At 46.2% G+C, this 45,342-nt stretch carries 49 protein-coding genes; 26 read left to right on the top strand and 23 right to left on the bottom strand.

Translation table 11 applies throughout. The features are described from left to right. The first annotated feature begins 373 nt into the window (after positions 1-373). From FEF09_RS26030 to FEF09_RS26010, 5 genes are all read left to right on the top strand, one after another. Complete coding sequence (locus FEF09_RS26030) at positions 374-577, top strand: efflux RND transporter permease subunit (protein ID WP_146307821.1); 204 nt, start codon at positions 374-376, stop codon at positions 575-577. A gap of 106 nt (positions 578-683) precedes the next feature. Next, the gene (locus tag FEF09_RS26025) at positions 684-833 is read left to right on the top strand and encodes an efflux RND transporter permease subunit (RefSeq protein WP_146307820.1); all 150 of its coding nucleotides are present in this window, start codon (positions 684-686) and stop codon (positions 831-833) included. A gap of 108 nt (positions 834-941) precedes the next feature. Beyond that, positions 942-1,889, top strand: a complete 948-nt coding sequence (locus FEF09_RS26020) for an efflux RND transporter permease subunit (RefSeq protein WP_186774536.1) — start codon at positions 942-944, stop codon at positions 1,887-1,889. Positions 1,890-1,948: 59 nt separating this feature from the next. Continuing rightward, a complete protein-coding gene (locus FEF09_RS26015; protein ID WP_186774535.1) occupies positions 1,949-2,272 on the top strand; it encodes a hypothetical protein in 324 nt (107 codons plus the stop codon). Beyond that, positions 2,155-3,375 (top strand): efflux transporter outer membrane subunit, encoded by a 1,221-nt coding sequence (locus tag FEF09_RS26010; protein ID WP_146307817.1) that lies wholly within the window; start codon positions 2,155-2,157, stop codon positions 3,373-3,375. Before FEF09_RS26015 ends, FEF09_RS26010 begins: the two co-directional genes overlap by 118 nt. A 75-nt stretch (positions 3,376-3,450) precedes the next feature. On the opposite strand, the gene FEF09_RS26005 is transcribed toward FEF09_RS26010, so the two are convergent. Next, positions 3,451-4,278 (bottom strand): hypothetical protein, encoded by an 828-nt coding sequence (locus FEF09_RS26005; protein ID WP_146307816.1) that lies wholly within the window; start codon positions 4,276-4,278, stop codon positions 3,451-3,453. 64 nt (positions 4,279-4,342) lie between these two features. Here FEF09_RS26005 and FEF09_RS26000 point away from each other — a divergent pair, with 64 nt between their 5' ends. The 3 genes from FEF09_RS26000 (at position 4,343) to fusA (ending at position 9,240) form a co-directional block, all read left to right on the top strand. Further along, the gene (locus FEF09_RS26000) at positions 4,343-5,497 is read left to right on the top strand and encodes an alginate lyase family protein (protein WP_146307815.1); all 1,155 of its coding nucleotides are present in this window, start codon (positions 4,343-4,345) and stop codon (positions 5,495-5,497) included. Positions 5,498-5,784: 287 nt separating this feature from the next. After that, the gene (locus FEF09_RS25995; protein ID WP_146307814.1) at positions 5,785-6,648 is read left to right on the top strand and encodes an SDR family oxidoreductase; all 864 of its coding nucleotides are present in this window, start codon (positions 5,785-5,787) and stop codon (positions 6,646-6,648) included. A 513-nt stretch (positions 6,649-7,161) separates the two neighbouring features. Beyond that, complete coding sequence (gene fusA / locus FEF09_RS25990; protein WP_146307813.1) at positions 7,162-9,240, top strand: elongation factor G; 2,079 nt, start codon at positions 7,162-7,164, stop codon at positions 9,238-9,240. 58 nt (positions 9,241-9,298) lie between these two features. On the opposite strand, the gene FEF09_RS25985 is transcribed toward fusA, so the two are convergent. The 3 genes from FEF09_RS25985 to FEF09_RS25975 are packed head-to-tail and all read right to left on the bottom strand — an operon-like array spanning position 9,299 to position 13,086. Next, entirely contained in the window at positions 9,299-10,282 is a 984-nt protein-coding gene (locus FEF09_RS25985) for a Hint domain-containing protein (RefSeq protein ID WP_146307812.1), read from the bottom strand. A 12-nt stretch (positions 10,283-10,294) separates the two neighbouring features. Then, complete coding sequence (locus tag FEF09_RS25980; RefSeq protein ID WP_146307811.1) at positions 10,295-11,467, bottom strand: pyridoxal phosphate-dependent aminotransferase; 1,173 nt, start codon at positions 11,465-11,467, stop codon at positions 10,295-10,297. Positions 11,468-11,502: 35 nt separating this feature from the next. After that, positions 11,503-13,086 (bottom strand): flavin monoamine oxidase family protein, encoded by a 1,584-nt coding sequence (locus tag FEF09_RS25975; protein ID WP_186774534.1) that lies wholly within the window; start codon positions 13,084-13,086, stop codon positions 11,503-11,505. 122 nt (positions 13,087-13,208) lie between these two features. Between FEF09_RS25975 and FEF09_RS25970 the strand changes: the two genes are divergently transcribed. Further along, positions 13,209-14,207, top strand: a complete 999-nt coding sequence (locus tag FEF09_RS25970) for a tetratricopeptide repeat protein (RefSeq protein ID WP_146307810.1) — start codon at positions 13,209-13,211, stop codon at positions 14,205-14,207. 87 nt (positions 14,208-14,294) lie between these two features. Here the strand turns inward: FEF09_RS25970 and FEF09_RS25965 are convergent, their stop codons facing one another. Next, positions 14,295-16,553 (bottom strand): InlB B-repeat-containing protein, encoded by a 2,259-nt coding sequence (locus FEF09_RS25965; protein WP_146307809.1) that lies wholly within the window; start codon positions 16,551-16,553, stop codon positions 14,295-14,297. Between the two features lie 128 nt (positions 16,554-16,681). On the opposite strand from FEF09_RS25965, the gene FEF09_RS25960 reads away from it, so the two are divergent. Both FEF09_RS25960 and FEF09_RS25955 read left to right on the top strand, forming a co-directional pair. Continuing rightward, positions 16,682-17,272 carry a hypothetical protein gene (locus FEF09_RS25960; protein WP_146307808.1) on the top strand — a complete coding sequence of 197 codons (591 nt, stop codon included), beginning with the start codon at positions 16,682-16,684 and terminating at the stop codon, positions 17,270-17,272. Positions 17,273-17,400: 128 nt separating this feature from the next. Further along, positions 17,401-18,054, top strand: coding sequence for a hypothetical protein (locus FEF09_RS25955; RefSeq protein ID WP_146307807.1), 654 nt, complete (start codon positions 17,401-17,403; stop codon positions 18,052-18,054). Here FEF09_RS25955 and FEF09_RS25950 read toward each other — a convergent pair. The 5 genes from FEF09_RS25950 to FEF09_RS25930 are packed head-to-tail and all read right to left on the bottom strand — an operon-like array spanning position 18,051 to position 21,493. Continuing rightward, positions 18,051-18,782 carry a metallophosphoesterase family protein gene (locus tag FEF09_RS25950; protein ID WP_146307806.1) on the bottom strand — a complete coding sequence of 244 codons (732 nt, stop codon included), beginning with the start codon at positions 18,780-18,782 and terminating at the stop codon, positions 18,051-18,053. The two genes, FEF09_RS25955 and FEF09_RS25950, sit on opposite strands and share 4 nt — an antisense overlap. Beyond that, entirely contained in the window at positions 18,783-19,712 is a 930-nt protein-coding gene (locus tag FEF09_RS25945; RefSeq protein ID WP_146307805.1) for an ADP-ribosylglycohydrolase family protein, read from the bottom strand. Positions 19,713-19,717: 5 nt separating this feature from the next. Then, the gene (locus tag FEF09_RS25940) at positions 19,718-20,260 is read right to left on the bottom strand and encodes an RNA 2'-phosphotransferase (protein WP_146307804.1); all 543 of its coding nucleotides are present in this window, start codon (positions 20,258-20,260) and stop codon (positions 19,718-19,720) included. Between the two features lies 1 nt (position 20,261). Continuing rightward, on the bottom strand, positions 20,262-20,810 hold the full coding sequence (locus tag FEF09_RS25935) for an NADAR family protein (protein WP_146307803.1): 549 nt from the start codon (positions 20,808-20,810) through the stop codon (positions 20,262-20,264). Positions 20,811-20,815: 5 nt separating this feature from the next. Continuing rightward, positions 20,816-21,493: an NUDIX hydrolase gene (locus tag FEF09_RS25930; protein WP_146307802.1), complete on the bottom strand. Its 678-nt coding sequence runs from the start codon at positions 21,491-21,493 to the stop codon at positions 20,816-20,818. A gap of 192 nt (positions 21,494-21,685) precedes the next feature. Between FEF09_RS25930 and FEF09_RS25925 the strand changes: the two genes are divergently transcribed. From FEF09_RS25925 to FEF09_RS25900, 6 genes are all read left to right on the top strand, one after another. After that, a complete protein-coding gene (locus FEF09_RS25925; RefSeq protein ID WP_146307801.1) occupies positions 21,686-21,952 on the top strand; it encodes a hypothetical protein in 267 nt (88 codons plus the stop codon). A 50-nt stretch (positions 21,953-22,002) separates the two neighbouring features. Further along, a complete protein-coding gene (locus FEF09_RS25920) occupies positions 22,003-22,266 on the top strand; it encodes a DUF6520 family protein (protein WP_143087760.1) in 264 nt (87 codons plus the stop codon). A gap of 180 nt (positions 22,267-22,446) precedes the next feature. Then, positions 22,447-23,280 carry a hypothetical protein gene (locus tag FEF09_RS25915; RefSeq protein ID WP_146307800.1) on the top strand — a complete coding sequence of 278 codons (834 nt, stop codon included), beginning with the start codon at positions 22,447-22,449 and terminating at the stop codon, positions 23,278-23,280. 162 nt (positions 23,281-23,442) lie between these two features. Next, positions 23,443-23,931, top strand: a complete 489-nt coding sequence (locus FEF09_RS25910; RefSeq protein ID WP_146307799.1) for a hypothetical protein — start codon at positions 23,443-23,445, stop codon at positions 23,929-23,931. Positions 23,932-23,942: 11 nt separating this feature from the next. Continuing rightward, positions 23,943-24,902, top strand: a complete 960-nt coding sequence (locus FEF09_RS25905; RefSeq protein WP_146307798.1) for an HTTM domain-containing protein — start codon at positions 23,943-23,945, stop codon at positions 24,900-24,902. A gap of 27 nt (positions 24,903-24,929) precedes the next feature. Beyond that, a complete protein-coding gene (locus tag FEF09_RS25900; RefSeq protein WP_146307797.1) occupies positions 24,930-25,295 on the top strand; it encodes a hypothetical protein in 366 nt (121 codons plus the stop codon). Here the strand turns inward: FEF09_RS25900 and FEF09_RS25895 are convergent. Then, entirely contained in the window at positions 25,292-25,960 is a 669-nt protein-coding gene (locus FEF09_RS25895; protein ID WP_146307796.1) for a DUF1345 domain-containing protein, read from the bottom strand. The genes FEF09_RS25900 and FEF09_RS25895 overlap by 4 nt on opposite strands. A 90-nt stretch (positions 25,961-26,050) precedes the next feature. Between FEF09_RS25895 and FEF09_RS25890 the strand changes: the two genes are divergently transcribed. Further along, a complete protein-coding gene (locus FEF09_RS25890) occupies positions 26,051-27,295 on the top strand; it encodes a DEAD/DEAH box helicase (protein WP_146307795.1) in 1,245 nt (414 codons plus the stop codon). A gap of 20 nt (positions 27,296-27,315) precedes the next feature. On the opposite strand, the gene FEF09_RS25885 is transcribed toward FEF09_RS25890, so the two are convergent. The 7 genes from FEF09_RS25885 to FEF09_RS25855 all read right to left on the bottom strand — a co-directional run bounded on the left by FEF09_RS25885 (position 27,316) and on the right by FEF09_RS25855 (position 35,327). Continuing rightward, positions 27,316-28,512, bottom strand: coding sequence for a hypothetical protein (locus tag FEF09_RS25885; RefSeq protein ID WP_146307794.1), 1,197 nt, complete (start codon positions 28,510-28,512; stop codon positions 27,316-27,318). A gap of 303 nt (positions 28,513-28,815) precedes the next feature. After that, positions 28,816-30,465: an NAD(P)/FAD-dependent oxidoreductase gene (locus FEF09_RS25880; protein WP_146307793.1), complete on the bottom strand. Its 1,650-nt coding sequence runs from the start codon at positions 30,463-30,465 to the stop codon at positions 28,816-28,818. A gap of 180 nt (positions 30,466-30,645) precedes the next feature. Beyond that, positions 30,646-31,647, bottom strand: a complete 1,002-nt coding sequence (locus tag FEF09_RS25875; RefSeq protein WP_146307792.1) for an AraC family transcriptional regulator — start codon at positions 31,645-31,647, stop codon at positions 30,646-30,648. A 209-nt stretch (positions 31,648-31,856) separates the two neighbouring features. Further along, a complete protein-coding gene (locus FEF09_RS25870) occupies positions 31,857-32,396 on the bottom strand; it encodes a hypothetical protein (RefSeq protein ID WP_146307791.1) in 540 nt (179 codons plus the stop codon). Positions 32,397-32,566: 170 nt separating this feature from the next. Beyond that, positions 32,567-33,556, bottom strand: a complete 990-nt coding sequence (locus FEF09_RS25865; RefSeq protein WP_146307790.1) for a helix-turn-helix transcriptional regulator — start codon at positions 33,554-33,556, stop codon at positions 32,567-32,569. Positions 33,557-33,568: 12 nt separating this feature from the next. Continuing rightward, the gene (locus FEF09_RS25860) at positions 33,569-34,711 is read right to left on the bottom strand and encodes a FecR family protein (RefSeq protein ID WP_146307789.1); all 1,143 of its coding nucleotides are present in this window, start codon (positions 34,709-34,711) and stop codon (positions 33,569-33,571) included. Then, positions 34,686-35,327 carry an RNA polymerase sigma factor gene (locus FEF09_RS25855; RefSeq protein WP_146307788.1) on the bottom strand — a complete coding sequence of 214 codons (642 nt, stop codon included), beginning with the start codon at positions 35,325-35,327 and terminating at the stop codon, positions 34,686-34,688. The genes FEF09_RS25860 and FEF09_RS25855 overlap by 26 nt, the downstream gene beginning before the upstream one ends. A 152-nt stretch (positions 35,328-35,479) precedes the next feature. Between FEF09_RS25855 and FEF09_RS25850 the strand changes: the two genes are divergently transcribed. From FEF09_RS25850 to FEF09_RS25825, 6 genes are all read left to right on the top strand, one after another. After that, entirely contained in the window at positions 35,480-37,300 is a 1,821-nt protein-coding gene (locus FEF09_RS25850; protein WP_186774533.1) for a TonB-dependent receptor plug domain-containing protein, read from the top strand. A gap of 278 nt (positions 37,301-37,578) precedes the next feature. Beyond that, positions 37,579-38,067 (top strand): TonB-dependent receptor, encoded by a 489-nt coding sequence (locus FEF09_RS35015; RefSeq protein WP_146307786.1) that lies wholly within the window; start codon positions 37,579-37,581, stop codon positions 38,065-38,067. 143 nt (positions 38,068-38,210) lie between these two features. Continuing rightward, the gene (locus tag FEF09_RS25840; protein WP_146307785.1) at positions 38,211-38,513 is read left to right on the top strand and encodes a hypothetical protein; all 303 of its coding nucleotides are present in this window, start codon (positions 38,211-38,213) and stop codon (positions 38,511-38,513) included. Positions 38,514-38,611: 98 nt separating this feature from the next. Continuing rightward, positions 38,612-39,526 carry a RagB/SusD family nutrient uptake outer membrane protein gene (locus FEF09_RS25835; RefSeq protein WP_146307784.1) on the top strand — a complete coding sequence of 305 codons (915 nt, stop codon included), beginning with the start codon at positions 38,612-38,614 and terminating at the stop codon, positions 39,524-39,526. Further along, positions 39,520-39,879 carry a RagB/SusD family nutrient uptake outer membrane protein gene (locus tag FEF09_RS25830; protein WP_146307783.1) on the top strand — a complete coding sequence of 120 codons (360 nt, stop codon included), beginning with the start codon at positions 39,520-39,522 and terminating at the stop codon, positions 39,877-39,879. Before FEF09_RS25835 ends, FEF09_RS25830 begins: the two co-directional genes overlap by 7 nt. Before the next feature lie 80 nt (positions 39,880-39,959). Further along, positions 39,960-40,307: a hypothetical protein gene (locus FEF09_RS25825; RefSeq protein WP_146307782.1), complete on the top strand. Its 348-nt coding sequence runs from the start codon at positions 39,960-39,962 to the stop codon at positions 40,305-40,307. On the opposite strand, the gene FEF09_RS25820 is transcribed toward FEF09_RS25825, so the two are convergent. From FEF09_RS25820 to FEF09_RS25810, 4 genes are read right to left on the bottom strand one after another with little or no spacing between them, the layout of a single operon-like run. Further along, entirely contained in the window at positions 40,301-40,645 is a 345-nt protein-coding gene (locus FEF09_RS25820; protein ID WP_186774532.1) for an alpha/beta hydrolase family protein, read from the bottom strand. The genes FEF09_RS25825 and FEF09_RS25820 overlap by 7 nt on opposite strands. 11 nt (positions 40,646-40,656) lie before the next feature. After that, positions 40,657-40,923 (bottom strand): alpha/beta hydrolase family protein, encoded by a 267-nt coding sequence (locus FEF09_RS31015; RefSeq protein ID WP_186774531.1) that lies wholly within the window; start codon positions 40,921-40,923, stop codon positions 40,657-40,659. Between the two features lie 29 nt (positions 40,924-40,952). After that, positions 40,953-42,227 carry a hypothetical protein gene (locus tag FEF09_RS31010; RefSeq protein WP_186774530.1) on the bottom strand — a complete coding sequence of 425 codons (1,275 nt, stop codon included), beginning with the start codon at positions 42,225-42,227 and terminating at the stop codon, positions 40,953-40,955. Continuing rightward, on the bottom strand, positions 42,188-42,544 hold the full coding sequence (locus FEF09_RS25810; protein WP_146307779.1) for a hypothetical protein: 357 nt from the start codon (positions 42,542-42,544) through the stop codon (positions 42,188-42,190). The genes FEF09_RS31010 and FEF09_RS25810 overlap by 40 nt, the downstream gene beginning before the upstream one ends. Before the next feature lie 541 nt (positions 42,545-43,085). Here FEF09_RS25810 and FEF09_RS25805 point away from each other — a divergent pair. Both FEF09_RS25805 and FEF09_RS31005 read left to right on the top strand, forming a co-directional pair. Further along, a complete protein-coding gene (locus FEF09_RS25805; RefSeq protein WP_146307778.1) occupies positions 43,086-43,337 on the top strand; it encodes a hypothetical protein in 252 nt (83 codons plus the stop codon). Positions 43,338-43,348: 11 nt separating this feature from the next. Continuing rightward, a complete protein-coding gene (locus FEF09_RS31005; protein ID WP_186774529.1) occupies positions 43,349-43,519 on the top strand; it encodes a hypothetical protein in 171 nt (56 codons plus the stop codon). Between the two features lie 1,589 nt (positions 43,520-45,108). Here the strand turns inward: FEF09_RS31005 and FEF09_RS31000 are convergent. Continuing rightward, on the bottom strand, positions 45,109-45,342 hold a 234-nt coding region (locus tag FEF09_RS31000), incomplete at its 5' end, for a hypothetical protein (protein WP_222597150.1).

Genomic DNA, 45,342 nt, shown 5'->3' with positions numbered 1-45,342 from the left:
GATCGTCGTCGTGGAGGCGGTCCACGCCAAAATGGAGCAAAGAAAATGGGGGCCAGATCAGCGACTTTATCAGCTATGCATGAGATTACACCAGCCATCATTTCTATACCCTCGTCATGGCAGCAGTATTCCTGCCGGTAGATTATGCAGGGATCAGCAGGTGTGTTCTATAAACAATTTGCCTTTACACTGCTATCGCCATCTTCATCTCAGCCATCAATGCGCTTACATTGAGTCCTGCACGGCGCATTATTTCTGAGAAATGTACACCATGACGGTGAGCCAATCGATAAAAGCAGCTTCAAAAACGCTTCTTTGCCGCTTTTAATGTAGGCTTTGAAAGTGTGACCAATCGTTACGTAAAAGGCCTGAAATGGCTCTTAAAACACAATGGATTGGTATATCAGGGCTGGTACTGGTTACTTTGGTTTCAGCCATGCTGGTACATAATACCCGTACAGGCTTCATCCCTTCTGAAGACCAGAACTTTGCAGCCGTATCGTTACACTGCTCCGGGATCTCTCAGGAACGTACCCAACAGGTAATGAAACAGATCAATGACCGCCTGATCCAATGAAAGTGGTCAAGAGTTTTACACAGATCAGCGGACTGAATATCTTCACCAACGCTACCAGTCCTTCTTCCGCAGTCGCCTTTATGGTTCCTAGAAAGACCGTGGAGAAATGAGTGACCTGAATGACATTATGAATGACATGCGAAAGCGTGTAGCAGATATCAAAGGCGCTAATATCATCATCTTCACCCTGCCAACCGTTCCCGGTTTTGGTAACGTAGACGGTCTTGATTCGCCTTACGGATCGTACAGGTGGTAAACTGGATCAGTTCAGTGCAGTATCCGGCAAATTCCTGGCAGCGTTGAATCAACGGAAAGAATAGCACTGGCTTATACTGCTTTCCGTGCCGATTATCCACAGCTGGAAATGGTAATAGATGAAGAGAAAGCAGCGCAGCTGCGGGTAGATGTGGATGTGGTGATCAGATCTATGCAGGCTTATTATGGTAGTCAGCAGGTATCCGATTTCAACCGCTTCGGAAAATATTACAGGGTCGTATTACAGGCTGAAAAGGGAGAACGTGCGAATCCTTCCTCACTGGATAATATCTCGGTGAAGAATGCCGCCGGACAAATGGTCCCTATCAGTTCACTGGTGAGTCTGAAACCAGTACTCGGACCAGAAACCGTGACCCGCTATAACCTCTACAATTCCATTCCGATGAATGCCAATCCGAAGCCCGGTTATAGTACAGGTGATGCCATCAGGGCAGTGGAAGAAGTGGCAGCACAGACTTTGCCTGCGGGTTACTCTTATGAGTTCTCCGGTGTGACAAGAGAAGAGATCATTTCGGTGGACAGTCACTGTTTATTTTCCTGCTTTCTCTGGTATTCGTCTACTTCTGTGTCTGCACAGTATAACAGTTACATCCTGCCATTGTCTGTGTTATTGTCTATCCCGACAGGTGTGATCGGCGTGTTCTCTGCGATCGGTATGGCGGGTATTGAGAATAACATTTATGTACAGGTGGCACTGATCATGCTGATCGGATTGCTCGCTAAAAATGCCATCCTGATCGTGGAGTTTGCCGTCCAACGCAGGCATGCCGGAGAGACCCTTGTAAATGCAGCTATTGAGGCAGCAAAAGCGAGGTTGCGTCCTATCATCATGACCTCTATCGCCTTCGTGGCAGGTATTCTGCCAATGATGCGGGCAACTGGTCCTTCTGCTGCAGGTAACCACTCTATCAGTGTGGGCGCTGCCGGAGGTATGATCACAGGGGTATTACTGGTGTGTTTATTATACCGGTACTGTTCGTACTGTTCCAGTATCTCCATGAAAAAGTATCTCCCAAACCGGCAGATGACGCGGTGACCTCCAGTCATCATGAAGAAGCGCTGGTGATTGATATTCAAAAACTAACAATTACGACAATGAAAACGCATTATATATTCAACGCAGGGCTGGTCTTATCGATCTCTCTTGCATCCGTGCTGAGTGCTTATGCACAGCCAAAGAATACCAGCGATCTGTCTGTTGTCCAGACAGGTACTTTCAGGAACGATATAGGTGGCAATGCTGAAAAAAGCATTGCCGCCCTTCCATGGCGGCAGTTTCTGGCCAATAAAGAACTGGAAGCATTAATAGACACTGCGCTGGCAAAAATAATGATCTCCTTATTACCATCAAGGATATTGAGATCGCGAATGAGCGGTTTAAAAAAGCAAAAAGCGGCTTATTACCTGAAGTGGGCCTGAGTATTGCCTCCAGCAACAGTATTCCGTCTGATAATAGTCTGAACGGCCTGACAGCCTCTCAGTTCCTCGGTACCAATAATCTGGACAATTATACCGCGGCTCTGTCAGTATCATGGGAAGCTGATATCTGGGGAAAAGTGAAAAATCAGAAACGGGAAGCGCTGGCGCAATATCTGCAGACGCAGGAAGCGCGTAAGGGTGTACAAACGATGCTGGTGGCAGGTATTGCAACAGGTTACTATAATCTGCTGATGTTGGATTTTCAGCTGGATATTGCCCGGAAAAACCTCGCATTGTATGATAGTACTTTGAATATCGTCCGCCTGCAGTATGCATCTGCCATGACATCTTCGCTGGCAGTCCAGCAAACAGAAGCACAGCAACTGGTAGCTGCGCAGCTGGTACCAAAACTGGAACAGGCGATCACTGAACAGGAAAATGCGCTGAGTGTACTTATCGGTATCGCACCGCAGGCTATTCCAAGAACAGGAAAGCTGGATCTGCTGCAAATGCCGGAACAGATAGGCGTGGGATTGCCTGCCGATATGCTGAGCCGCCGTCCGGATGTAAAAAGTGCAGAACTGGAACTGAATGCTGCCAGCGCAAGAATAGGACTGGCAAAAGCTTATATGTATCCTTCTCTGACGATATCTGCGCAGGGTGGGCTGAATTCTCTCAAAGCGAGTAACTGGTTCAATCTGCCATCCTCTTTATTTGGTGTGGTAGCCGGTGGAATCGCACAGCCATTATTACAGAAAAGAGCACTCCGTACGCAGTATAATGTAGCGAAGCTGCAAAGAGAACAGGCGGTGTACCAGTTCCGCGAGTCTGTACTGACCGCCTATCAGGAAGTAGCAGATGCTTTGGTGAGTGTAGATAAGCTGGGAAAACAACAGGTCATTGCACAGGCGCGTGTAGATAAGCTACAGGTAGCTACCAGCAACGCGGGCATGTTATTTAAAAATGGGATGGCCAATTACCTCGAAGTATTGACCGCACAGGGAAATGCACTGTCTGGAGAATTGGAACTGGCTGCCATCAGAAGAGCACAGCTGACAGCTGTTATAGACCTTTACCGGTCTTTGGGTGGTGGCTGGAATTAATGCTTCCTTATCCGGTGAAGAACAAGGGCTGACCCGTAAGTTTACTTACGCTGGTCGGCCCTTCACCTTTTAGTCTTACAGATAGATGGCTACTTTATACAGATACCATCCCTTACCAAGTTTTCTTAGCATCATCACTTTATCCGGTCGCAGTTCAGGCAGATATTTTTCGTCCGGTGTATAGAGATAGCCTACCTGATCGTAAAGAATATGGAAGTCGATACATTGTTCCGGAAGAAATCCTCCCGTACTGATATTACTGATCAGTAAAGGACGGTATACCGGTGTTTTTGTATTGACCAATGAGTTGTATTCATCATGCGGATGTTGGAGTGCCTGTCTGGCAGCTGTCAGCAGACTATCAAACGCAGGCCGGTATTTATTGAAATGTGCGATCAATGTGTCATCAGGCGCTAATTTCAACTGCAGGCTATTGACGATAAAGTCAAATTCCTCTTTAGTTTTATATTCCGGATCGGCGTACTGTTGCGCTTCCCGCAGGGTGCTATCCAGCGCAGCAGGTGATAAGGCCTGCATACTCCGTAGTTTCCTTACATGGAGCCTTGCCAGTGTGGGGGTGCCAATACCGGCTAATTTCCAGCTACCGCTGTCTTTGGTAAAAAAGAGGTATTTATCAGCGATAAGATTGCCTTGTCTGAGGTTGAGAGCTACTGTACTACTTTCATCGCGTTGTTGCAGGAGCAGAAAGGATCGCTGCATATCCGCAGGAAGATCCCGTCCGCTGGGACTACCCCTATAATCCCCGGTACTATGCTCACTGATGAATTTTGGGTCTGCATTCACCTGAAAGATTTTTTTTGCAACCATGACAGGTTGAAGGGTTGTTTGGGCACAGGCGCTCAACAATATTGCCAGCAGGATAACAGGAAGTTTGTTCATCATACGGGCAAGTTAGGGAAATATCAGCCGGGTTTTGTATTATGTGATCAGTTCACGTTAATAACCCATGAAAAACTTAATCTTATTACTGATGCTGTTGTGTTGCGGTGCATTTGTGCCTGCTCCACCCGATAAATCCATTACAGCAATCCTGCGTAAGCAGGTACTCACAGAGGCCGGCTGGGCTTTACAGCAGCTACCTGAGACGGTAACGGCACAGAGCTGTGCACGTAGCGCCGGTGGCCAGCATGATTTTTACTCCGAGGGCGATTACTGGTGGCCTGTTGCTGGTCAGCCGGATAGTCCGTATGTACAAAGGGATGGCATGACTAACCCCGATAACTTTATTGCACACCGGTTGGCTATGATCCGCTTCAGCCGTATTATCGGCGCACTGGCCTCGGCTTACCGTATTACAGGAGATCCGCGATACGTCGTGGCTGCGCAGGTGCATCTCAAAGCGTGGTTTACTGATACAGCTACGCTCATGCATCCCAACCTGTTATATGCACAGGCTATTAAAGGTCGTTTTACCGGCAGAGGCATCGGTATCATTGATACGATTCATCTGATGGAAGTAGCACAGGGCGTATTGGTGATGCAGGATGCGGCTGTTTTTGACAAGACTTTACTCGCAGGTATCAGGCGATGGTTCGGAGACTATCTGCAATGGCTGACAAGCCATCCTTATGGGAAGGATGAGATGAATGCAAAAAATAATCATGGCACCTGTTGGGTAATGCAGGTGGCCAGTTTTGCCCGGCTGACCGGAGATACTGCGTTGTTACAATTCTGCAGGAACAGATATAAGGAAGTTTTACTGCCTGCTCAGATGGCTGCGGATGGGAGCTTTCCGCTGGAACTGGCCAGAACAAAACCTTATGGATATTCCCTTTTTAACCTTGATGCGATGGTGATGATCTGTCAGATACTGTCTGACGCTGAGCATTCCTTGTGGACGTATCAGCTGCCCGATGGCAGGACTATCCGTAAGGGGATTGAGTTTCTGTACCCCTATGTGGCAGACAAGCGTAAATGGCCTGAAAAGCCCGATGTGATGTATTGGGAGGAATGGCCGGTCGCACATCCGTTTCTGGTATTTGGCGCTAATATCTGGCAGCAAAAAGCATGGCTGGATACATGGAAAAAGCTGGATCACCAGCCTTCCAATGCAGAAGTTATAAGAAACTTACCTGTGAGACATCCCCTGATATGGTTGTAGCTGATATATGTAGTCGCTTCAGTCAGACAGCGATGCTGAAAGCTGATTGAATGCGTCTTTTACTATAGTCAGACTATACTAATGCTACCTTAATGCTACGTTTCAAACGTAGCATTAAGGTAGCATTAGTATAGTCTGACTATAGTTATATAAGGAAATAAGCGGGGGAGGTTTCATTGACAAATATCAACGAAATTAACCAATATAAATCAATGGGCAAGGGCCGGACATGATGCAATTTTGTGTTGTAAACAAAACAAAAAATCAACAACAAAAATATTGTAATCATGAAAAAGATAATACTGATCACAGGCACCAGCACCGGTTTTGGTAAATTAATGACCCTTAGTCTGGCGAAAGCAGGACACACCGTTATCGCAGGGATGAGAGGCGTTAAAGACAGGAATGCTGCTGTGGCCAAAGAACTGAGTGAAGTACCTAATGTAGATGTAGTAGAACTGGACGTAACAGAAGATGCCTCTGTGCAGAACGCCATCAATACTGTACTGGCAAAATATGGTAAAATTGACGTGTTGGTGAATAACGCGGCAGTATCCGGTTTCGGATTACTGGAATCATGGTCCATCGATCAGATCAAAAAGATGGAAGAAGTGAACGTATATGGCGTAATACGTACTTATCAGGCTGTATTGCCATCCATGCGTAAAGAAAAGAATGGATTGATCATTAATCTTACCTCCGGTGCAAGTGGCTTCACATTGCCTTTTATGGTGCCTTATCTGATGGGTAAGTTTGCAGTAGAGACTATTACTGAAGGAGCACAGCATGAATTGAAACAGTACGGTATTGAAAACGTATCTATACAACCGGGTGTTTATCCGACAGAGATGAATAACGGTGGAAAGGCAGGTGTGCATGCAGATAAAGAAAATATCACTGCTGAATACGGAGAGCCGGCACAACAACTGTTTGGTGCGATTGGTACCGCTTTATTTGGTAAGATGGCTGAATTCAATATGGATCCGCAGGTAATTGCAGATGGTGTACTGGCACTGGTGAATATGGAGAAAGGTACCCGTCCGCTGCGTTATCCTTTGGATGCTATTGCACAGGGAACGGATAAAGAATTTGTGGAAGCAAGAGCCGCGATCAAAGAAAAATGGACAGCAAGTTATGGTCTTTCTCTTTAATAAAATTAATCGCATATCATTCAATTAGTTAGTGCTGATGTTGACCATGTGTTAAAGCAGCACCTTGCAGAGATTGATTTTTATATCGAAATTCTTCGTACATTTGTACACGATTTTTAAAAGCAATTAATCACAATGAATAACATTCTTACATATCAATCAGCGTTCAACGCAAGTGCTGCAATAAGAGCAGTAATTGCCAGCACCTGTATTGTCTTAATTAAGAACGGGGAGGCAGATCCTTGCCCGGATGTAAGAGGTTAATTATTGTGTCTGGATATTCTTCAGAGGCCTCTTCACCCGAAGAGGCCTTTTTATTTGTCTCCCCCATTCTCCCACTATTTACAGTTTACTGATAACATTATTTATAACAAGCAATATGAAAGCTATTATCAAAACATTGACAATTTTATTTAAACCGCAAGTCCGGTAACGTCAGTGCTTTGCATATTGCGAGAAGCCTTCCGTTACCAGAACGGAAGGCTTTTTTATTTGGCTTTTAAATCAACAACAATGAAACGATTGGATAACTTCAGAAATATAGGAATCATGGCGCATGTCGATGCAGGTAAAACAACTGTTACTGAACGCATGCTTTATTATACTGGTCTTACACACAAGCTGGGTAGCGTAGATGAAGGAAATACTGTGATGGACAGCGATCCGCAGGAAGAAAAGAGAGGTATCACCATCTCTTCTGCTGCGATCACTACTTACTGGCAATTGGATAATAATAAATATCAGGTGAATATTATTGATACACCGGGTCACGTTGACTTCACTGCTGAAGTAGAACGTTCCCTGCGTGTGCTGGACGGCGCTATTGCTGTCTTCTGTGCGAAATCAGGTGTGCAGCCGCAATCTGAAACTGTATGGCAACAGGCAAACCGTTATAATGTACCCCGTATTATTATGATCAACAAGATGGACAGACAAGGTGCTGACTTCCGTCGTGTAGTGAAAGAGATCCGTGATATGTTACATGCAAATGCGGTACCCGTACAAATACCAATTGGTGCTGAAGATGATTTCTCTGGTGTGATTGACCTGATCACTATGAAGGCGTACGTCTGGAATGGTGATGATGGGAAGTCCTATTCCATCACAGATATCCCTGCACATATGCAGGAGGAAGCGATGCAGGCACGTGTAGCGTTGCTGGAAGAACTGTCTTTATATGATGAGACGATCTTTGAAAGTTACACGAATGATCCGGCTACAGTAGCTGTAGCAGATATCTATCGTGCCTTACGTCAGACGACCCTGCAGATGCAGGTGATACCCGTACTGGCAGGTGCTGCTTATCGTAATAAGGGGGTACAACCCTTACTGGATGCGGTAGTGCGTTATCTGCCTGCTCCGGTAGATATGCCGCAGATACATGCGGTAGATGCCGACACAGCAGCAAGTAAAATGCTGACAGCTGCTGAAGAAAGTCCGTTTGCTGCGCTGGCATTTAAGATCATCTCTGATGATTATGCCGGTAAGCTGACGATGGTCAGAGTGTATTCCGGTGTATTACGCACAGGTGACTCCGTATGGAACAGCCGCACCGGTAAACACGTACGTATCAGTCGGCTGATGCGTATCATGTCCGACAAATATGAAACTGCAGATGCCATCACTGCCGGTGATATTGGCGCTGTTGTAGGATTGAAAGATGTGCGCACAGGCGACACGTTGTCTGATCCGGATCAACCGGTGTTACTGGAAAAGATCAGTTTCCCTGAACCAATGATTGGTTATGCGATTGAAGCAAAAGTGGCGAAAGATGTGAACAAGCTGAGTGAAGCGCTATCGAAACTGGTAGAGGAAGATCCTACTCTGAGTGTCAGTGTGGATCCTGCTTCCGGTCAGACCATCCTGAAAGGTATGGGTGAATTGCATCTTGAAGTAGTGTTGGAAAAACTGACAACCAACTATCATGTGGAGATCAGTAAAGGACAGCCACAGATTGCCTATAAGGAAATGTTCACGCAGGCGATTGAACACAAGGAAGTATATAGTAAGCAGAACGGTGGTTCCGGTAGTTTCGCAGAAATTGTGTTTGAACTATCTCCACGTGAAGATGGACAGGCAGGGCTTGAGTTTGTGAATGAGGTAACTGGCGGAGCGATCCCGCGTGAGTTCATTCCTTCTGTGAAGAAAGGATTTGAAGAAGCGATGAAGACGGGTGCATTGGCGGGTTATCCGGTACAGTCCATGAAAGTGCGTTTGCTGGATGGATCTGTCCATGTGAAAGACTCCCATGCGCAGGATTTCGAACATGCTGCCATACTGGGCTTCCGTCATGCCGCCATGAAAGCTGCTCCCCGTTTACTGGAACCTTTCATGAGTGTGGAAGTAACCCTGCCTGAAGAACATACCGGTGTTATCACTGGTGATCTTAACAGACGCCGTGGTGTGATCAAAGGAATGGAAATGAAGGCGAGTGCCCAGTATATCAAGGCAGAAGCGCCTTTGTCCGATCTGTTTGGATATGTGACAACGCTGCGTACGCTGTCATCCGGAAGAGCCGCTGCTTCCGTAACATTCCAGGATTATCAGCTGGTGCCTGATAACATTGCCGGTAAAGTACTGGCAACGATCTGATAAAAAGAAAGGCAGTCCGCCAATGGTGGACTGCCTTTTATCTTTACCGCTATCTGGTTTATTTCTGCAAAACCATGATATTATTCATCATGAAGGCATCTCCTCCTTCTGCGATGATATTGTAGACCGGTTGTTTTCCACCGGCAGACTCTGTCTTATTAACAACGGTATATGTGACGAGTGTTTTGGTGTGTTCATCCATACAAAGTAGCTGGTCGCCGGTACTGACTGCGCCCATTTGTTTTTTGCCTGCTACGGTCAGTACAGGATGATTAGGCGTAGCCTGTAATACTTTATTTGATAACGACACTTCATGTATGCCGGCTATATTGTTTTCTGTTGCATGTATGACCAGCAGCCGGGTGATCGCGTAGTTGTCTGCGGTATGTTGTACCAGTTCTTTTACACGGATGGTGCTGGTCTGATGTGTATTGGCATCCGGACTGATAATTGCATCTCCCGGACGGATATCCCGCAATGCTTTTTGTGTGCCATCAGCCAGATTGACGAGTTGATCACCGGGGAAGCAGATGTCTGTGCCATAAGTGCCCGCTTCTTCTTTTACATCTTTACCCGCATTCATGGACTTATATAGCTGGTAACTGAATTCTTTGGACAGTACATAAGAGAGTTTCAATACATAGTTCTTCTCTACTTTGTCGGTGGCGTGAATGTCTTCAAAATATTGATTCCAAATGTCAGCATTACTATTGAACAGAGGCATGACGGCTGTGTACAACTTTCCGGCTTCATTGGTGTAGAAGATAACGGTAGCAATATCCAGCATACTGTCTTTGGCTACCAGCCGGTAGAGGTCAATTCTTTTCTTCTGACCATCATCGCCGGTGATGAGATAGGGTTTACGCATCTCATAGCGGTCCAGTACGTATTCATTGTTGAATTTGACGTAGGTGTCGTTATCGAGATCTTTTACGGTAAATGATTTTGCTTTCACATATTCTGCCATTGTCATGGGACGGGACTGTGCCAGCAATTGTACGAGGAGGAAAGAACAAAGTAATGTCAGCAGATATTTTTTCATACAATGATTTTGTTAAGATAATTCCTTGAATGCGGCTGCGAATGCCTGCATTTCATCCATCCGGCCGATGCTGATCCTGCACCAGTGATTATTGTTCATTTTCCAGTTACGTAAGCCTACGCTCCGTTTCATCATTTCTTCCTGAAAGCGTTCACCATCCATTTTAAGCGGAAACATGACGAAGTTGGTATTGGAAGGGATGTATGTATACCCTTCTGCCTTCAACGTCTCATACAGGAATTGTTTGCTTTCATTGGTCTTTGCCACTACTTCCTGCATATAGGCTTTGTCCTGATAACTGGCCAGTGCACCGCTGATAGCCGGTGCGGAGAGGGCTGCCCAGCTACAGGAGGTATTGGGTTGGAGTCTGGCAATAATCGCCGGAGGGGCAATAATATATCCGATGCGAAGTCCCGCCAGACCGTATACTTTTGAAAAGGTACGGGCGACGATGATGTTCTGTCCTTTCTTCACATTACCGATGAGGGTTGTACTGTCTGCATCCGGCAGATAGTCGATGTAAGCCTCATCAACAAATACGGTCGCTTTCTGAGATACCCTTTCGCAGAAGGTCTTGAGTTTATCTTTATCAACGATGGTACCGGTAGGATTGTTTGGATTACAGATGTAGACGAGTTTGGTGTCGGCCGTGATGGCTTGTTCCATGGCATCCAGATCGTGTGTATAGTTTTTGGTCAGAGGAACTTTGATCCATTTGGCGTTGACCTTTTCACAGCGCGTAGGGAGATCGTCGTAGGTAGGATCGGCAGTGACGATATTGCCACCACTTCCCAAGAGACTCACCGCAGTGCCTAGCAACAATGGTGAAGAACCGGAGCTGATCATGAGCATATCGGGGGTGATACCTTCATGCGCACAGATTTTTTCTTCCAGTTCAGGGATTAGTCTGATGGGATATTGATAACTGGTGGTTACAGCCTCCATAATGGCCTTTTTAGCCGCCGGAGAGGGCCCGAAAGGGTTTTCGTTGGCAAATAGCCGGGCTTTCAGATTTACCGGTAATTTGGGCGAAATGATGAAGTCTGTGGCATAAGCAGTGCTATTGCTGGCAATGGGTGCTGCCTGCAGCCGGCTGAGGGCTGGTGGAAGCATGGTGAATCCCCCGGTAAACAGCGCTGTTGTTTTCAGCCAGTTACGTCTGTTCATGGAGTTGGTGGTACTCATAGCAATTCGTTTTGGTTGTAAAGAATATCTATACGTCAGCTGCCGGTGGCAGTGGGATAGGAAATACGTTGATCTGTTACGCGGGCGTGTATATCAGCTACTGTTCTTCTGGCTGATTCGAATGCACCTGCCATCCAGGCATTGAGGTAGGTGGTATGTTCACCTGCGAAGTATACCTGTTTGTCTGGTTGTAATAAGCTTTTATAGTGTGTCTGCCGGGAGGCACCGGTGTATAAACCCCATCCGCCCATACTGTAAGGCGTCTTGTGCCAGCTGACAGAAAAAGAACTTTCAAACTCCTTCGGATACTGGGGATGTATCAGACTTCCTTTTTCCATGGCGAGTTTCTCCCTTTCTGCGTGTGTCAGATTACCGACCCGTTTTGCCTTGTCATGGAAATTATAGTAACCTAGCAGAATCCCTTTTTTACTGAGATAGTCGTACGAGGGATAAAAGATCTGGGTAAGTTCATTATTGGTATGGGTAATACCCCCGAAGATCTGTTCATCTTCTTCCCAGAACCTTCTTTTGAATTGCATCCCGATCTTTCCGGTGACCATGTAGGGTATGTAGTCGATAGCCCGGCTTACATCAGAAGAGAAGTTATGCCGGATATTGCTTAGTATGGGCATTGGCAGGGTGCAGATGCACAGATCCGCCTGTATGGCTCCATTGCCTTTTTTATCCTTGTAAAGCACTTTTACGCCTTCCGGCTGATTAAGGATGTCCGTCACCTCACAATTGTACCTGATCATTTTACCAACACGTTGTTCAAACGCTTTGGCAATATTATCCATACCACCTACCGCCTGAAACATGGTCATCTGAAGTTCATACGTGTACTCCGCCACGTTATAAAAGTCCGGATCGGCCAGTCCGGAGGAAATGATATCCGCCAGTTTATGCGGATCGCCTATTTTGCCCGGTTTATCTCCCGCGCCGGGTTGTTCGGTAAAACCTCTCCGGTCGGAAGCTTTGTAGAGTTTATCGATATTAAGGCCGCCTTCTGCCCGGAGGTATTCCAGTATTTTCCGGGTGTCTTCTTTGGAGAGGGCCGTATCAATTTTCTGCTGATCGACTGCTTTGGCCAGCAATTCCATTGTATAACCACGGAGGTCATTATGGATTTCCCGGGCTCTGATCTTTTTATTGGACAGGGGGCCATTGCCTTCGGCGAAAAGGTAAGTAGCTTCATTGACGTTATTGTACACCTGTATGGGTACTTGTAGTTCCCGGCAGTAATGCATGGTCAGTTCGTGATGATGCGGAATACGGGAGGGACCGGCATTAAAATACATACCGTCGTCAAAGGAGGCGGTTTGCGGAGGGATGTCTGTTTCCTGATGAACAGTCCCTTTCCGGATACTCCAGCATCTGCCGCCGGCCCTGTTCCTTGCTTCGAGCAGGGTACACTGATAGCCGAGTTTTGTGAGTTCGTAGGCGGCAGTGAGTCCGGCCAGACCTGCGCCGAGGATAACAATACGTTTACCGTTGCCCGTGCCCTGAAGTGCGAAGGCATGGGCGGGAGCAGCAGGCAGCATTCCTAATGCCAGCATAGCCGGATAGGCAGCCGCAACTTTCCCGGTTTGGGATAAGAAGGCTCTTCTTGAGATAGACATTTGGTTGATATATATAAATTCTGAATACTTCCCTTGCGTCTCTAATTTAAAAAGATTTGTTGACTGAATCTTAGAATTTATTCAAATGGTATAATAATTAATATGTATATAATTTATATATCTTGCGGAACAATACAGCTATATCGACTATGGGCTTTTTCGCTAATCTATTTGGCCTTCGAAACAACAGGAAAAAGCGGGCCGTTCCCGCGTCAGCATTGACAGACATCGACATTTTTGACAAAGAATTCCTCGCCGCAGCTTCCCGTTATACAAGCCGGCCAAGGGGGGATATGAACATGCGGGTACGTTCGGAAGAGACAAACGAAGTGATTCCCTTCGCATTGGCTTTTCCGGAAGCATTTGAAGAATGGAAGCAGGCAAAATCAATCTGGGACAAAAGGGGGATCATTTACAAAGTACTGGACAACTCCATCGGAGAGTCTTTGAAGTTATGGCAGGTAATTGAGCGCTATAACATTGATCGCTATCCGGAGCACGCCCTGAAGATTGCAGCAGAACATGCGACCGGCCCGGACCTGACTGACGCCAATTTCCATATGGCAGTGGCAAGGGCGTATTTTATCCTGACCAGATACAAAGAGGCGCAGGAAAGGGCGGAAAAGGCGCTTAGTCTGGTGCCTAATCATATGAAAGCGAAGATCCTGCTGGGAGATATCTGGCATCATACCCATCAACAGGAACGGGCACACGATATGTATAATGAGGTGTTGAAGATCAAACTGACAAGTGATGCCAGAAAGTCTCTGACCATTCACGAACTGGTGGGGTTTGATAGTGACCTGCTACATTCACCGGTATACGCAGTTGCCATGCTGAGAGGAGATACTGCTGTGACAGAGTCCCTCTGGGATAGTATTGCCTGTGAATTTTATCATTATCCACATTTCCGTTCTGCCCATGCCACTTATCTTGTGCAGAAAGGTGATTATATGAAGGCATTTGCCAAGTTCATGACCCTGAGCCGGGAAATGCCATGGTTTAAGGAAGGGGTGATTAACAGCTATAGTCTGATGCAACAGCTGGAGCTTGAGCCACAGATGACGGAAGATAAAGTACGATTGGAGGAGATTATCCGCAGGGAGCATTGGACCGTGTAATAAATGTATAAAGACACATAGAAAGCCTGATCTGTACAGATCAGGCCTTGCTTAGAGGGAACTACCGAAGTTTATCCGGTAAGGTTTTTATTGTTTTATCACTCTTAATGTTTCGTTGTTACCATTCCTTTCTACTCTGATAAAGTAAACCGCTTTCACTAATCTGCTACAGTCAACATTGATCTGATTGTGACCAGCAGGATAAAGCTGGTTGCTTACATTGTTAATCAGTGCACCATTGGCATCAAATACTTTCACTGCCACCCTTGTTTCCTTTTGATTATAGAAACTGATAGTCGCATTGTTCATTACAGGGTTTGGATAGACTTTCGCAGCTTCATTGATAACAGTTGTTGCTGCTGTTGTTGCTTTATAAGACAGGCTGTTGAGTAAGGTGCTGCCACAGGTACCCGCAGCAGGACTGTTTCCAGTTACTTCCAGCCAGTCGATGATCGCAAATTCCGTAGCGGAAGTCGTCTCTATACGTACGGTATTTGTACCCGCCGCCAGCGTAGCTGTAACAGCGCCTGTTGTTGTCCAGGATGTCCATGCGCTTGTTTTAGGAAATGATAAGGCGGATATGGCGGTATTGCCATTTACCAGCAGTCTTGCTGTGGTGGAAACATTTGCACCACCGTTGGCATATCTCCATACAAAGGAATAAGTACCGGCTGCAGGCACGGTAATACTATAATTCACGCCTTTGGAAGCGGAGTTGGACAGATTGATATAGTACCCTCCATCGGCACCGCTATAACTGTTCTGACGACTGCCATCCGCACCACAATAACCGCCTGTAGTAGTAGCCGCATCGTCGATCCGGATGGTATTACCACCACCGCCACCGTTATTGGCGGTGAAACTGGCTGTAACAGCGAGGTTGTTATTCATGGTCACTGTCGTTGTTGTAGCCGTGCCACTGGCTGCGCCACTCCATCCGGAGAAGGTGTAACCACTGGCAGGAGCTGCGGTGAGTGTCACTACCGTACCCGCTGCATAAGAAGATGCATTCGGACTGGCCGTTACGGACCCACCCGCAGACGGAGATGCAGTGATGCTGAGCGCATATGTACCGGGATTGGTGGTACTGCCTGACTCACGGGCGCCTATGTCCGGGGCAGAACCGCTATAAGTAATGCCACTGGTGATAACACCTGTGTTGATCATATCACTACCGGAAGCCAGAGCAAGAAAGTTACCCAGATTCGGACTACCATCCGTGTTTTTGCCTACAGATGGTGAGGTAGAAATAAAGTCGGCACTGCTCACGACCAACCCACCACTATTGGTGCTGACATTGTTTTTCCACCACACATTGCTACTACCCACCTCCGTACCATTGCTCTTATCGCTGGAGCCGGCATTGAAAGAGAGGTTATTGCGGAAGGTGGCAGTACTGCCTTCTCTGAAGTTAAAGTTGGATTCCGCATTGTTATAGCTGGTGTTGTTGGTCACTTCGATATTACCGGGGTTGTTATTGTCAGTAAATCCGTGGTGCCCGTTGTTAAACGCTACACTGCGACGTATGATGTGATTAACGGCAATACCGGAGCCGCCGAGTTTAAAGCCATTTTTATCACCATTACCGGAGGTACTGCCGGTACTGAGTGTACCATTGCTGTAAGCCACGCAATTGTCGATGGTTACGGGGCCGATAGGGCCTGTATCGTCTTTTGCATAGAGGTCCCATCCATCATCAATATTGTGGTGGGAAATACAGCCTCTGAAGATGTTGCCGGTGCCACAGGTCAGTTTAGCTGCGAAACCATCTGCATCTTCATTATCAGGATCCTGATTGTCAAATGCCTCACAGTTTAAAATGAGGTTGTTGGATGGCCATGAGCCAATCGTCGTGTTACTCGTTACATAGCGGCTGAGTTGTAAGCCGCTGTCATGGTTTTTACTAAAGATACATTTCTCAATGATGTTGTTATTGCCAGCCAGCAGCATACCGTTATCACCTGCACCAGTAATGGTGATACCGGTAAAATGCCAGTAATCGCCATCCAGTACCAGTCCGCGGTTCGCGTCAGCGATCGCCTGTGCGGAGAAGTTAAGTACAGGTACTTCTGTGCTGTAGGCAACAACGTTTTTGTTAGCAGAAGCTGTACCATTGTTGGTGGCAGGAATAATAACAGATGCGGATAAACTATAAGTGCCTCCTCTCAGATAAATAGTGCCGCCGGCAGGAATAGTTGCTAATGCATTGGCAAGTGTAGTAGGCGCATTGATGTTGGTACCGGGGTTGGAGGCGGAGCCGCCGGGGGCAACATACAAAGGGGTTTGTGCATAGGCCATACCTTCTCCAAGAAGGCACGCGAGTGCCAGTAGTAGTTGTGTTCTCATAACGGGACGGGGGTTTTTATTTCATCCTGAAATTACAGGATTTGAAAGCTGTGCGCTCAGAAGTACGTGTAAATATTTACGCAAACGTTCCCACTCTAAAATGGACAAAAAAATGCTATTTTAGTATTATGAAGACATCCCTGTACCCCTTGTTAGTATTGTTAACCATTGCATGCAATGCTACTGACCCGGAGACAAAAAACACCACGAATGAAATCATTGTGTCTGATACTATCATCAATACAGATCCTGCGCCCAGCCCATTGATAAACAAAGAAAATAACGTGCCTGCAGAGGCAGAAGCAGAGGCTTCCGCATATGAAGAAGATTCTCTGCATATGGTAAGTGATTTTTATGGCGATGATGCACTGGATGCTGCGTTTCTGGTAGTAGTGGATGATAAGATGGCGAAGAAGCGTAAGTCCGCCAAAGACAGTATTGATAATATGGATGAAGAAGAGGAATCATGGCCTTATTGTGAATTACATTTTCATGGAAAGGGGGCGCCGAAATTCCGTCCGATAGGCCGCGCAGATGTACGTATTTCAAATGAAGGCGATCTTGATGATGATGGCAAAGAAGACGTATCTGTTGTCTGGCTGAAGCCGTCGGGAGAAGATAGCTGGAATGAAATTTATGCCTGTAAAAAGGGTAAATGGGTGCTGGGAGCTTTCCTTCTCATAGTAGCAGCAGGAGATCGTCCATGTTTTCGGGGATGAGATCCAGACGGCGTTAAATACAGGTTTGTGGCATTCTGGTCAGGCTTTCGCAGGACTGGAATTATACTCATAAAAATGAAGTATTCTTAATAAATAAAGTAATACTTTAGTCCCGTAATTCATGTGAGATGCAAAGATCCCTTTATGCCTTAGGTCTCCTTTTCTTATCAGCATGCCATTCCACTGTAGAGTCCCCCAAAGACAATGTTAGTGCAACGACAGTAAATAGTACGGCGGAATTGCCGATCGATACGGGTATAATGACGCTGGATGCACCTCCTGAAGAGTTGCAGTTTATACCGGATACGGTACATATTCTGGGCGATTTTGACGGTGATTTCAGACAGGACACCGGGTATGGTGTTTTTTATGCCAAAAGAGGTGATGAAGGAAATGGAGAAGAGGTTGAATCAGATATGGAATATCAGTACATAGTGCGCTTTTCAGCTGTTGGTATCAAGGCTATGCCTGTGATTAGCGGCAGGCACATCCGTCTGGTAAATGAAGGAGATCTGAATGGTGATGGCAAAGATGAAATATCTGTTTTCGAACAGTCCATGCGTGCATGTACTTATACTGTAAGTACATGGTCGTATAATGACAACAGATGGACCCGTATTTCCGATTACTGGTATATCCCCACCGCCTGTGAATATATCAGCGATGAGGAGCTGGAAAAAAGGATTGTACTGGAAGATGATACGGTCTACTATTATGAAACAGATGTCAATGACAGCGATTTCCCACTTGTAAGAAAGGAATTGCGCCTGCTGCGGAACTAACGGTTCCTGCCTTTTTCATCTGGATATAATTCCCTTACCGGATCGCTTTGCCAGAACTTTTTTGTTGCGATATCCATTGCTGTCAGTTTCCCGTAGAAGGCTGCACCGGTGTCTACATTCCATACATTACAGCCCTGCATAGGCACATCTACATCATAGTTGATGGTAGGTGTATGGCCGATATAGATCTCATGAAACAATAGCAGCCTTTTAGGAAAGAGTTTTGAGTCCTTTTTGATACGCCTGTCCATGGTGCAGGCCATTTCCCAGAGCGTTCTGTCCCATCTTGTGCTGGCTTCGTAGCGTTCCATTGCCGGACCGTGCATAGAAGTAAACCCGGCATGTATAAAGAGCCTGTTTTCTGTATCAATGACATAATCCTTCATCCTGTTGTAGAAAGCGATATGTACCTCTTTTTGTTCGGGAGAGAGGCCTGCATAGCTTTCAACAGTAGCCTGACCACCATTGAAGATCCAGGTTGGATCAGGAAGGGATCCCATTAGCCATGATTCACACCATGCATCATGGTTCCCTTTTATGAAAATACATGTATACTGTTTATCGAGTTGCATGAGGTAGTCAATCACCTGCGCGGATTGCGACCAGCCATCTACATAATCACCCAGAAAAATAAGCGTATCGTCAGCCTGCGGCTTGATTTTGCCGAGCACCTGTTCCAATGCTTTCAGTGCGCCATGAATATCCCCAATTACGAACGTCCGGGCCATTTACCTGTAAATTTTGGCCTGCAAGTTAGTAATCAGTACGTCAATTGCATCCCTTTTTGCCAAAACATTTAGCCAGTCAGCCGGAATTGTGCTCCATCCATAGGTCAATCCTGCCAGTCCGCCGGTAACAGCGCCTGTTGTGTCTGTATCTTCTCCGAGGTTGACAGCAGTCAGGACCGCATCCGCATAAGAGCTGGTATGTAAAAGACACCAGATGGATGCTTCCAGAGAATGTACAACATAACCACTTCCCTGGATATCAGTATCCTTACAATCCCGTAAATGACCGAACAGGACGCGATCATAGTAATAGATCTCGTCGTTCTTCAGGAATGGCGGAATGGTGTCACAGATCATCTGATATGCCTGTTCAGGAGTTTGTCCCAGTAAGATGGCCCTTGCCATCTCGAGGTAAATAAAACACCCGTTAATGGAGCGTTGATGCCGGTGTGTCAGTGAGGATACTTCCTGTGTGTGTCTGTACCGCTCTTCTATAGACATGTCTTTGGTATAAAATACCAAAGGGAGAATACGCATAAGAGAGCCGTTACCATTACTCTGTTCGCTGATACCACCTGCCATTACAGGCGATACGCCCCTGCCAAGATTAAGGATGGCATCACGGGTAGCAAAACCAATGTCAAATACATCGCCGTGTGGCGTCCAGTAGCCGTGCTGCATCCAGTTCACGAAGCGGTTGGCCAGATTTTGCAGGTCGTATTCACCGCAGAGCATTTCTGCGAGACAGAAGGTCAGCGAACTATCATCAGACCAGGTACCGGCCGGTTGACCGTGTGTACCATAGCTACGCATGTCGGTTACAGGATTTTCTGATAAGGACCGGCGTGAACGGAATTCTACCGGTACGCCTAAAGCATCACCGGTAGCGACACCCAGCAGGGCGTCTTTGATGTAATCTGTGTAACTCATAAAGGTTAAATTTCAATGTAAGCCGGCGGTACGTGGTCAGTCAGCCACACGCCATTGTCTGACAGGTAAAACAGGAAGCCGTCTTTGTGCATCTGACCAGTTCTGATGGTCAGTATGTATGGAGCGCCTCTGCGGCTGCCAACATTGACAGCGGTTTCCCTGTCTTTACTGAGATGCAGGTGCTGACGGCTCATTTTCTGTAGTCCTTCCCGTTTAATACTATCCAGAAATCTGGCAACTGTACCGTGATACAGGTATTCAGGAGGTGTTACAGGATCAAGCCCGAGAGACACTTCTACTGAATGGCCCTGACTGGCGCGTATTTTAGTACCGTCTTCATTGAAAGCGAACCGTTTTTTATCATTGGTTTCAACTACTTCCTGCAGCTGATTGAATGTGATGGGGTGTCTGTTTTGACTCATCCGGGTTAACAGTTCCTGTACATCTGTCCATCCATTTTCATCCAGTGTGATTCCGATGGTTTCAGGTTGATGTCTGAGCACCAGACTCATAAACTTACTGATGCTTTTTGTTTGTTTTTCGTTCATCTCATTGTTGTTTTAACTGGTCTCTGACCTCCATGAGGGCGTAGCCGAGGAGGTTCTGACCTTTCCATAGCAAGGGGTTGGCTGCGTGTTCATGATTAGCGCCCATACCGATACCCCATATTCTGTCGAGGGGGCTGGCTTCTACGATGATGCTGTCGCCTGTGTTGAGCAGGAATTCCTGCATTTTAGGGTATTGAGAAAATTTCAGGAGGTTGCCCTGTACGACAAGGGTAAATTTCTCAGCGTCCCATACTGCGGTATCAAAGTTGGCCACTTTTCTGCCTGGTTTTTTGGCAGTGGCGGGGTCTGATGTCTGCAGTATTTCCTGTTCGGTAGCAGGGGCTTTGAACAGGCGGGCTTTACCTGCCATCATCCAGTGTTCAGCGGTCGCATAGGTATGTGTACCATCTGTAAAAGCAGCAGGCCACCATTGACTGAAGCAGCTTTTAGTGACGTTACCGGGTTCACCTTTGTGTCCCCAGAAGAAGGTGAAGTTTAATTTTTCTTTCGTCTTGTATTTGCGGATTAACCAATCGTTAGTGTATTTCATCGGTGTTATACATTTATCTGGAAGCTGTTCTTTTTCAGCTTCTTATTGAATTTATACAAATCGGGGTGTCTGTTTTGTGCCCCTTCCCGTTTATTCCCGGTGTTAATGATGTATGCTGAGTCCAGTATTTTCCGTCTGAAATTGCGGCGGTCGATCGTGGTGTCCAGAATGCATTCGTATAGCTCATGCAACTCAGGCATGGTAAACAATTCATCCAGCAGCTCAAAACCTACCGGGAAATAGGCAATCTTTGAGCGGAGCCTTTGCAGGGCAATCTCAAAGATGGCATGATGATCAAAGCCCAGTTTGGGTAGTTCCTTGATATTGAACCAGGCCACGTCATTGGCCATATTACCGGCTGAAATAGCTACACGGGCAGGGTTCACCAGCGCATAATAGGCTACAGCAATGGCGCGTCCACGCGGGTCGCGTTCCGGTTCATCAAAGGAATACAGCTGTTCCATATAAACATCGTCCATTCCCAGCTTGGTTTTCAATACCCTCGAACAGGTATCACGGAAGCGTTCTTCCATTTGCAGGAAGGCCCCGGGCAGTACCCAACAGTCTTTAAACGGTTCTTCTTTCCTGTTGAGCAACAAGACGGCAAGCTGTTGTTTGCTATAACCGAATACGACCAGGTCCACTGCGAGGGAGGGGTTCTGATAACTGTGAAAGGCTTTCATGTTCAAGCTTTGTGTTATTCTGACGCAAAGATAAGGAATATTATAATATCAATTTCACAACTGCTGTCGGGATGCAGCAGGTTATTATATCTTCGTTGCACCAATGAAGGAAAGACGGCCTTTTATCATCCATGAAAATTTCGGTACCCTGTTTTATTCTTGTTAACCTCATCACCCACAAAATGTAAACCCATGAAACTTAGAAAAGTTAGATTCTCATTTTTAGCACTGGCTGTAATTCTTGGCGCCGGTTCGGCATTAGCAACCACTGTAAAAACAAATCCGCTTCGCGAGGCAACTCAATATTACTGGAATGGCAGCGGTTATGCTGTTGCTGGTGTAGAAGGATATGACTATGTATGCGAATGGTCACAATTCGGTACCTGTACATATGTATTTGACAGTGCTACTGGTACGTACAAAAGAAGTAAGTACGGTAAGATCTCGTTCCTGAGATAAAATATATTCCTCCTCTTGTTAGCCCCATCACCTGCAAAATCAAACCTATAATGAAAAAGTTAAGATTCTCATTAATGGCGGTAGCCGTTATTCTTGCTGCTGGCACTGCTGTAGCGACTAACATGCAGACAAAAGCTGCGAAAGCTGAAACCAAATATTTCAGATCCAGCAATGGCCAGTTTTATGAAGCTGGTATCAGAGACTATGATTACATCTGCGAATGGGCACATTTCACAATCTGTACGTATACGTTTGACAGTGTAAGCGGTACTTACAAAGAGAGTGAATCCGGCCGTATCCTGTTCCTGAGATAGGATAAGCACGATTGAAAGAAATTGAACAACGGATGAGCTGTCAGTAGCAACTCATCCGTTGATTTTCTGTTGTTTGCGTATTTATACGTAATAAAACAGGTGTTTTTGCACTTGATGGGAAAGGTTAATTAATGGAATTTTGGGTCATCAATTTCATTATTAACCACAAACCCCAAAAAAATGCGCAAACATCTATTGTTCGCAGGCGTAGCTGCGTTGGCTACTCTGTCCTTATTCTCCTGCAAAAAAGAACAGCAGGCAAACCCACAGTCATCTGAGAATTCCACGACCAATGCCGGCGGCAGGACGGCTGGTACTGATGAACTGGACGCTATCCTGAAAGATCTTTCTCCGGAAACCTACCTGTTAACCTGGAACGGTTTACCCGCAAACAATTACATCACCAAAGCAACTTACGGTACTTTATCTGACGAAACACAGTATTTCGGACCAGGTGGCCGTCCGCCATTCCCGGAACTGGCCAAAATCGGCTATGAAAAGATTCCGTTCAGGAAGATATGGATCAAGACCTGTCCTACCATGATCCCTTTTGAAGACATCGCCAAACGAGTTGGTGCACTGGCGCAGAAGGTAGATCCTAAACAGCTCTTTGATCTGGGTATATATGAAGTAGGTAAAGGACAACAGTTGCTGGCTACCAAAACCTTCCTGACAGCCGGTGCCCGTTTACAGCCCGATGTGGTAGATCAGAAAGTGATCGGTACAGCTTCACTCTCTAAATTCCGTTTATCCGTTCCTGCAGGTGCGTATCCTTACTTCACCCGTGGTTTCTATGGTACAGCAGATATCACCCAATTCCCTGCCGGCGCCCGTGTAACTGTTTACAATGGCCTGAAATGGGAAGATATCCTGAGAAAAAGGTTCCCCAACCTGATCGGTTGTTTCGATCCTGAAATCTTAAGAGATATCCGTAGCAAGTTTGCAAGATTGGATGCAAGGTTTGACAAACTCGCTATTGAAGAAGTAGCAGGTGGTGCGGTGATTGGTTTTTAAAATAATTGAGCATTAAGAATTAAAAATTAAGCATTGTATCTCTGAATATCCGTTCCCTCAACAAATAACCGGATATGAGTTGATATCCGACTGTTGTGAGAAAGGATGGAGCCAGTTCTTAATTTTTAATTCTTAATTCCTGATGTTCTCAATCTCTTTCTTATGCTTACAACTAAACAAACCTTCTGGCTTTTTGCGGCCTGTTTCCATCTCTCCGTGGTAGCATTGCATGCAGCACATCTGGAAGAGTGGACCAGTCATAAATCATGGTTGCTGAAAAAGATTACTGCTTACGGTGACTTCACCGGCAGTGGTAATATTTTCAGCTTCTTTGCACCACATATAGGGAATGAAATTGCAGTGGTATATACCCTTGGTGACGGGAGTCATCAGGAAGTGACCAGACTGGAAGGTCCTAATACCGAATGTAACCGCCGTATTCAGACCATCTACAATTTCTTTGGTATTGAAGAAGCGCAATCCCTGCTGGCAAAAAGTTGTGCGGCGTATATGTTACGCCAGCACCCGAATAGTAATCTGGTACGTGTAACCGTTATTGACAAACGTGTGCCGGCCATGGCGGCATTCCGTGCAGGCAGTCAGCCGAAATGGGAACCCTTCCTGGTAAAAGACTTTAGAGTAACCCGATAAAACCTTCCGTTATGATAAAACGTTTCTTTCTCGCTCCTTCTACCGGTGAACCACTGGCCTTTTTCAGGATTGCGATTGCGTTGTTAGGCCTTGTACAGGGCGGCTGGCTGATAGGCAGTGTTGCACTGTTATATGGCCCTGATGGACTGATCCCATGGTCCGTAAGCAGTGGTATTGTTGACCCTTATATGCCACAGTTATCATGGTTAAAACCACTTGCTGCGTTCACCGGCACGAGTGCCACAACATTGGTCTATGTACTGATGGGACTTTACCTGTGCAGTCTCGGCGCCCTGCTGATCGGAAAATTCACCCGCTATGCAGCATTTATTGCATGGGCCATCCAGTTTACTTTTATTAATACCGGTTTTATGGGTGCGTATGGGGTAGAGACATTTATGCACATTGCCCTGTTTTATTGCATCATTATGCCGGTAGGAGAAGTCTTTGCGTGGGATAAACTATCGCTGAATACCAAACCGGTGGAAAGTGAATGGAATACCTTGTCATTACGGGTATTGCAGATACATCTGTGTGTAGTGTATATAGCATCCGGCGCAGAAAAAGCAATGGGTATTCAGTGGTGGAATGGAGAGGCTATCTGGCAAACCCTTATGCAGGGACAATTTGCGCGTTTTGATATGCGTTGGATGGCTAACTATCCTTTGTTTGCAAAATTATTGTGCTGGAGCACACTGCTGCTGGAAACGGGCTATCCTTTCTTTATCTGGTGGCGCCGCAGCCGTCCCTATGGCTATGTGGCGATTGTGCTCTTGCATACCAGTATTGCCATCTTTATGGGACTGCAATTATTCTCTGCAATCATGATCATTTTCAATACCGCCGCCTTTGGATGGCCTTATCTGAAACAGGCTTATTACTCGCTGGTCCAGCCATTACGAGAGCGGAAAAAACTGCAGCGGGCAGGTATACTGGCTACACACGCATTTTCGCATGAGTTTGAGATGTAGTATATTCGGATAGAAGGAGAACTGCCCATGTTAAGGACCATACTCCGGGCAGACTTTATACTGGGTGGCGCAACAGCAATTGCTGGTCTGCTATTCAACAGCTGGTTATCCGGCTTTTTAGGTCTGCCTGCCGATCTGATTATCATCATTGCCATTGTAACGCTGGCCTATGCAATGGTCGCGTGTGTGCTCGCTTTTCAAAGAGAGCCTGTTATTCCTTTACTCAGGATCCTGATCTATGCCAATTGGGTATGGACACTGGTCAGCCTTGTGTTGTTAATCATGTATTATAAGGGCGCTTCGGCCTTCGGTGTGGCTTTTTTAGTGTTGCAGGTAGTGGTTGTCGGCGGACTGGCATGGCTGGAGGGCAGATGTCTCCGCCACCAGCCTTAGTTTTTTAGTCCTGCTATGATATTGATAGTCATCGCTACTATAAACGTATTCAGCAAAAAGGAAATTAAACCATGCAACAACCCTATACGGCGTAGTTTCCGTGCGCTGATCTCTACATCCGATACCTGAAATGTCATCCCTATTACAAAAGAGAAATAGGCAAAATCGAGGTAGTCCGGATGCTGCTCTTTTGTGAATTCCAATCCCCCCGCATGTTTCTTTGCATCATTTTCATCATCGTCATAATAGATATGTGCATAGTGGAAAGTGAACATCGTATGCACCATTGCCCATGACAGTAATATGCCGGCAACGGCTACTGCCACATATAATATTTTCCCTGTCTCCTGCGCTTCATCAGATAACATCAGTAATAATACCATCAGCATGCTGGCAAAACAGGCCAGTAAAATGACGATGAATACGAAAATGCGACTGCCATCCTCCGTACGCGCATATTTGCGTATTTCTTCTACGGAACGGCTGAAAATAACCACCCAGCAGGTGATATTGTAGACCAGCGCAAAGACGTCCCACAGCAACACCACCCGGATAAGGGGTGTCAGAGGTGCCGCCTGTGTAAGCAGAAATACGGCTCCGGCCAGACCGGCACTGATCAGTACGCGATGAATGGGATGCAATTTGACGAAAATGTTGTTTCTCATGGGGGAGCTGAATTGTCTTTAAAGGTAGCTTATTAACAATTAGTGCGCCAGTACGCCGCAGCATTGTCAGCTTTAGCCTATCTTTGCCGCATGAAGTTTGAGCAGTACCGTATTTCCGAGGAAATTAAGAGAAGTTTAGAAGAATTAGGCTTTAAACGTCCTACGGATATTCAATTTAAGGCAATCCCCTCCATTCTGAAGGGTGACGACGTATTGGCCATTGCACAGACAGGAACGGGTAAAACAGCCGCTTTTGCCATTCCTGTGTTGCATAAGCTGCAACAATACCATCCCCGGAAGACCAAGGGAGAGGTACGTTGCGTGGTGATGGTACCAACCAGAGAACTGGCTGTTCAGATCTCAGAAGTGTTTGAAAAACTGGCGAAATATACCAAACTCAATATATTAGGACTGCATGGTGGCGTAGATCAGGCGCCACAGCTGAAGAAGCTGGCGCAGGGAGTAGATGTGCTGATTGCAACGCCGGGTCGTATGTTTGACCTGATCAGTCAGGGCTTTATTGACCTGAGTCAGACCGGCATCCTGATCCTTGATGAGGCAGATCATATGCTGGACCTTGGGTTTATCAGAGACATCCGGGACGTGTTGAAACACCTGCCAAGGAGACACCAGACCCTGTTCTTCTCAGCTACGATAGATGAGGATATCAAAGACCTCGCTTATTCCGTCGTGAATAACCCTATCAGGATCCAGATTTCTCCGCAGGATCCGGTATCTAAGAATGTACAGCATGCAGTGGCTTATGTAGGAATGGACGACAAACGTTTCTTTCTGGAAAGACTGGTGAAAGAATTTCCGGAGAATAAGATACTCGTGTTCGTACGTACAAAGGTACGTGCAGAGCGTGTAGCTGCTGCAATGGAACGTGTGGGGATTAAATCCCTGACCATGCACGGCGGAAAGGAACAGGATAACCGTCTGCAGGTGATGGAAGAGTTTAAAAAGGGCGATATAAAACTGCTGATTACCACCGATGTGAATGCACGTGGTATTGATATCCCGGATGTGGAATATGTAGTGAATTATGACCTGCCTGATGTGCCGGAGAATTATGTACACCGTGTCGGACGTACAGGTAGAGGTGTGAAGAAAGGACAGGCTGTTTCTTTCTGTAGTGAAGAGGAAAAGCCGGTACTGGATGCTATCCAGCAATATCTCGGCAAAGAGATCACGGTGATGAAAATAGACAAGAATGATTACCGGGAAACCATCAGTTTCTCTGAAGATATCCCGAATGATAACTGGCAACTGCTCCTCGATGAGCACAACAAACATCAGGAGTTGCTGAAGAAGAAAAAAAAGAAAAAGAAGTAAACCGCATAAAGAGCGGTTTACTATTCCTTTCTCAGTTGGAAGGTCTTCCTGACAAGGGAATGTGCCAGATCTTCCATCTTTTTATAAGTTTCCGGAGAAATGTGGTAATAATGTGACTGGAATAAATTTCCTTCAAAGGACTCCTGCTTTTGAATGGAGAAACAGAGCGAAATAACCCGGAATACATCCTGCATATTCCTGTTTTCCACAATCCCTGCTTCCTTTAATATCCTGAATAAAGCTGCCAGCTCCGGCAGCGTCAGAGATGTCTGCAATTTGAAATTTTCAGGCAGGCTTTTGAACCGCTTTACATTGCCGGAAGAACTGCGTTTCAGTTTTACCTGCAGGTGTTTGCTTTCTACCTGTAACCATTCTTTTAATAAAGAGATGATAGAGGGTGCGTCCTGACTGTAGGCCAATCCGGTCTTTACAGGCAACTGACACAGCGTTTTATGGATAAATGACAGCAGGTCCAGCTGCGTATGTGCGTCCGGAAGTTCCATCAGCTGCTGACTGATATAGGAGGTGCAATAATGATAATAATCGGTGCTATTGTAATTAAGGGTGAACAACAATTGCTGTAATGACCCATGGTCGAGTGTGTTATCTTCTTTTGCCCAGTATTTCAGAAGCGCCTGTTGCAATTCGCGGAGAAAATCGAGCTGATAATAGTTCATCCTGTTGGGTGTCTGCGGATCAAAAGCATCATACAGGCCGAGGATCATCTGTTGTAATTCCCGGCAACTTTCATCCGTTTCGCCAAACCAGTTCCGGATGACGGAAAGACCGGGAGCGATGCGTTGCCGCATCAGTTCCCGGTACACGTTTGGCGTGATTGCCATTTTGTTATAGTAGCTGGCATAGGTAAACATGAGGTAAAGAATGAGGTCTTCCAGCTGGTGACAAAGATCATTGCAGAGGTAACGCCATTCGTCGTATGCTACAGGAGCAGCGGTTTCTACTTCGAGCCAGTTGAAAGGAACGTCATTGCAAAGCGCTGTGATCTTTTCCTGGCAGATGCTTACATATTTTCTGATAGTGGGTTCGCTGACGCCTGCGGCGAGGCATTCTTCAAAAGCGATGGTAATATCTTCTATTGCGGCAAGGGATTGTCTGTGCATAAAACTGGCAATTTCATAGGCGTCCGGATCGTTGGTTTGTGGAGGGTGCTGCAGGCTGTCCAGCAGCTGCTGCAGCGGTAACAATGGCGTTCGCATGATAAATTAGGAATTAGGAATGAGGAATTGTATGTGCAGGAAAAGTGGCCCGGGTATGTGAGCCAGGCCAATTGTCCTACAGCCGGGTCAACGATCAGCGTAATCGCGACGCTGAAGGAAACAAACGGTATGAAGCGCCGGATAAAACCTTTAAGTGGTTACAAGGGGAATTTATTTCTGTTAACCTCGCATTAACTTATTTGCGTTATGAAAGGCTTATCATTGCATCCTGATTGAATTTTTTTAGTCTGTATACATGTAGCCGGGCACTCCTGTCCGGCTAATTTCATGCTATAAGACTGATCAGGCTGTTTGCCCCGTTTTTTCTGTTTTCTCTTCGTGATATTCCTGTTCGGTATTGATGGACCAGATATTGTCTTTTCCCGTCTCACCAGCGATAATATTATCAACTGATACCATGGCGGTCAGCATAGAGTGGTCTGCATTATTGTACTTGTGCATACCATTTCTGCCTACCAGAAACAGGTTAGGGAAAGTGTTGACATATTGTTTTACCTCATCAAATCTTTCATAGGCGCCGAAGTAAGCGGGGTATGTTTTTTCTACGCGTAACACGGTAGAATCCAGCACATCACCTGCATTGGCAAGGCCTATTTTCTGTAATTCACGAATCGCGAGAGCGGCGATCTTTTCATCCGGCATCTTCCAGAAATCATCTGTTTCGTTGCAGAAGAATTCCATACCAACCCAGGCCGTATTGGGGTCTTTTACAAGGTATGGGCTCCAGTTGTTGAATAGCTGAAGACGGCCCACTTTTACATCTTTTTCCTGTATGTAGATCCAGGTGTCCTTTAGTTGGAGAGGCTTCCATTTACCGGAGCGTTTATCCTGTTCAGAAAGATTTTTCAACAGGATGCCTACGGTGATGAAGTCGCGGTACTGAAGACCAGCAGCTACTTCCTTTACATTTTGTGGTACATCAGCTTCCAGACTGGCGATGAGCTCTTTCACCGGCATGGTGCTGAAAAAATAGTCCCCTTTTAATTCTACAGTCTGGAGATCGTTCTTGTTAAAGGCCTCGATAGAAATTACTTTTCCATCCTGTGCGTTTACTGAAATGACGTCGTGATGCATGAGAATTGTACCGCCCATTTCCTGTACCTGACGGGCTACTTCTTCCCATAACTGACCGGGGCCAAGCTTGGGATAGAGGAACTGTTCGATCAGGCTGGTTTCGGTATCTTTCTGAGAAATGTCTTTTGATTTTTTCTTTTTCACGGCAGATTGTACTGCGTGTTGTATGGCTTTACGAATGCTGACACCTTTGATACGTTGAGCGCCCCATTCGGCGGGGATCTCATTACAAGGTACACCCCATACCTTTTCTGTATAATCTTTAAAGAAGAGGTTGTACAATGTTTTGCCGAAGCGATTGATCATAAAATCTTCCAGACTGTTTTCCGGTTTACGCGGAGATGCCTGGGCCTGTAAATAGGAAACCAGGATGGAGATGGTGGTGCCCACTCCCAGTTTCCTCAGTGTATCAAGAGAAAGTTGAATCGGATAAGTAAAGAATTTACGGAGGAAATAAATGCGGGAGAGCCGTTCCCTCACCAGCATTACCTTATCACTGTCATGGGAGGTGATACTTTCTCCCGGAGCTACCTGTCTGGATTTATTCTGGTAACTGATAGTGAATTGATCATTCCCGGTATCCTGCGCTGGTAGTATATTCAACCACCAGTTCATAACACGGTCAGACTTGGAAAAGAAGCGGTGGCCACCGATATCCATACGGTTACCTTTGTAATTAATGGTCTTTGAGATACCACCAATGTCGCCTGATTTTTCCAAAATGACAGGAATGATGTCTGTTCTTTTTAGTAATTCATACGCGGCTGTTAATCCGGCGGGACCGGCTCCGATAATAATGGCTTTTCTTTTTACAGGAGCTTCGGTATTGGTCTGTGGTATTAAAATAGGCTGATCCATGGGCTAACTTTTGGAGAGACTCTAAAATGGTAGTAACGCGATTTTCGTACCTTTCAAAGGTAGGAGAGGCGGTGAGAAGTGAACTTAGGAGATGAGGAGAAAAACTTTGGAGGGAAGGGAAAGGGGCTATAATGAAGAAAGCTCCATAAAGGAGCTCCCTGAAAACAATGCAAAATGAAGTTACATGCTTCTACGCAGCGCAGCAAGATTGCAGTTATAGTACTTTTCTACTTCACGTACCAGCTCGTCAACGGTTTTATACCCTGCCGTATGGGCAACATCTTTGAGCGATACGCACTGTTGCATTAAGCTGTTATATGCCAGCATCATTTTAAGCATATGAATAAAAGCATTGATACCAACGCTGAACTGGTGCCGGAAAGCAGTCGCCAGTTTTACGCCCGACATATCAAACATTTTTGCTATCTGGTCAGCAGTATGGGGTTGATGGGGATGTTCCACCATGTACTCAAAAATGTCGTGATAAAGGCGTGCCTGTGTTTCATTGGGGATCCTTACTTCGTCGGATATAGCATCCTGTTGCGCGAAGTTGAGAAAGAGATCCAGACAACAGCGTTCGAGATAATGCCGGGCCTGAGATTCAATATAACGGCAGGAAACAATGTTTTGGATCAGCATATTACAAACCGCGTTGATACGGTACGGTTTTTCATTAATGATGCTGGAGTGTTTTTGTAGTCTTTTATTGGCTAAGGACTGGAGTCCGGGGTAAGTCTGTACCAGCTGCATAAACGCAGATGGCAATATATTGATATGAAATGATAATATTTTCTGGCCGGCAAACATAGGCACCCGGTGCATATCCGCATAGAGGTTGAAAAGATTACATTGCTTTTCCTCTAAGGTAAATCCGTTGGTTTTGAAGGTCACAGCCCTGAGCGTATCTTCATACATGAAGTGCAGCGCCCAGAGATGAAACGGTGCATATGGGCAAAGCACAATGTCTTTGCGGGCAAAGACATCATGCAGCCACAATGAGAAAGGCCCTAACGGAACATGCTGTGAAAGCATATTGTAGTCGTTGTCCTGCTCATAGTATAAGCCAGCATAAGGTATGATAAGGGGCAGATATTCGGTCGGAATATATGTCGCAGGCAGATAGGACTGTTCGAGGCGGTCTATCAGTAGCAACTTGTTCTCTTCAAATAACGTCGGGTACATACATAATCGCGTTTTAACGGTCTCTTTTTGATTTTACACATGAGCTAAACAATATGCCAGACAGCAATGTACAACGGTTGATCTGGGCTGACTATATGAACAATGCTAAATTTGGTGCCGCTAATGTGATGCATTCCAAGGTGAAATGCCGCCACAACATTCACTATTTCTTTATGGAGCTAAGCTAATAAATTGAGAAGGGAAGTTGGTTAATGAGATGTTAACGAGTGTAAAAAAGTATTGACCGTAAGCCCGGAGAGGAATGAGTACACTTCTTCCAGATTACTCAGGATAAGGGCCGTCTCATTGCCCGGTATAGACGCAATATGCAGGCAGATACTATTGCCCTGTGTAACCGGCTCCTGCGCAGGATAACGCTCCCTCAGGTGTTTTTCATAATAACTCCAGGAACTGCCGTCAGGCACTATTAACTGAATATTACAGGTGTGCAGCGGATCCGTTGCACCAGAGGCAAATCCCGCCGTAATGGCAATGTCGGGAATAAACTGATCGTACGTAAGTTCAAGCCCCTCCATGTCCGACCATTCGTCATCCGTGGTAATAATGGTAATCGCCTGCTTCAATGCCTGTATACGCTTGCATTGTGTCTGTAGAATATGTTTGTTATATGCCTGATAAAGCTGGATTAAAGTGTCAATCTGGCCAGCATTGTCGTGGAAGAAGCCCGCCACGTCTTCAACAGGAAGCATATCGAAATTTTTGATAAAGTTGGTATAGTAATTCATCATAGCAGGGATGGTTTATACTAAACTAATAAATGAAAAATTAAAAGAAGTTAATACGAGGTTAATGTAAAGCGGCTCATCGAAAGATGAGCCGCTGAAGTATTCAGGTGTTAAACCACATGTTCATAGCTGATGCCTTCGCCGCTTTATTGCAACATGGCAGATATAGCTGCTTATTTTTTTATCTTAAATGCATAATAATCCTCCAGTGAAGTTGCCAGCTCAGTGGAACTCCTGAATCCGGTCGCCTCAGCAATGACTTCCAATGACCAGCTCTGCTGATGCAGCACGTTAAAAGCCATCATCATCTGTAACATGTGCCCGAAATCCTGAATAGAAATAGAATAATGTTGCAGAAATCCTTTTTCCAGTTCCGCAAACGGAATATCAAACATTAAAGCCAGTTCCGCCGTAGTGTAAGGCTTGTGCGGATGCTCCGCCATAAAGTGAAATAACTGCCGGTAAGCATCCTGATGCGCCAGACTGCTGAACAAAAATGGCTCATGCGCATGCGCCTCCTGTGTGGCAAAGTTTAATAACAGGTCCAGACAACAACGATAAAGAAAAAGATGCGCTTTCTTACCCATATATTTACAGGTAAGGATCTTCTGGATTAAATAGTCACACACCGGATTAACATGATGCGGATGCGCATTCAACGCACTACTTTGCGCAGGCATCGGCCGGGATAATAAGTCCCTTAATAAAGGATATTTCGCCGACAGTGCAGGCAGAAATTCCGGCCGGATGTTAATATGAACAGACAATACCTTCGTATTGTCCGCCATAGGAATACGATGCAGCCCCGGATACAGATTAAACAGATTACATTCCCGCTCCTCAAGTGTGTATGGCGGATTGTGATGGCCTTCCACCACCAAAGAATCTTCATACATGAAATTCAAAGTCCAGATATGATAAGGTGTATACGGTAATAACACCATCCTTTCCTTGGCAAATATATCATGCATCCATAAAGAAAAAGGACCGGCATTTACATGCTGTGAAAGAATTTCACAGGCAGCATCTTCACGGAAATATAATCCTGCATAAGGGATAATAAGCTTGAGATATTCCACCGGCAGACTACTAGCTGGTATGTAAGCTTGCCGGTTCTTCTCAATCAACAGTAGCCTGTTCGCTTTAAATAAGGTAGAACGCATATTGAGGATGGTTTACGGTCTGTAAGACAAATGCAAAACGCTGTCGCCCTTTTCGAATTGATAGTCTATTTTGACAATTGATTTTAAACGTATCAGGAATTTTTCCAGTTCTTCCCCTTTCTCCAGCCGGGAAGAATACAATTGCTCTCCCGCCGCTACATCATCCAATATCACCCTGATGCTGTAATTGCGCTCCATGACCTTGCTCACATCCCTTACAGATGTACCCTGAAATGAATAATATCCTCTCTTCCACGCCAGCGCCATAGCCGTATCCCCACTGAATGCCTCCGGTGCTTTTCCCGGCTGATAACTCACCGCCTGTCCGGGATCCAAAAGAATATTTCCATCCGCCGTCAACAGCTTCACCGATCCCGTTTCCAGCAACACCCGCTCCTGTGTACCCTCATAAGTATTCACATTAAAAGAAGTGCCCAATACCTCTACAACACTATTGGGTAGCTGTACCCGGAATGGTCTGTTCCCCTCTTTTGCCACCCGCAGATAAGCCTCTCCACTGATCCTGATATTCCTGTGATGCGCAAAAGCCAACGGGAATTCCAGTCTGCTCGCAGCATTCAGCATCACCTCCGTCCCATCTGGCAGCTGGACAATGTAGTCCTTGCCCGGTGGAACAATTATGGTAGCGAGCTGGGATTCGGTACCTCCACCGGACCAGGACAATTTTCCGCTTGTTGACCGGAAAATGTTCCCAACTGCCTTAAACTGCTGCTGCCCGCTGCCCAACTGGAAAGACCTTCCATCGGGCAGCTGCAGCATAACAGATTTGAGGGCAAAAGATGGGCCTGTGCCCGGCGAAACTGGCTTGAACGCCGGGAACAATAACTTATAGCATACTGAAGCTGTCAGCAATAACACCGCTGCCACACTCAGACTCGTTCGTGCCAATATTTTCCGGCGTTTACGTTCCCTGGCCACCCTTATGATCTGCGACAACGGAAGCGTATCCGGAAGGTCTTCACGCATGGATTGAATATGATCTCCGGTCAATCGCCTGTGCATCCTCAGCCAGATGGCATATGCATCAGGATTATTTTCCACGAGATCTTTGAGGGTGATACTGTCCTCGGGAGAAATGGTGCCCGCTATTTCTTCCAGTACCAATTGTTCAATGTATTCTGGATCTACCGGCATGATAATCCCATAAAGTGATAAACGCACTTATATGTAGTAACAGAAGGGAAAAAAGTACTGGGGAGAATCTAATTTTTTTCAAACGCTGACGTAAGACCTTCAACGCTTGCTGGACATGGTTCTTGACAGTCTGTACTTTGATATTCATGATATGCGCAATCTCTTTGCTGGTCTTTTTTTCTAAATAGGACATCTCAAATGCCTTTCTGGAACCCGGACTCATAAAAGACATCGCACTTTGTATCTGCTTATGAAGCTCTTTCACTTCCAATGGAGAAGTACCCGTTACAGAAGTCGTCATAGCAGCATACACCTGCTGCCTGTTCCGGAGACTGACCTCTTTTCGTATCAGATCGGCACAACGCTGCCGTATAGCCCCGATCAGATAAGTTTTAATGTTCGTCTTTATCTTAATGTTTGCGTGATTATTCCACATGTACACCAACACATCCTGTACCGCGTCTTTGGCAATGGTATCATCCTGCAACTGATATAAAGCATGCAGGAATAACAGGTCAACATAACGGTCATAAAGAATGCCAAAAGCAGCTTCATTCCCCTGTTGAAACAGTAAAAATAGTTCGTCTTCTGAACGGTTGATATTCAAAGGATTCATAATAAAGACTCTATTTTCTTTATGAGTAAAAGTATCTTAAACTGATATACGGTTGAGTTAACTCGTTGTTAAGGGAAAAAAAATATGAACGTGAGTACTTTTCCCCTTTTACAGCTACTTATAAGATAATAGCCACAACTTTTAATATGGGGATGCCCGAACGCGCAAAATGCAGTACGCTCTTCCTCCTGCTTTATACCTGTTGTTTGTTGCAGGTACACGCACAGCAGGAACAAGCCGGCATTTCCGTCAGTGGCCGGCAACTATCCCTCCAATACATCTTTACCCGCATTCAGGAACAAACAGACTATTACTTCAGCTACGGCGCAGACATCGACATTACCCGTACCATGGATGTCAACTTTAAACAAACGCCACTCCGGACAGTACTGAACACCATCCTCAAAAAAGATTATGCATGGCAATTCGATGGCCGCTCCATCAACGTCCGGAAAATCCGGCAAACACCCATACCCGGCCCGGCTGACAAACCCCCTCCCGACACCCCCAGACTCATTCAGGGAAAAGCACTGGATGAAACAGTGATTATTGCCTACGGCACCACTACACAGCGCTTTAATACCGGGAATGTAACCGCTATTAAAGCGGGTAGCATCGGCGGACAGTCAGGCACGAACCTCCTGCTCGCCCTGCAGGGCCGCGTACCGGGCCTGTTAGTGACGCAAACAGGTGGTATCGGTGGAATGGCTATGAAAGTGCAGCTCCGTGGTCAGAATAGCCTCGAAAATGGTACACAACCCTTGTTTATTATTGACGGTATTCCATATAACCCCACCCTCAGCGGCGGACTCGGTTCGCAGATATGGGGAGAAAAAGCATCCGCATTTAATTTTATCAATCCCGAAGACGTAGAAAGCATCGATGTACTCAAGGATGCAGATGCTACCGCCATCTATGGCTCCCGTGGTGCCAATGGCGTAATTCTCATCAATACCCGCAAAGGAAAAGCGGGTAAAACCCTGCTTAGATTCAACATAACCACCGGTATGACGCATACCGCCCGCTCCGTCCGCCTGCTGAACACAACAGCATACCTCGAAATGAGAAATGAAGCATTCAGAAATGATGGTGTCACTCCTACAGAACGCAATGCACCCGACCTGCTGAAATGGAATCCTGAACGCTATACAGATTGGCAGAAAGAACTCATCGGAGGTACCGGTAACATCACCAGCACGCAAGCCTCTATTTCTGGCGGCAGCAATAATTATCAATATTTACTAAGCGGCCACTACCGCCGTGAAACAATGGTATTCCCCGGTTCATTCGGAGATACTCGTGGCGGTATCCACTTCAGTACGAACGCAAATTCTACCGATCAGCGCTTTACAGCCACCTTTACCGGTAGCTTCCTTGCCGATAAAACGACTCTGCCGGGTTTTGATTTTACCAGCAGGATCATGCTGCCGCCTAATACACCCCCGGCCTACCTCGAAGATGGCAGCCTCAATTATAGCTGGTTAAATCCCTACATAGGATTAATCGGACCTCTTTTTAATGCGGATGTGAAAAATCTCCTTGCAAATATTGGCCTGCAATATCAGCTCCTGCCAGGCCTGATCCTAAAAACAAACATCGGCTATAACTGGCTCACCGGCCGCTCCATCTCTCTGACGCCACTAGCCATCTATGCGCCCGCTATACGTAACACCCGTACCGGTTCTTCCCAGCATTTTCACTACGAAGGAAGCTCCCGTATCATAGAACCACAGGCGACCTATACGCTGAACAAACACGACTGGCACCTGCAATTACTGGCCGGCGGTACCCTGCAGGGATACAACGAAAACCGCGATGCACTGTACGCAGATGGCTTTAAAGACGATGCCCTGTTAAGAAATATCTATTATGCCGATACCGTTTACGGTAAAACCGAACTATCCGCATACCGTTACCTTGCCTTATTTGGCCGGATGGGAATCCACTACAAAACCGCTATCTGCTCAACCTAAGTGTACGTCGTGATGGAAGCAGCCGCTTTGGCCCACGGAAACAGTTTGCCTCTTTTGGTGCAGCCGGTGCCGCATGGATATTCACGGATGAACGTTTCGCCAACAACCTGCGCAGCATCCTGAGTTTCGGTAAACTACGCGCCAGCTACGGAATAACAGGGAATGACCAGATAGGCGATTATCAATATCTTGGACAGTATAAGAAGGTAGACGGCACCTATCAGAACACTACCGGATTCCGCCCCGCCAGCCTTTTCAATGCAGATTTCGCGTGGGAATTGACGCGCAAATCAGAACTCGGACTCGATCTGGGATTTCTGCATGATAAAATCCTGCTGTACGCCAGTTATTACCTGTATCGTTCCAGCAATCAACTGGTGTCCTATCCGCTACCTGATATCACCGGCGCAGGCAGTATCATTGGTAATCTGCCCGCCGTCATCCGTAACAACGGATTGGAACTCGTGCTGTCCACACAACATATCCGGCATAACCACTTCGAATGGGCCTCCTCATTGAACATTACTTTCGGACGCAATCAACTCCTGCGTTATCCCGATCCTACCATTCCCATGCAGACATCCGCCGGATTCGTAGAAGGACAGGCACTCTCTCAGTTATACGTAGCCACCGCAATGGGAGTAGATCCGGCTACAGGTACCTACCTGTTTGCTGATGCGGATCATCATCCTGTGCCGGCAGATAAAGCCACAGAAAGTAAACCCGTAGATATGGCGCCCGTTTGGTTACGGCGGTTGGAACAATAACTTACAATGGAAGGGATTCGGATTGGAAATACTATTCCAGTTCGCCAGACAAAAAGGACTAAACACAACCTTCGACCCGAACTATATGCCCGGCTACCTGCAAAACCAATACGCAGTAGTATTGTCCAGATGGCAAAAACCGGGTGATATCGCAACGTGGCAGCGATATACACAGACGGGTAGCCTGCGGGACGGATATAGAAAAGCCATGGTTAGCGACCTCGGATATGTGGATGCCTCCTTTATACGGTGTCGCTACATGGAAGCCAATTGGTCATTCCCCGCCAGACTACTCCAACGCCTCCATTGCAGGAAGGAAAGATCTGTCTGCAGGGACAGAATCTGTTTACATGGACCGTTATAAAGGACTGGATCCTGAAACACAGTCAAGAACAACGCTGCCACCATTGCGGATGATCAGCTGCGGACTGAAAATAGCATTGTAAATCTATTATCATGAGACGGCGACAATTACTGTTTATCGGATGCCTGCTGTTATGTAGTTGTCGTAAACTACTGGATGTCGGTTCGCCGGTAGAATAACGTGACCAATAACTCGGCATTTAACTCAGACGTCACAGCAGCTGCTTTGATGACAGGACTATACTACGATATGAGCAGCGGAGGCGCCTTTATGGGTGCCAAGGAATCTCTTATCTCTGTGGATTATCCGCTGATGAATTCGGGCTGCAACAGGAAGAAGAACTGGCTGCATCGCTTTATAAAAACCAGATCCGGACAACAGACGTTCCTTCTGGCGCGTTCTGTACCAGTATATTTACCGTGTAAATGCCATAATAGAAGGCTTACATACAGCCACACGACTGACACCGTCATCCGACAACAATTGATGGGCGAAGCAAAATTTACCCGAGCTTTTTGCTACTTCTACCTTGTTAACCTTTTTGGAGATGTACCCCTCGCCATCAGTACAGATTACAAAGTAAATGCAACACTATACCGTAGCTCCGTCAGTAAAGTGTACGATCTGATCATTGCAGATCTGCAGGACGCCGGGGAATTACTTCGCATAGACTATCTGCAGGCCGACATGGTATCCGTAACACCAGATCGGGTGCGACCCAATAAATGGACCGCTGTCGCTTTAATGGCAAGGGTACAGCTATACCGGGAAAATTGGCAGGAGGCGATCAATGCCGCAACAAGGGTAATTGACAATCATGACCTGTATGACACAAGTAGTGTAACACAAGTGTTTCAACAGGCCAGCCGGGAGGCAATCTGGCAACTACAAACTGTTGATAAAACATTTACAGATGACGCAGCCCTGTTTATGCAGCAACGACCGGTACATATCAGCAATGATCTGCTACTGTCTTTCGAAAAAGGAGACCTTCGCAGGCAACATTGGTTGAGCGCACCAACGGCAACCAATATCCCGCTAAGTATAAAAATAGTGGTGAAACAGATGTACCCAGGGAAAATCTCGTCATGCTGAGACTGGCAGACATACCTGATAAGGGCCGAAGCCCGTCTGCAGACAAGCGATGGCAATGGGGCAAAAGCAGACCTGTATGTCATCAGATCCCGCGAGGATTACCCGCTATCGTTACTACAGATCCGGAGGAATTGATGCAGGTGATTCAACACGAACGCCGCATAGAACTATTCTCCGAATGGGGACATCGCTGGATGGACCTCAAACGCACACATCATGTCGATGACGTCATGAAGAAGGCCGCAATCGCCAAAGGCACAGATTGGGCGATCTACGCACAATGGTATCCCATCCCGCGGAGCGAAATCATATTGAATAAGCATCTTTCTCAAAACGAAGGGTACCATGATTAATCGCTATCTCCAAAGTCAGGTTTTCCCATCCTACATTTTTCCATTTTAGTGGTTCTACCTTTAGCGCAAACACTTTTGTTATGCATAAGGCCAGGTTTATCTTAATGATCATCGCCTTGTTGGCAATATTGGGAGGGATGATGTCTTTTAAGGCAGGAAAACGCCGTCAACTCAGTAACCTCTTCTATCCTACTACCGGAGATTTTACGCAGAATGGCGCTTCACGTAATCTCACATATGCCTACCTGGCGCCTTATCGTACATTTCGTACCGATATTTATGAATTTCCAATCAATGTTACCCGTCCGCTATATACGGGTACGACACAATCAACAACAACTGTCGGAGGAAGTTTTTATTTTATCACAGTTGTGACCGGTCCTATCTGGATTACCCTGAATGGTATCTATGACGACGCCGGTCAGTGAGCTTTCATCCAATCCGGCATTGGTTGGTCTCTGAGATAATAATCAAAGAACTGCTGTTGCCGGATGGTGAAATCCAGCTTGTCCGGATCCCGGAATAACTGATGCCCTTCATTCCGGTATTGCAGTAACCATACTTTCTTCTGTAAGCGACGTAAGGCCGTGTAGAGCTCTATACTCTGTGCGAATGGCACTGCATTGTCATTATCATTGTGCATCAGCAAAAGCGGCGTATTGACTGTATTGACCCGCATAACAGGTGAGTTCTTCAGATATAGGCGTGGTATCTCCCACGGCGGACTCCCCATCTTATTCTGACCCTGTTCGTACAATTGCTGCATCGCAGTGCCTGTCATTTTTCTGATAGCTCCATATCCGCTGAAAAGTCTGTCGGCCCGGCTGATGCCTGTGCTGCCGCAAACAATTGCGTATGTGTGATGACATAATTGGTCACATATCCTCCGAAACTATGTCCCTGCAAACCCATCTTGCCCTGCTGCACCCAATTGAATGCAGCAAGATATTTCGCTGCGCGGATCACCGCCCGGGCCGCACTGTTACCCGGATGGCGCTGCCTTGTATGGATATGCGGCACAAAAACGATATATCCGTTACTCACATACCAGGGAATATTTAAGGCTCCTTCGCTTAAACCCGGTACCAGATACCTGTGCAGATAATCTTTACTGCCCTCATAGTAGTGAAAGATGACTGGATACTTTTTGGCCGGATCAAAATCCTGCGGTTGATAAAGCAGGCATATTTTGTCAGTGTAACTTTTAACCAGTTATAGCGGTCTTCCGGATGCACCTTTGTCAATGTAGTGAAATGCCGGAAATCCGTCGTAGCCAGCAGATCCGGCCCCGAAGCCCCGCTCATACCCGCCACCAGATAAAGACAGGTGTCCTTTGCTTTTACAGGCACATATTGATCCAGCGGATAATCCGGCATATAGAAAAGACGGTCTTCCATTACACAGGCACGCAGTACTCCCTGTTCCCTTTTCCAGAAGCCATTTGCTTTGGTATGGGTGTTAAAGACGGCGAAAATGTCAGGATAAACCTGCCGGAATACCAGCCGATGCCGCTTCCCGTTTGTCAACCTTACCGGTCGCCGCACGCCGGAAGGATCTGCCTGCCAGACATCGTTTTCGCTGTGAATAAACACGCTGCTATCTCCGGCCGACCAGCCAGCTACTCCGATGCCCTTTATCAGCTTACGGATATACCCTGCAGCAATTTCATAACTGTAAATAGATTTCGTGCTATGATCATACCAGGTCATAAAACGCTCATCAGGGGAGATGGACGGCTGTAATAACAGCTTGCTGGTATTCGCAGTGATCATTTTTTGTACACCTGTATGGGTATCGACTAAGTACAGGGTATTGGTTATTTGCTTGTTCCAATAGTACTCCTGATGATTCAGGCTGTTTTGTATGATAATATATCTCCCTCCACGCTGCCACACAATCTGTGTGCCGGGCGGATTAACAGTAAATGATGTCCCGTCAGCCAGACAGTAGTTAATCGTAATCGGAATGGCCGGCGGTGTTTGCAGATAATAATCCTGATAACTCCATATACGGAGTTTTTCCACTTGCGCCGGGGCTGACAATGGCAATTGATATTGCAGATAGCTACCATCACCGGAGAATTGTAATCCTCCGGCACATGACCCTTGCAGAACAATAGCGCTATCCATCCCGGGATGATAATACCGCAGCACATTCCCTTCGGTAAATGCCAGCTGTCGTCCGTCAAATGCGGATTGACCTGCGACGCCATGCCACATGAAAAGGGTACGTCCACTCACAAGGTCTACCCAGCGTAGGGTGTCTGTTTCCTGTAACAACAGCTGATCTTGTGTGATAGTATATGCCATTATTCCCGGCAACTGCCGCAGACGATCATCTGTAAACATATACAACGTATCGCCGGTAACTGAAACAGGAAATGTTTGGCGGCAAAGGTCGGATTGAAGCCATGAGCGAAGACGCGGGAGATATGCCCGTCAAGGGCGTGGTAGCATAAAGTATCCCCTGTAGCCGGACTCCCATACTGGTACCAGCAGTAGTGACCATCATCCCGGATGCCATATCGCGGAGATAGCGTGGTCCAGGTCCGCCAGCTATCATTACTGAGGACTGGCTTTTGCGACCAGACCACACCGGACAACAGCAAAGCAATAATATGAGTCTGTAGCAGGTTAACACGGGAGCATTTTTGAGCGTTCCCCATAAGTTAGTATTTAACCATTAACTTTAAAGCGGATCAAAAATATTCTCTATCTCCAAACTGTTGAATCGATCTCTCAGTTTAAATTCCTGCATATTATGAGAATGCAATTTAAGAGATACGTATACCTGGCAATGTTCACCATGCTGCTACAGTTCATTGTCTTCAAATATTTCTATCCGTTTCCCAACTTCATGCAGGACTCTACAATTACCTGCGTAGTGCTGAGGCGAATGTGGATGCGAATATGTGGCCGGTAGGTTATGCAAAGCTGATCCGCATAGTAGGTTTTTTTACACATACTGACACCGTACTGGTTTTTATACAATATTGCTTTTATCATATCTGTGCGCTCTATTTCTTTTATACACTACCGACCTGACATGCCTGCATCATTGGACACGCCGCATTATATTTTGTATGTTCTCAATCCGGCCTACTATACCTGAGTAATTACATTACCAGTGATGTCTATTTTATTGGCATCAGTCTCGTGTGGATATCTCAGTTGTTCCGACTGGTATATCAACCTTCGAAGTGGCTATTGGCTGCACATTTATTGGTATTGCTACTGGCATATACCGTGCGCTACCATGCATTGATTTATCCGGTCATCAGTATCACTGTCATTGTATTCTGCCCGTTCTCTCTACGGGTAAAAATTGCCAGCGGCATGATCATGGCGGGTATGATCGGTGGTTTTATGATATACACTACAACCGTGAATCAGCAGGTGATGGGGACCCGGCAATTCTCCGCCTTTAGCGGATGGCAGATGGCAAGTAATGCAGTGTAGCTTATGCCCATATGCCGGAAAGACCCACTCTGCATGTTCCTCCGCAGTTTGCAGCCGTGCATCCTGTAGTAACACATTATCTGGATTCATTGCAGCAGATACCGGCTTCCTCCCGGCCCGATGGATGGCCGATGATGGCATTTTCTATGGGATCCGGGGTCGCCTTTGCAGCCCTCTCCTGATGCAGTGAATATTGCAGATAATGCAGTCCATCTCCGTCAGATGGCTGCCATAGCACCCTTGTACAATGATTATGGTAAATACCTGATCAGTCAGTATCCTGTACAATATTTTCGTTATTATCTGTTACCCAACTTTTTTCAATACGCTTATCCACCATAGAGAACCTGGCCGTGTACAACGATGGCCGTGATACGGTATGGCCGGTTGCACAGGCCTGGTTCAGGTATCCTTCCAATAAAGTCTACACCCGATCTGCTGCACGGGAATTGGTCATCTTCAATTGTTATCCCGCTTTGATGCTCTTTGTTATCCTGTTTTTATCTCCGGATGGATTGCCTACTATCGGGTAGGAGGCCCCATTCGCAGATATCAGATTCCGCAGCGCACTAAGGATCGGTACATTTTACTGGATTGTACACTATGGTTTTAGTACGCTGGCATCTCCGGTTGTGTTACGATACCAGTTGCTAAACATAATGTTGGGCGTGGTATTTGGCCTGATGCTATGGCAGCTAACCATTTTGCGTATCTACCGGACTCGAAAATGTCTATCAATATAACTTCGCCGGCTTTCAGCTGTTATCTTTATCGTAGAAACTGACCGACAGAAATATAAATAAACGCTCCGGTGCCTGCGAGCCAACAGAGGTAATTATTTCAAGCACGGATGGTTTTTTCCCTTTGACTGGTATAATACCGGTAGATTGCTGGTGGAGCCGGAATGTGACTTGTTCGAAATCTATTTCAGCTGCGCCAATCCTGACCTCAAAATCAACGACATCCTTTGGAGTGCTTTTCGTATTATATTAGGATTGATCATAGTACAGTGGAAGTAATAGGTGTCATCCCGCATGCTGAAATCAATCAGGCTGCAGTCTGATGTAAAAAGCTCCTCCTGAACAGTGCCGGTAGTGAGTCCGATACCACCCGACAACTGCAGATGTTCCCGTTTGATAGTGCGTTGTCCGGAGGCGACTCCTTGTCCGCCTTTATGATCTGAAAAAATCGTTTAGTCAGCATGGTATGCGGGTCCTGTCATGAACAGGCTGTTGCATGCTTTCCATAATACTTCTTGTTATTTTGGCCGATCTGGCAGCCAATGTGAAATCTTTCCAGTTATCGCGAACGCGCTGGAATCTTTTGTCGTTGTGCAGCGTTTCTTTCGAATGCTGCGTACTTTTTTATGACGTGTCTGTTTTCTTTAGATGTTTTCATGAGTGATTTTTTTATTGTAAAAATATTGCCGCTTGTCCTGCGTGTTTTGTAGAAATGAGATCTTGTTAAACATTTCACGAAAACGACTTCTGATATCAGACCATAGCGTTCTTCAAGATGTGTTGAATATAAACTTGATGTAGCATGAGTGATCATGCCATGTTCAATGAAAAGATCGTATCTGGCCAGTAATATCTGTGCATCACCTTTGCAGGAAGTGCCATAATGCTGTACATTGATTTCTTTACCAAGATCATCAAAACAGAATGACGGGCATGTGTTTTTTCGTATGAAAGCTGTTGTATGTGTAGCGCGTTATTACCTCTGTACCGACTTGCCGAAATCGAACGCGATTTTAGAACAGCTATATATATTATATCATAGACGGAGTCGTCAGATAGCGCATGAGCTGCATGAGCTGTGTTTTTCCTGATCCGATTGGCCCTGATAGAAAAATGCCCTTGTTGAGATTTATCTGACATTGTGCTGCAACATCTTCATCTCTTAACATCCATGCAACAATTGGTACAATGATGGGCAGGTCTTCTTTGTACAGCCGGAAATGCAGTCCAAAGCGTTCCTGTCCTTTTTGCTGCAATTGTTGCAG

The sequence above is a fragment of the Chitinophaga pinensis genome (assembly GCF_007896845.1).
GTDB lineage: Bacteria > Bacteroidota > Bacteroidia > Chitinophagales > Chitinophagaceae > Chitinophaga > Chitinophaga pinensis_C.
The sequence above is the reverse complement of the archived record's forward strand: the minus strand, read 5'-3'. Positions and strand labels throughout refer to the sequence as shown.

What these genes read in the sequence shown, in the direction of transcription:
- FEF09_RS31005 (WP_186774529.1), top strand. Translation starts at nt 43,349, where the DNA reads ATGCCGGAAAGACCCACTCTGCATGTTCCTCCGCAGTTTGCAGCCGTG.
- FEF09_RS26030 (WP_146307821.1), top strand. Translation starts at nt 374, where the DNA reads ATGGCTCTTAAAACACAATGGATTGGTATATCAGGGCTGGTACTGGTT.
- FEF09_RS31010 (WP_186774530.1), bottom strand. Translation starts at nt 42,227, where the DNA reads ATGTTTACAGATGATCGTCTGCGGCAGTTGCCGGGAATAATGGCATAT.
- FEF09_RS26015 (WP_186774535.1), top strand. Translation starts at nt 1,949, where the DNA reads ATGAAAACGCATTATATATTCAACGCAGGGCTGGTCTTATCGATCTCT.
- FEF09_RS25920 (WP_143087760.1), top strand. Translation starts at nt 22,003, where the DNA reads ATGAAAAAGTTAAGATTCTCATTAATGGCGGTAGCCGTTATTCTTGCT.
- FEF09_RS26025 (WP_146307820.1), top strand. Translation starts at nt 684, where the DNA reads ATGAGTGACCTGAATGACATTATGAATGACATGCGAAAGCGTGTAGCA.
- FEF09_RS25875 (WP_146307792.1), bottom strand. Translation starts at nt 31,647, where the DNA reads ATGTACCCGACGTTATTTGAAGAGAACAAGTTGCTACTGATAGACCGC.
- fusA (WP_146307813.1), top strand. Translation starts at nt 7,162, where the DNA reads ATGAAACGATTGGATAACTTCAGAAATATAGGAATCATGGCGCATGTC.
- FEF09_RS25865 (WP_146307790.1), bottom strand. Translation starts at nt 33,556, where the DNA reads ATGCGTTCTACCTTATTTAAAGCGAACAGGCTACTGTTGATTGAGAAG.
- FEF09_RS25995 (WP_146307814.1), top strand. Translation starts at nt 5,785, where the DNA reads ATGAAAAAGATAATACTGATCACAGGCACCAGCACCGGTTTTGGTAAA.
- FEF09_RS25880 (WP_146307793.1), bottom strand. Translation starts at nt 30,465, where the DNA reads ATGGATCAGCCTATTTTAATACCACAGACCAATACCGAAGCTCCTGTA.
- FEF09_RS25935 (WP_146307803.1), bottom strand. Translation starts at nt 20,810, where the DNA reads ATGAAATACACTAACGATTGGTTAATCCGCAAATACAAGACGAAAGAA.
- FEF09_RS25830 (WP_146307783.1), top strand. Translation starts at nt 39,520, where the DNA reads ATGCTGAGACTGGCAGACATACCTGATAAGGGCCGAAGCCCGTCTGCA.
- FEF09_RS25915 (WP_146307800.1), top strand. Translation starts at nt 22,447, where the DNA reads ATGCGCAAACATCTATTGTTCGCAGGCGTAGCTGCGTTGGCTACTCTG.
- FEF09_RS25870 (WP_146307791.1), bottom strand. Translation starts at nt 32,396, where the DNA reads ATGATGAATTACTATACCAACTTTATCAAAAATTTCGATATGCTTCCT.
- FEF09_RS26020 (WP_186774536.1), top strand. Translation starts at nt 942, where the DNA reads ATGGTAATAGATGAAGAGAAAGCAGCGCAGCTGCGGGTAGATGTGGAT.
- FEF09_RS25825 (WP_146307782.1), top strand. Translation starts at nt 39,960, where the DNA reads ATGCATAAGGCCAGGTTTATCTTAATGATCATCGCCTTGTTGGCAATA.
- FEF09_RS26000 (WP_146307815.1), top strand. Translation starts at nt 4,343, where the DNA reads ATGAAAAACTTAATCTTATTACTGATGCTGTTGTGTTGCGGTGCATTT.
- FEF09_RS25905 (WP_146307798.1), top strand. Translation starts at nt 23,943, where the DNA reads ATGATAAAACGTTTCTTTCTCGCTCCTTCTACCGGTGAACCACTGGCC.
- FEF09_RS25810 (WP_146307779.1), bottom strand. Translation starts at nt 42,544, where the DNA reads ATGGGGAACGCTCAAAAATGCTCCCGTGTTAACCTGCTACAGACTCAT.
- FEF09_RS25940 (WP_146307804.1), bottom strand. Translation starts at nt 20,260, where the DNA reads ATGAACGAAAAACAAACAAAAAGCATCAGTAAGTTTATGAGTCTGGTG.
- FEF09_RS25820 (WP_186774532.1), bottom strand. Translation starts at nt 40,645, where the DNA reads ATGCAGCAATTGTACGAACAGGGTCAGAATAAGATGGGGAGTCCGCCG.
- FEF09_RS25860 (WP_146307789.1), bottom strand. Translation starts at nt 34,711, where the DNA reads ATGCCGGTAGATCCAGAATACATTGAACAATTGGTACTGGAAGAAATA.
- FEF09_RS25960 (WP_146307808.1), top strand. Translation starts at nt 16,682, where the DNA reads ATGAAGACATCCCTGTACCCCTTGTTAGTATTGTTAACCATTGCATGC.
- FEF09_RS25855 (WP_146307788.1), bottom strand. Translation starts at nt 35,327, where the DNA reads ATGAATCCTTTGAATATCAACCGTTCAGAAGACGAACTATTTTTACTG.
- FEF09_RS25910 (WP_146307799.1), top strand. Translation starts at nt 23,443, where the DNA reads ATGCTTACAACTAAACAAACCTTCTGGCTTTTTGCGGCCTGTTTCCAT.
- FEF09_RS25900 (WP_146307797.1), top strand. Translation starts at nt 24,930, where the DNA reads ATGTTAAGGACCATACTCCGGGCAGACTTTATACTGGGTGGCGCAACA.
- FEF09_RS26005 (WP_146307816.1), bottom strand. Translation starts at nt 4,278, where the DNA reads ATGATGAACAAACTTCCTGTTATCCTGCTGGCAATATTGTTGAGCGCC.
- FEF09_RS25890 (WP_146307795.1), top strand. Translation starts at nt 26,051, where the DNA reads ATGAAGTTTGAGCAGTACCGTATTTCCGAGGAAATTAAGAGAAGTTTA.
- FEF09_RS25850 (WP_186774533.1), top strand. Translation starts at nt 35,480, where the DNA reads ATGCCCGAACGCGCAAAATGCAGTACGCTCTTCCTCCTGCTTTATACC.
- FEF09_RS25950 (WP_146307806.1), bottom strand. Translation starts at nt 18,782, where the DNA reads ATGGCCCGGACGTTCGTAATTGGGGATATTCATGGCGCACTGAAAGCA.
- FEF09_RS25975 (WP_186774534.1), bottom strand. Translation starts at nt 13,086, where the DNA reads ATGTCTATCTCAAGAAGAGCCTTCTTATCCCAAACCGGGAAAGTTGCG.
- FEF09_RS25965 (WP_146307809.1), bottom strand. Translation starts at nt 16,553, where the DNA reads ATGAGAACACAACTACTACTGGCACTCGCGTGCCTTCTTGGAGAAGGT.
- FEF09_RS25930 (WP_146307802.1), bottom strand. Translation starts at nt 21,493, where the DNA reads ATGAAAGCCTTTCACAGTTATCAGAACCCCTCCCTCGCAGTGGACCTG.
- FEF09_RS25885 (WP_146307794.1), bottom strand. Translation starts at nt 28,512, where the DNA reads ATGCGAACGCCATTGTTACCGCTGCAGCAGCTGCTGGACAGCCTGCAG.
- FEF09_RS25980 (WP_146307811.1), bottom strand. Translation starts at nt 11,467, where the DNA reads ATGAGTACCACCAACTCCATGAACAGACGTAACTGGCTGAAAACAACA.
- FEF09_RS25895 (WP_146307796.1), bottom strand. Translation starts at nt 25,960, where the DNA reads ATGAGAAACAACATTTTCGTCAAATTGCATCCCATTCATCGCGTACTG.
- FEF09_RS25925 (WP_146307801.1), top strand. Translation starts at nt 21,686, where the DNA reads ATGAAACTTAGAAAAGTTAGATTCTCATTTTTAGCACTGGCTGTAATT.
- FEF09_RS25945 (WP_146307805.1), bottom strand. Translation starts at nt 19,712, where the DNA reads ATGAGTTACACAGATTACATCAAAGACGCCCTGCTGGGTGTCGCTACC.
- FEF09_RS25955 (WP_146307807.1), top strand. Translation starts at nt 17,401, where the DNA reads ATGCAAAGATCCCTTTATGCCTTAGGTCTCCTTTTCTTATCAGCATGC.
- FEF09_RS25985 (WP_146307812.1), bottom strand. Translation starts at nt 10,282, where the DNA reads ATGAAAAAATATCTGCTGACATTACTTTGTTCTTTCCTCCTCGTACAA.